Origin of the sequence: Rhodococcus sp. ACPA1 (genome assembly GCF_002300195.1) — a bacterium.
Taxonomy (GTDB): domain Bacteria; phylum Actinomycetota; class Actinomycetes; order Mycobacteriales; family Mycobacteriaceae; genus Rhodococcus_F; species Rhodococcus_F opacus.
The window spans coordinates 55640-112411 of the sequence record NZ_NSDX01000002.1; the positions used below are offsets into that span (position 1 = coordinate 55640).

At 68.6% G+C, this 56772-nt stretch carries 52 protein-coding genes (2 of these 52 only partly in view); 30 read left to right on the forward strand and 22 right to left on the reverse strand.

Features of this window, described 5'->3' with window-relative positions; genetic code table 11:
- Positions 1–531 carry the end of a tRNA (N6-isopentenyl adenosine(37)-C2)-methylthiotransferase MiaB gene (gene miaB / locus CJ177_RS06860; protein WP_095867480.1) on the forward strand. 987 nt of this gene lie to the left of the window's left edge, so 531 of the gene's 1518 nt are visible here — the last part of the coding sequence; the start codon falls outside the window, past its left edge; its stop codon occupies positions 529–531.
- Positions 528–1148 carry a hypothetical protein gene (locus CJ177_RS06865; protein ID WP_025432389.1) on the forward strand — a complete coding sequence of 207 codons (621 nt, stop codon included), beginning with the start codon at positions 528–530 and terminating at the stop codon, positions 1146–1148. The genes miaB and CJ177_RS06865 overlap by 4 nt, the downstream gene beginning before the upstream one ends.
- A gap of 6 nt (positions 1149–1154) precedes the next feature.
- On the opposite strand, the gene CJ177_RS06870 is transcribed toward CJ177_RS06865, so the two are convergent.
- Positions 1155–2540 carry a DUF349 domain-containing protein gene (locus CJ177_RS06870; RefSeq protein ID WP_095867481.1) on the reverse strand — a complete coding sequence of 462 codons (1386 nt, stop codon included), beginning with the start codon at positions 2538–2540 and terminating at the stop codon, positions 1155–1157.
- Between the two features lie 203 nt (positions 2541–2743).
- On the opposite strand from CJ177_RS06870, the gene CJ177_RS06875 reads away from it, so the two are divergent.
- From CJ177_RS06875 to CJ177_RS06905, 7 genes are all read left to right on the forward strand, one after another.
- Positions 2744–3460 (forward strand): class III extradiol dioxygenase subunit B-like domain-containing protein, encoded by a 717-nt coding sequence (locus tag CJ177_RS06875; RefSeq protein WP_095867482.1) that lies wholly within the window; start codon positions 2744–2746, stop codon positions 3458–3460.
- Entirely contained in the window at positions 3457–4386 is a 930-nt protein-coding gene (gene miaA / locus CJ177_RS06880; RefSeq protein WP_179443166.1) for a tRNA (adenosine(37)-N6)-dimethylallyltransferase MiaA, read from the forward strand. Before CJ177_RS06875 ends, miaA begins: the two co-directional genes overlap by 4 nt.
- Positions 4383–5231 (forward strand): RNA methyltransferase, encoded by an 849-nt coding sequence (locus CJ177_RS06885; protein ID WP_095867483.1) that lies wholly within the window; start codon positions 4383–4385, stop codon positions 5229–5231. The genes miaA and CJ177_RS06885 overlap by 4 nt, the downstream gene beginning before the upstream one ends.
- Before the next feature lie 36 nt (positions 5232–5267).
- Entirely contained in the window at positions 5268–6137 is an 870-nt protein-coding gene (dapF, locus tag CJ177_RS06890; protein WP_095867484.1) for a diaminopimelate epimerase, read from the forward strand.
- A gap of 58 nt (positions 6138–6195) precedes the next feature.
- Positions 6196–7650 carry a GTPase HflX gene (gene hflX, locus CJ177_RS06895; protein ID WP_005240762.1) on the forward strand — a complete coding sequence of 485 codons (1455 nt, stop codon included), beginning with the start codon at positions 6196–6198 and terminating at the stop codon, positions 7648–7650.
- Positions 7643–8758, forward strand: a complete 1116-nt coding sequence (locus tag CJ177_RS06900) for a hypothetical protein (protein WP_037179152.1) — start codon at positions 7643–7645, stop codon at positions 8756–8758. Before hflX ends, CJ177_RS06900 begins: the two co-directional genes overlap by 8 nt.
- 68 nt (positions 8759–8826) lie before the next feature.
- Complete coding sequence (locus tag CJ177_RS06905; RefSeq protein ID WP_095867485.1) at positions 8827–10149, forward strand: esterase family protein; 1323 nt, start codon at positions 8827–8829, stop codon at positions 10147–10149.
- Between the two features lie 14 nt (positions 10150–10163).
- Here CJ177_RS06905 and CJ177_RS06910 read toward each other — a convergent pair whose 3' ends face one another.
- The 4 genes from CJ177_RS06910 to CJ177_RS06925 are packed head-to-tail and all read right to left on the reverse strand — an operon-like array spanning position 10164 to position 14342.
- Positions 10164–10421 carry an HPr family phosphocarrier protein gene (locus CJ177_RS06910; protein ID WP_005240765.1) on the reverse strand — a complete coding sequence of 86 codons (258 nt, stop codon included), beginning with the start codon at positions 10419–10421 and terminating at the stop codon, positions 10164–10166.
- 57 nt (positions 10422–10478) lie between these two features.
- Positions 10479–12581: a fructose-specific PTS transporter subunit EIIC gene (locus tag CJ177_RS06915; protein WP_095867486.1), complete on the reverse strand. Its 2103-nt coding sequence runs from the start codon at positions 12579–12581 to the stop codon at positions 10479–10481.
- Positions 12582–12597: 16 nt separating this feature from the next.
- The gene (gene pfkB / locus CJ177_RS06920) at positions 12598–13578 is read right to left on the reverse strand and encodes a 1-phosphofructokinase (RefSeq protein ID WP_095867487.1); all 981 of its coding nucleotides are present in this window, start codon (positions 13576–13578) and stop codon (positions 12598–12600) included.
- A complete protein-coding gene (locus CJ177_RS06925) occupies positions 13575–14342 on the reverse strand; it encodes a DeoR/GlpR family DNA-binding transcription regulator (protein ID WP_025432392.1) in 768 nt (255 codons plus the stop codon). Before CJ177_RS06925 ends, pfkB begins: the two co-directional genes overlap by 4 nt.
- Before the next feature lie 197 nt (positions 14343–14539).
- Between CJ177_RS06925 and ptsP the strand changes: the two genes are divergently transcribed.
- From ptsP to CJ177_RS06940, 3 genes are all read left to right on the forward strand, one after another.
- Positions 14540–16210, forward strand: a complete 1671-nt coding sequence (ptsP, locus tag CJ177_RS06930) for a phosphoenolpyruvate--protein phosphotransferase (protein ID WP_095867488.1) — start codon at positions 14540–14542, stop codon at positions 16208–16210.
- 69 nt (positions 16211–16279) lie between these two features.
- Positions 16280–17608, forward strand: a complete 1329-nt coding sequence (locus CJ177_RS06935) for a uracil-xanthine permease family protein (protein ID WP_257014413.1) — start codon at positions 16280–16282, stop codon at positions 17606–17608.
- A gap of 111 nt (positions 17609–17719) precedes the next feature.
- Entirely contained in the window at positions 17720–18862 is a 1143-nt protein-coding gene (locus tag CJ177_RS06940; RefSeq protein WP_005240771.1) for an acyl-CoA dehydrogenase family protein, read from the forward strand.
- Between the two features lie 79 nt (positions 18863–18941).
- Here the strand turns inward: CJ177_RS06940 and lexA are convergent, their stop codons facing one another.
- Positions 18942–19673, reverse strand: coding sequence for a transcriptional repressor LexA (gene lexA / locus CJ177_RS06945; protein ID WP_009480043.1), 732 nt, complete (start codon positions 19671–19673; stop codon positions 18942–18944).
- Positions 19674–19949: 276 nt separating this feature from the next.
- Between lexA and CJ177_RS06950 the strand changes: the two genes are divergently transcribed.
- Together CJ177_RS06950 and nrdR are read left to right on the forward strand one after the other, a co-directional pair.
- Positions 19950–20447: a LysM peptidoglycan-binding domain-containing protein gene (locus tag CJ177_RS06950; RefSeq protein WP_005240773.1), complete on the forward strand. Its 498-nt coding sequence runs from the start codon at positions 19950–19952 to the stop codon at positions 20445–20447.
- A gap of 179 nt (positions 20448–20626) precedes the next feature.
- A complete protein-coding gene (gene nrdR / locus CJ177_RS06955) occupies positions 20627–21091 on the forward strand; it encodes a transcriptional regulator NrdR (protein WP_015890458.1) in 465 nt (154 codons plus the stop codon).
- 126 nt (positions 21092–21217) lie between these two features.
- On the opposite strand, the gene hrpA is transcribed toward nrdR, so the two are convergent.
- Complete coding sequence (gene hrpA, locus CJ177_RS06960; RefSeq protein ID WP_095867489.1) at positions 21218–25105, reverse strand: ATP-dependent RNA helicase HrpA; 3888 nt, start codon at positions 25103–25105, stop codon at positions 21218–21220.
- A gap of 70 nt (positions 25106–25175) precedes the next feature.
- Between hrpA and CJ177_RS06965 the strand changes: the two genes are divergently transcribed.
- Together CJ177_RS06965 and CJ177_RS06970 are read left to right on the forward strand one after the other, a co-directional pair.
- On the forward strand, positions 25176–25820 hold the full coding sequence (locus CJ177_RS06965; protein ID WP_061043023.1) for a Pr6Pr family membrane protein: 645 nt from the start codon (positions 25176–25178) through the stop codon (positions 25818–25820).
- A gap of 98 nt (positions 25821–25918) precedes the next feature.
- The gene (locus tag CJ177_RS06970; RefSeq protein WP_005240777.1) at positions 25919–26998 is read left to right on the forward strand and encodes an alpha/beta fold hydrolase; all 1080 of its coding nucleotides are present in this window, start codon (positions 25919–25921) and stop codon (positions 26996–26998) included.
- Here CJ177_RS06970 and CJ177_RS06975 read toward each other — a convergent pair.
- The gene (locus tag CJ177_RS06975; RefSeq protein ID WP_025432396.1) at positions 26960–27343 is read right to left on the reverse strand and encodes a VOC family protein; all 384 of its coding nucleotides are present in this window, start codon (positions 27341–27343) and stop codon (positions 26960–26962) included. The genes CJ177_RS06970 and CJ177_RS06975 overlap by 39 nt on opposite strands.
- 156 nt (positions 27344–27499) lie before the next feature.
- On the opposite strand from CJ177_RS06975, the gene CJ177_RS06980 reads away from it, so the two are divergent.
- The gene (locus tag CJ177_RS06980; protein WP_005240779.1) at positions 27500–28864 is read left to right on the forward strand and encodes an MFS transporter; all 1365 of its coding nucleotides are present in this window, start codon (positions 27500–27502) and stop codon (positions 28862–28864) included.
- Positions 28865–28891: 27 nt separating this feature from the next.
- On the opposite strand, the gene CJ177_RS06985 is transcribed toward CJ177_RS06980, so the two are convergent.
- On the reverse strand, positions 28892–30028 hold the full coding sequence (locus CJ177_RS06985; RefSeq protein ID WP_095867490.1) for a cation:proton antiporter: 1137 nt from the start codon (positions 30026–30028) through the stop codon (positions 28892–28894).
- Positions 30029–30251: 223 nt separating this feature from the next.
- On the opposite strand from CJ177_RS06985, the gene CJ177_RS06990 reads away from it, so the two are divergent.
- Entirely contained in the window at positions 30252–31484 is a 1233-nt protein-coding gene (locus tag CJ177_RS06990; RefSeq protein WP_005240781.1) for an aspartate aminotransferase family protein, read from the forward strand.
- Here CJ177_RS06990 and CJ177_RS06995 read toward each other — a convergent pair.
- Entirely contained in the window at positions 31448–31750 is a 303-nt protein-coding gene (locus CJ177_RS06995; protein WP_095867491.1) for a hypothetical protein, read from the reverse strand. The genes CJ177_RS06990 and CJ177_RS06995 overlap by 37 nt on opposite strands.
- Positions 31751–31768: 18 nt before the next feature.
- Between CJ177_RS06995 and CJ177_RS07000 the strand changes: the two genes are divergently transcribed.
- Positions 31769–32485 (forward strand): hypothetical protein, encoded by a 717-nt coding sequence (locus CJ177_RS07000; RefSeq protein WP_061042998.1) that lies wholly within the window; start codon positions 31769–31771, stop codon positions 32483–32485.
- Here CJ177_RS07000 and CJ177_RS07005 read toward each other — a convergent pair.
- Positions 32471–33151: a PhzF family phenazine biosynthesis protein gene (locus CJ177_RS07005; protein ID WP_005240783.1), complete on the reverse strand. Its 681-nt coding sequence runs from the start codon at positions 33149–33151 to the stop codon at positions 32471–32473. The two genes, CJ177_RS07000 and CJ177_RS07005, sit on opposite strands and share 15 nt — an antisense overlap.
- A gap of 111 nt (positions 33152–33262) precedes the next feature.
- On the opposite strand from CJ177_RS07005, the gene CJ177_RS07010 reads away from it, so the two are divergent.
- Positions 33263–34186 carry a hydrogen peroxide-inducible genes activator gene (locus CJ177_RS07010; RefSeq protein ID WP_025432399.1) on the forward strand — a complete coding sequence of 308 codons (924 nt, stop codon included), beginning with the start codon at positions 33263–33265 and terminating at the stop codon, positions 34184–34186.
- Positions 34187–34195: 9 nt separating this feature from the next.
- Here CJ177_RS07010 and CJ177_RS07015 read toward each other — a convergent pair whose 3' ends face one another.
- Entirely contained in the window at positions 34196–34945 is a 750-nt protein-coding gene (locus tag CJ177_RS07015) for a LysR family substrate-binding domain-containing protein (protein ID WP_005240785.1), read from the reverse strand.
- A gap of 58 nt (positions 34946–35003) precedes the next feature.
- On the opposite strand from CJ177_RS07015, the gene CJ177_RS07020 reads away from it, so the two are divergent.
- Complete coding sequence (locus CJ177_RS07020; RefSeq protein WP_005240786.1) at positions 35004–35408, forward strand: DUF5997 family protein; 405 nt, start codon at positions 35004–35006, stop codon at positions 35406–35408.
- Between the two features lie 3 nt (positions 35409–35411).
- On the opposite strand, the gene CJ177_RS07025 is transcribed toward CJ177_RS07020, so the two are convergent.
- From CJ177_RS07025 to CJ177_RS07035, 3 genes are all read right to left on the reverse strand, one after another.
- Positions 35412–37916 carry an RNA helicase gene (locus tag CJ177_RS07025; RefSeq protein ID WP_005240787.1) on the reverse strand — a complete coding sequence of 835 codons (2505 nt, stop codon included), beginning with the start codon at positions 37914–37916 and terminating at the stop codon, positions 35412–35414.
- Positions 37917–37956: 40 nt separating this feature from the next.
- Positions 37957–38994 (reverse strand): alpha/beta fold hydrolase, encoded by a 1038-nt coding sequence (locus CJ177_RS07030; RefSeq protein ID WP_005240793.1) that lies wholly within the window; start codon positions 38992–38994, stop codon positions 37957–37959.
- A 144-nt stretch (positions 38995–39138) separates the two neighbouring features.
- Positions 39139–40107, reverse strand: a complete 969-nt coding sequence (locus CJ177_RS07035; protein WP_005240795.1) for a proteasome assembly chaperone family protein — start codon at positions 40105–40107, stop codon at positions 39139–39141.
- A 285-nt stretch (positions 40108–40392) separates the two neighbouring features.
- On the opposite strand from CJ177_RS07035, the gene CJ177_RS07040 reads away from it, so the two are divergent.
- The 3 genes from CJ177_RS07040 (at position 40393) to CJ177_RS07050 (ending at position 43125) form a co-directional block, all read left to right on the forward strand.
- Complete coding sequence (locus CJ177_RS07040) at positions 40393–41019, forward strand: MBL fold metallo-hydrolase (RefSeq protein WP_005240796.1); 627 nt, start codon at positions 40393–40395, stop codon at positions 41017–41019.
- 141 nt (positions 41020–41160) lie between these two features.
- Positions 41161–41826 carry a DUF5642 family protein gene (locus CJ177_RS07045; protein ID WP_095867684.1) on the forward strand — a complete coding sequence of 222 codons (666 nt, stop codon included), beginning with the start codon at positions 41161–41163 and terminating at the stop codon, positions 41824–41826.
- Between the two features lie 159 nt (positions 41827–41985).
- A complete protein-coding gene (locus tag CJ177_RS07050) occupies positions 41986–43125 on the forward strand; it encodes a DUF4192 domain-containing protein (protein WP_095867492.1) in 1140 nt (379 codons plus the stop codon).
- 19 nt (positions 43126–43144) lie between these two features.
- On the opposite strand, the gene galE is transcribed toward CJ177_RS07050, so the two are convergent.
- Positions 43145–44137, reverse strand: a complete 993-nt coding sequence (gene galE, locus CJ177_RS07055; protein WP_025432401.1) for a UDP-glucose 4-epimerase GalE — start codon at positions 44135–44137, stop codon at positions 43145–43147.
- A gap of 3 nt (positions 44138–44140) precedes the next feature.
- Positions 44141–44833: a metal-dependent transcriptional regulator gene (locus CJ177_RS07060; RefSeq protein ID WP_005240804.1), complete on the reverse strand. Its 693-nt coding sequence runs from the start codon at positions 44831–44833 to the stop codon at positions 44141–44143.
- A 133-nt stretch (positions 44834–44966) separates the two neighbouring features.
- On the opposite strand from CJ177_RS07060, the gene CJ177_RS07065 reads away from it, so the two are divergent.
- Positions 44967–46238 (forward strand): acetoin utilization protein AcuC, encoded by a 1272-nt coding sequence (locus CJ177_RS07065; protein ID WP_025432402.1) that lies wholly within the window; start codon positions 44967–44969, stop codon positions 46236–46238.
- Complete coding sequence (locus tag CJ177_RS07070) at positions 46231–48993, forward strand: bifunctional GNAT family N-acetyltransferase/acetate--CoA ligase family protein (RefSeq protein WP_005240808.1); 2763 nt, start codon at positions 46231–46233, stop codon at positions 48991–48993. The genes CJ177_RS07065 and CJ177_RS07070 overlap by 8 nt, the downstream gene beginning before the upstream one ends.
- A gap of 86 nt (positions 48994–49079) precedes the next feature.
- Here CJ177_RS07070 and CJ177_RS07075 read toward each other — a convergent pair whose 3' ends face one another.
- The 3 genes from CJ177_RS07075 to CJ177_RS07085 form a co-directional block, all read right to left on the reverse strand.
- Positions 49080–50051: a sigma-70 family RNA polymerase sigma factor gene (locus tag CJ177_RS07075; RefSeq protein WP_005240812.1), complete on the reverse strand. Its 972-nt coding sequence runs from the start codon at positions 50049–50051 to the stop codon at positions 49080–49082.
- Positions 50052–50217: 166 nt separating this feature from the next.
- Entirely contained in the window at positions 50218–51696 is a 1479-nt protein-coding gene (locus CJ177_RS07080; RefSeq protein ID WP_095867493.1) for a methyltransferase, read from the reverse strand.
- A 30-nt stretch (positions 51697–51726) separates the two neighbouring features.
- Complete coding sequence (locus CJ177_RS07085; protein ID WP_005261100.1) at positions 51727–52086, reverse strand: DUF3099 domain-containing protein; 360 nt, start codon at positions 52084–52086, stop codon at positions 51727–51729.
- A 77-nt stretch (positions 52087–52163) separates the two neighbouring features.
- Between CJ177_RS07085 and CJ177_RS07090 the strand changes: the two genes are divergently transcribed.
- Positions 52164–52400 (forward strand): DUF3039 domain-containing protein, encoded by a 237-nt coding sequence (locus tag CJ177_RS07090; RefSeq protein ID WP_005240826.1) that lies wholly within the window; start codon positions 52164–52166, stop codon positions 52398–52400.
- Here CJ177_RS07090 and CJ177_RS07095 read toward each other — a convergent pair.
- The gene (locus CJ177_RS07095; RefSeq protein WP_061043001.1) at positions 52373–53545 is read right to left on the reverse strand and encodes a YihY/virulence factor BrkB family protein; all 1173 of its coding nucleotides are present in this window, start codon (positions 53543–53545) and stop codon (positions 52373–52375) included. The two genes, CJ177_RS07090 and CJ177_RS07095, sit on opposite strands and share 28 nt — an antisense overlap.
- Positions 53546–53800: 255 nt before the next feature.
- On the opposite strand from CJ177_RS07095, the gene CJ177_RS07100 reads away from it, so the two are divergent.
- Positions 53801–55561 carry a DEAD/DEAH box helicase gene (locus CJ177_RS07100; protein WP_054246693.1) on the forward strand — a complete coding sequence of 587 codons (1761 nt, stop codon included), beginning with the start codon at positions 53801–53803 and terminating at the stop codon, positions 55559–55561.
- Positions 55562–55661: 100 nt separating this feature from the next.
- Here the strand turns inward: CJ177_RS07100 and CJ177_RS07105 are convergent, their stop codons facing one another.
- The gene (locus CJ177_RS07105; RefSeq protein WP_005240831.1) at positions 55662–55856 is read right to left on the reverse strand and encodes a hypothetical protein; all 195 of its coding nucleotides are present in this window, start codon (positions 55854–55856) and stop codon (positions 55662–55664) included.
- A gap of 260 nt (positions 55857–56116) precedes the next feature.
- On the opposite strand from CJ177_RS07105, the gene CJ177_RS07110 reads away from it, so the two are divergent.
- The gene (locus tag CJ177_RS07110) at positions 56117–56470 is read left to right on the forward strand and encodes a DUF952 domain-containing protein (protein ID WP_005240832.1); all 354 of its coding nucleotides are present in this window, start codon (positions 56117–56119) and stop codon (positions 56468–56470) included.
- Between the two features lie 47 nt (positions 56471–56517).
- Positions 56518–56772: the 5' portion of a cation:proton antiporter regulatory subunit gene (locus CJ177_RS07115; RefSeq protein ID WP_005240833.1), read on the forward strand. 228 nt of this gene lie beyond the right edge of the window; only the first 255 of its 483 coding nucleotides appear in the window; its start codon is at positions 56518–56520; its stop codon lies off the right edge, out of view.

The window sequence follows — 56772 nt, forward strand, 5'->3', positions numbered from 1 at the left end:
GACACCCTCGACGTGGTCCGGCAGGCACGCTTCACCAGCGCCTTCACCTTCCAGTACTCCAAGCGTCCCGGCACGCCGGCAGCGGAGATGGACGAGCAGCTGCCCAAGGCCGTCGTCCAGGAACGGTATGAGCGTCTCATCGCGTTGCAGGAACAGATCACCCTCGAGGAGAACCAGAAGCTCGTCGGCGCCGAAATGGAACTGCTCGTCGCCGCCGGGGAGGGCCGCAAGAACGCGGAGACCGCCCGGATGAGCGGGCGCGCCCGCGACGGCCGGCTCGTCCACTTCCGGCCCGAGGGGAACCTCGACGGGAACGTCCGACCCGGCGACGTCGTCACCGTCGTCGTCAGTGCCGCCGCCCCGCACCACCTCGTCGCCGACACCCCGGTCCTGACCCACCGCCGCACCCGCGCGGGCGACTCCTTCGAGAAGGGTGTGACCCCGAAGACCCCGCCGATCGGCGTGGGACTCGGACTGCCGCAGATCGGTGCGCCCGCACCACTACCCGCCCAGATGGGATGCAACGCATGACGACCCCGTTCGACGACAAGCGGCACGACGGAAACCGGACCGGCGACAACGGTTCGGGTGCCGAGAGCGAGCCGATCGAGAGTTACCTGAAGGATTTCGACGCCGCCGAGAAGAAGGTGGCCGGCGAGATCGATCCCGGCGCGCGTGCGCTCGTCGTCGCGGTCGCGGTGGTCGTGCTCCTCGGTTCGCTGACGTTGCCGCACTCCGGCATCGCCAACGGCTGGGAGGTGCTGGTGTACGGGGACGACGCCCGCGCGGAGACGATCGCGCTGCCGTCGCGGCTGTTCGTGTGGTTCGAGGTGGTGTTCGGGGTCGTCGTGTCGATGCTGGCGCTCGTCACCCGCCGCTGGGCGCTCGCCTGGGTGGCCCTCGCCGGAACCGCCGTGTCCATCGTGTTCGGCATGCTCGCCATCTGGTCGCGGCAGACACCGGCGCCCGGGGTCGAGGCGGCCGGACCGGGGATCGGTCTGATCATCGGCTGGCTCACCGTCATCGTGCTCACGTTCCACTGGTTGAAGGTGGTCTGGAGCCGGACCGCCCTGCAGTTGGCCGCGGAAGAAGAACGCCGCGCCGCTGCCGCCGAAGCGGAGCGACGCGGCGACTGGAACGTCGGCTGATCGTGCCTACGGGCCGCTGACGGCGCCCTCGGCCGCCTCGGCCCATTCGCGCCACTGCTGGGCCTGCGCGAGGGCGCTCTCGGCGTCCTTCGTCTTGCCCGCGGCGGTCGCCTTGGCGGCCTGCTCCTCGAACTGCGTGACCCGTTCCCGGAACTGCGCGGCCCGGGCGAGGGCCTCCGGGTCGGTGCGGCGCCATTCCTCGTCGGCGGCGTCGCGGACACGCTTCTCGATTGCCCGCAGCTTGCCCTCGAGGTCGTGCATCCGCTCGCGGGGCACCTTGCCGATGGCGTCCCACTTCTCCTGCAGGTCGCGGAGCGCGGCCCTCGCCGCGTCGATGTCCTTGGCCGGATCGATGTGGCCTGCGTTCTTCAGCAACTCTTCCTTGGCGACCGCGTTCTCCTCGAACTCGGCGTCGCGTTCGGAGGATGCAGCGTTGCGGGCGGCGAAGAACACGTCCTGAGCGCCCTTGAACCGCTTCCACAGGTTGTCGTCGGCTTCTCGCGGTGCGCGGCCCGCGGCCTTCCACTCGGCGAGCAGATCACGGAAAGCCCCGGCCGTGGGACCCCAGTCGGTGGAGTCGGACAGTGCCTCGGCCCGTTCGACGAGCTCTTCCTTCTTGGTCTTGGCGGCGGCGCGCTCGCGGTCGAGTTCGGCGAAATGGGCGCCGCGACGCCGGTTGAATGCCTCCCGCGCCTTCGAGTACCGCTTCCACAGGGCGTCGTCGACCTTCCGGTCGATACCGCGGATCGTCTTCCACTCGTCCAGGATCTCGCGCAGCCGGTCGCCGGCGGCCTTCCACTGCGTGGATTCGGCACCGATCTGTTCCGCCTCCGCGGCCAGCGCTTCCTTGCGCTCGGTGTGCGCCTGGCGCGACAGTTCCTTCTCGTGCTTGGCGTGGGCCGCGGCCTCGTCGGATCCGGCGATGATGACGTCGAGCCGCGCCGCGAGAGAATCGACGTCACCGATCACCGCGGCGGTCGGGAGGGATTCGGCGAGCGCGAGCGCGGCCGCCTTGGTCTTCTTCGCGTCGCCCGCACCGGAACTGAGCCGGGCCTCGAGGAGTGCCACTTCCGTTGCCAGATCGTCGAAGCGCCGACCGAAGTGCGCCAGACCTTCCGCCGCGTCTCCGGCCTGCCACGACCCGATCTGCCGTTCACCGTCGGCGGTCTTCACCCAGGCGGTGCCGTCGTCGTCCACGCGGCCGAACTTGCTCGGGTCACTGTGGGCGGGGGCGGCGACGGCGGGGGCGGAGAGGGCGTGTGTCGGTGTGGGGTGGGGCTTGGGTGCACCCGGTTTCGCGGCGGCACCGGGCTTCGGGACGCTGGGCTTCGGTGTGTCGTGCTGCTGAGCGGCAGGCTCCACGGCGGGCTTCGCGTCGCTGCTGTCGGTCATCGGTTCCTCATCTCTGCCGCGCGTCACGGCTGCCTGAACGCAATACTGGCTCCATACGACCCGGGGCGGGTGCTGGCTCCATTCAACCCGGTACGGGCCCTGTGGACTATTGAATCAGGTCGGACGGTCCGCGTTGGTACCGATTGACGGCCGCGCCCGAATCGGATGTCGGGTCCGCGTGGACGGTCGACTAGCGTGACTGTGTGTTCACCGCCGCCATCCTCGTGCCGTCCCCACCGCTACTGGTACCCGAACTGACCGGGGCGGCCGCTGCGGAGACGGCGCCGTTGCGGGATGCGGTCCAGACGGCGGCGAAGGCGTTGTCCGCGCTCGCCACCGAGTGGGTGGCGGTCGGAGCGGCACCCACCGCGGTGGTGGTACGTTCCGACGCCCAGGGCACCTATCGCGGCTACGGCGTCGACGTGCGGGTTGCGCTGCGGCCCGGTCCGGCAGGCGATCCCGACCCGGATCTGCCGCTCGCGGCGCTGACGGCCGGGTGGATCCGGGGGACGTGCGCGCCGGACGCCGTCGTCGACGCGCGGATCCTTTCCGCCGACCTGTCGCCGGACCAGTGCGCCGAGTACGGCGCGGAACTGCGCACCCTTCTCGACCGGGATCCGGAGCCGCGGGGGCTGGTGATCGTCGCGGACGGCGCGAACACTCTCACGGCGAAGGCGCCGGGCGCGTTCGACCCGCGTGCGGAGGGCGTGCAGGCCAGGATCGACGCGGCGCTCGACACCGGCGACCGCGACGCGCTGCTGGCCCTCGAACCCGGGGAGTGCGATTCCCTCGGCATCGGCGGGCGCGTCCCGTGGCAGGTTCTCGCCGGCGTGTTCGACTCGCCGCCCGCTTCCTGCCGGACGCTGTACAGCGCGGCACCCTACGGAGTCGGTTACCACGTGGGGGAGTGGCGTCCGTGACGTCACCCGTACCGATCGCCGTCGTCGGACCGACCGCAACCGGAAAGTCGGATCTCGCACTGGACCTGGCCGAACGTGTCGGCGGCGAGATCGTCAACATCGACGCGATGCAGCTGTACCGGGGCATGGACATCGGCACCGCCAAACTCGCCCCGGCCGAGCGCCGCGGAATCCCGCACCACCAACTCGACGTGCTCGACGTGACGGAGACGGCCACCGTCGCGAACTATCAGCAGGCGGCGGTCCGCGACGTCGAGGCGATCGCCGCACGCGGCGCAGTGCCGGTCATCGTCGGCGGATCGATGATGTACGTGCAGTCGCTGCTCGACGAGTGGAGCTTCCCCGCCACCGATGCGTCCGTGCGGGCGCGGTGGGAAGCCGTCCTCGCCGAGAAGGGCGTCGCGGCCGTTCACGCCGAACTCGGCCGGGTGGACCCCGACGCCGCCGCGTCGATCCTCCCCACCGACGGCAGGCGCCTGGTCCGGGCTCTCGAAGTCGTGGAGATCACCGGGAAGCCGTTCGCGGCGTCGGCCCCGCGGATCGGCGAACCGCGCTGGGGCACACGCATCGTCGGTGTCGACCGGGACACCGCCGAACTCGACGACCGGATCCGGCTCCGCACCCGGCTGATGTTCGAACGGGGACTGGTCGACGAGGTGCGCGGGCTGATCGACGTCGGACTGCGCGAAGGCGTCACCGCACCCCGGGCCATCGGCTACGCACAGGTCCTCGCCTGGCTCGACGGCGAATACGACCTCGACGAGGCGCAGGAGCGCACGTTCATCGGTACCCGGCGCTACGTGCGCAGGCAACGGTCGTGGTTCCGCCGCGACACCCGTATCCATTGGGTCGACGGAAGCGACCCGGACCTCGCGGACACCACGATCCGCACCCTCGGCGAGACCCGAACACTGGGAGAACGATGAGCCGCGCACCGTCCGGACGCAACCGTCCGGCCCCGTCTCTGCTGGTGACCACCCGCAACGCCCGCTTTCAGCAGTGGCAGTCGTACCTCACCAACCGCGCCAAGCGAACGAAGGCGGGACGCTTCCTGATCCAGGGCGTCCGTCCCCTCAACCTGGCGCTGGAACACGACTGGCCGATCGAATCGCTGCTGCACCGCATCGACGGCCCGCCACTGTCCGACTGGGCGCGGGAACTGCTGGAGGCCCGGTCCGTCGAACAGATCGGTGTCAGTGCCGAACTGATGGCCGAACTGGGTGAGAAGACCACCACCGCGCCGGAACTGATCGCCGTCGCGAAGACACGAACCCCGCGACTGAAGGACCTGCGACTGCAGTCCGTCCCCCTGATCGTCGTGTTCGACCGGCCCGCCTCACCGGGAAATCTGGGCACCCTCGTCCGTTCCGCCAACGCGTTCGGCGCCGACGCGGTCGTCGTCGTCGGCCACGGCGCAGATCCGTTCGACCCCCGGAGTGTCCGCGCGTCCACCGGATCCCTCTTCGCGATGCCCGTTGTCACGGTCTCGTCCGTCGACGAGATCCTCGCCTTCCGCGACGCCCGGCGGGCGTCCGGAACCGACCTGCACATCGTCGGCACCGACGAGACCGGCTCCGTCACCATCGACGCCCACGACTTCGGCGGCGGCACCGTGCTCGTCATCGGCAACGAGACCCGCGGGATGAGCGCCGCGTGGCGCGACGCCTGCGACACGGTGGTCAACATCCCGATCGGAGGCGCCGCGAGTTCCCTCGGCGCCCCCTCCGCCGGTGCCGTCGCCCTCTACGAAATCGCCCGGCAGCGTAGATGAACAGCACCTGCTCGACCGTTGGTTAGAGTGGTGCGCATGGATTTCAGCAAGGGGCACGGCACCGAGAACGACTTCGTGGTCCTCCCGGATCCCGACGTCCGCATCGACCTGTCGGCCGCGCGGGTGTCGGCGCTGTGCGATCGCAGGCGCGGGCTCGGCGCCGACGGAATCCTGCGCGTCGCGAAGGCCGGTGCGCTGGCCGCCGCCGGTGTGCTCGCCGAACTCCCCGACGGCACGTCCGAGGACGACTGGTTCATGGACTACCGCAACGCCGATGGCTCGATCGCGGAGATGTGCGGCAATGGCGTCCGCGTCTTCGCCCACTACCTCCGTGCGGCGGGGCTCGAGACGCGCGACGAGTTCGTGGTCGGCAGCCGGGCCGGTGGCAAGCCGGTGATCGTGCACTCGGCAGACGGCGCCTTCGGCGAGGTCACCGTCGACATGGGTGTGGTGCGGGATCTGGGAACCAGTGCTGCGACCATCGACGGCAAGGTGTTCAACGGGATCGGCATCGACGTCGGCAACCCGCACCTGGCGTGCGTCGATGCGCACCTCACGGCGGCGTCGCTGTCGGCCCTCGACCTGACGGCCGCACCCGGGTTCGATCCCGGCTTCTTCCCGCACGGCGTGAACGTGGAGATCCTCACCAGCATCGATTCCGGTGCCGTGGACATGCGGGTACACGAGCGCGGGGTCGGCGAAACACGGTCGTGCGGCACCGGCACGGTGGCCGCGGCTACCGCTGCGCTGCGCTTCGACGGGGCCGACTCCGGTGAGGTGAATGTCCGTATTCCCGGTGGTCAGGTCACCGTGGCGGTGTCCGACGGCCGGGCGACGTTGCGCGGACCGTCCGTCCTGGTGGCGTCCGGGAACCTCGACGACGGCTGGTGGAACGGCCTCGCCTGATCGCCCTGCGCGAAATGCACGTGCGCACCCTCGACATTCCGTGGGATCATGAAGGTGTATGACGAAAACACATCGCACAGAAGAATCGCCGATCTCCGACTCCACTGAGTTCGCCTACGACGACGGGCGCCCTTCGGTCGGCGAGATGCAACTCGAGGACCGCAGTGCGCTGCGCCGAGTTGCCGGGCTCTCCACCGAGCTCACAGACGTCACCGAGGTCGAATACCGGCAGCTGCGCCTCGAACGCGTGGTGCTCGTCGGTGTCTGGACGCAGGGAACCGCGGCGCAGGCCGAATCCAGCATGGCCGAGCTCGCGGCTCTGGCCGAGACCGCCGGGTCCGAGGTCCTCGAGGGCCTCGTCCAGCGGCGGGACAAACCGGACGCGGCCACCTACATCGGTTCCGGCAAGGCCGAGGAACTCCGTGAGGTCGTCCTCTCGACCGGCGCCGACACCGTCATCTGCGACGGTGAACTCACTCCCGCGCAGCTGACCGCGCTGGAGAAGGTCGTCAAGGTCAAGGTCATCGACCGGACGGCCCTCATCCTCGACATCTTCGCTCAGCATGCGACGTCCAGGGAGGGCAAGGCGCAGGTTGCGCTGGCCCAGATGGAATACATGTTGCCGCGACTGCGTGGCTGGGGTGAATCGATGTCCCGGCAGGCGGGTGGTCGCGCCGGCAGCAACGGCGGCGTGGGTCTGCGTGGTCCCGGTGAGACCAAGATCGAGACGGACCGTCGGCGAATCCGTGAGCGGATGGCGAAGCTGCGGCGTGAGATCAAGGGAATGAAGGCCGCCCGCGACACCAAACGCACCAGGCGTCTGCGGAGCGAGACCCCGTCCATCGCGATCGTCGGATACACCAACGCCGGCAAGTCGAGCTTGCTCAACGCGCTGACCGGGTCCGGGGTGCTGGTGCAGAACGCGCTGTTCGCCACCCTCGATCCCACCACCCGGCGGGCGGCGCTGGACGACGGCCGCGAGTACGTCCTCACCGACACCGTCGGGTTCGTCCGGCACCTGCCGACGCAGCTGATCGAGGCGTTCCGGTCGACGCTCGAGGAAGTCACGGACGCGGATCTGCTGCTCCACGTCGTCGACGGTTCCGATCCGCTGCCCACGGATCAGATCAGGGCCGTCCACGAGGTGATCACCGAGGTGATCCGGGAGAACGACGCCGCAGCGCCGCCGGAACTCATCGTGGTGAACAAGATCGACGCGGCCGACCCGGTCACGCTGACCCAGTTGCGCGGCCTGCTGCCCGGTGCGGCGTTCGTCTCGGCCCGGACCGGGGAAGGCATCGCCGAGTTGCGCGCGCATCTCAGCGATGTCCTGGTCCGCCCGGAGATCGAGGTCAGCGTTCTCCTCCCGTACAACAGGGGAGATCTGATGGCCCGGATCCACTCGGACGGTCAGATCCTCGACTCGTCCCACGAAGAGGATGGCACGCGCGTCCATGCGCGGGTGCCCGAAGCGCTGGCGTCGGCACTGGTTCAGTACAGCGGCAGTGCCTGACCGCTCACGGTGGTCGGCCCGTGTCGCGGTCGCAGTGCTCGCTGCGTGCACACCGCTCGCGGCGGCGGGCGCCGGCTCCGCCGAGCCGTTCTTCCGCGATCAGACCGCCGTCGACGCGTCGGAATTCGGTCCGCTCTGCACTCCCGACGATTCGGTGGTCGGCACTCCGGACGAGGCCTCGCTGGAAGAGCTGTCGGGGCTCGTGTCGGCGGGGGGACTGCTCTACGCGGTCGGTGACAGCGGGTCCGATCGCGCGGTCGCGGTGCTGGACGGGAACTGCGCCGTGCAGCGGTGGCTTCCGCTGCCGGTCGATCCGTACGACGTCGAGGACATGGCATCCGGCCCCGACGGCCGGCTGTGGCTCGCCGATACCGGGGACAACGGACGCCGACGCGACACGGTGGCACTGATCGCGATGGACCGCGACACCGGCGTTGGCGAACTGCATCGGCTGACGTATCCGGACGGCCCGCACGACGCCGAGACCGTTCTCGTCCAGCACGACGGCACCCCGCTGATCGTCACGAAGGAAGTGTTCGGGGCGGGCAACGTGTACCGGCCTGCGGGGGGCGCCGTGGTGGGTGACCTCGCGAGCCCCGGCCCGACCCCGCTCGAGAAGGTGGGGACGCTGGACGTCGCCGAGACGAACGGCGCCGACGACGCCACCACCGGGAGCGGCACCACGGCCCCGGCCCTGCATTCGACGATGTTCACCGGCGGCGCCGTGTCGGCCGACGGAACCGTGGCCGCCGTCCGCAGCTACTCCGACGTGTTCCTGTTCTCGGCGCCGGACGGCGACCTCGCCGCCGCGTTCGCCGCGGGGCCGGTGGTGCGCGCACACGTGCCGCAGCAGCCGCAGGGGGAGTCGATCGCGTTCACCGAGAACGGCGACCTGCTGATCGCCTCCGAGGCGCGGGAGGGTCCGGTTCCGCCGATTCAGGCGCTGCCCGGGGCGGTATCGAGGGTGCAGCAGCAGGCCCGCACGCAGACAGTCGCGGATGAGGTGTCGGCGCATTCGTCGGGAACGTTGTGGGGGATCGGCATCGCCGGCGGCGCGGTCGTGCTCTTGGTCGGCGCCGGCTTCCTGGTCCGCCGCCGTGCCCGATAGGTCTGTTTTGCGAGAAATGTTGCGAGCCTGATTCTTTCGGTGGCCGGCGCGGTGTGAATACTGGCGGGGTGCAGGCCCACGAGTTGTTGTCGCGTATCGCCCACCTGTCGCTCGAGCACGGTCGCGCCCAGACCGCATCGACCGTCGCCGTGGTGGCGGGCACCGTCGTGATGCTCGCGGCGTCGCGTTCCGCCCGGCCGCCGATCCTCCGCGCCGCGGCGGTCGCGGTGCCCGTGACCGCGGTGATCGGGGGTGCCGTGTGGGCGACGTACCGGCCGCTTCCCAATCAGATACCGCCGGCGGGATACGCGTGGATCTGGCTCGCCGTCGGCGTCCTCGTACTCGCAGGGGCCCTCCTGCTCCGGCGGCCCGGCATCCGGCGCGCAGTGGTGATCGGGACGGCAGGTGCCATGGTCGCGGCCGCGGCGGTCGGGCAGGTCAATGCGGAGGTCGGCGTCTTCCCGACCGTCGGGTCGCTGGCCGGGCACCGCCCGCCGACGGTCGTCGAGCCGGTGTCGTTCGCTGACGTCCCCGGATTCGAAAGCGCTGTGCAATCCGGGATCCCGATGGACTCGGTGTGGACACGTCCGGTGCGCACACCGGGCTCCGGTGTGGTGACGGAAGTCGAGATCCCCGGCACCGAATCCGGATTCCCGGCCCGGCCGGCCGTGCTGTATCTGCCGCCGGCGTACCTGACGTCGCCCCGCGCCGTGCTCCCCGTCATGGTGATGATCGCGGGACAGCCGGGGCGTCCCCAGGACTGGTTCAGCAGCGGACGACTGGGGTCCACGGTGGACGCGTATGCCGCGCGCCACGACGGCCTCGCGCCGGTCGTCGTGGTGGTCGACGCACTGGGTTCGCAGGACGCGAATCCGCTGTGCCTGGATTCGGCGCTGGGCAACGCTGCCACCTATGTGGCCCGCGACGTGCCCGCGTGGATCGAGAAGTCCTTGCAGGTGTCGCGCGATCCTGCGCAGTGGGCGATCGGCGGATTCTCGTACGGGGGAACCTGTTCGATCCAGCTGGCCGTGAACTATCCGGCGATCTACCCGACGTTTCTCGACTTCCTCGGTCAGGACGAGCCCTCGCTGGGCGATCACGCGGGGACGGTTGCGGCGACGTTCGCCGGCGACGAGCGTGCGTTCGCGGCGGTCAATCCGGTCGACGTGCTGAGGACGCGGCAGTTCCCGGAGCTGACCGGGGTCTTCGTCGCCGGGGCGGCGGACGACGAATACCGCCCGCAGCAGCAGCGGATGTTCGCTGCCGCGCAGGCGGCCGGTCTGAACGTGCGGTACTACGAGCTCCCCGGTGGCCACGAGGGCGCAACCTGGGGTGCGGCGCTCGAGCGGGAGATGGACTGGACCGGCCGTCAGCTGGGTCTCACCAACTGACGGCCGGATAGCGGTCAGGCGTCGAGGTCGGCCGCCACCAGCTGGGCCACCTTCTCGACGGCGTCGGCGTCGTCGCTGGTGACTGTGACGTCGGTGCCTTTGGTGGCGCCGAGCGTCATGATGAGCAGTGCGGAACCGGCGTCCACGGGTTCGCTGTCCGCCACGGCCAGCGTGACGGGCACACCGGCGGCGGCAACCGCTTCGGCGATGACGGCGGCGGGACGGGCGTGCAGGCCGATGGACGAACCGACGGCGACTGTGGTGCTGGGCATGGACTCTCTCCTCTGTCGGTGGGGGTGGTGCGGGACGAGCGGGTCGATCTGTTTCTCTTACGCTGCGACTGTCGCAACGTCGGGGTCGAGTTCGGCGTCGGACGCGCCGGGCTTGATGAATTCCTTGGCGCCGACGACGCACAGTGCGGCGACGACGACACCGGCGGCCAGCGCCACCAGGAACCACAGCAGGTTGCCGATGGCGAAGAAGACGAAGATTCCGCCGTGCGGTGCGCTGAGGGTGACGTTGAACGCCATGATCAGGGCGCCGGTGACGGCGCCGCCGGCCATCATCGAGGGAATGACGCGCAGCGGGTCGGCGGCAGCGAACGGAATGGCACCTTCGGAGATGAACGCCGAGCCGAGAAGCCAGGCCGCCTTGCCGTTCTCGCGTTCCGCCTCGCTGAACAGGCTGGGACGCAGGACGGTCGACGCGAGAGCCATCGCCAGCGGCGGGACCATGCCCGCAGCCATCACGGCCGCCATGATCCGCAGCGAGGCCTGATCGTTGACGTTGAGGCCTGCCACCGCGAACGCGTAGGCGGCCTTGTTCACCGGGCCACCGAGGTCGAAGCACATCATCAGGCCGAGGATGATGCCGAGGACGATGACGGAGCTGCCGGACAGGCCGTTGAGCCAGTTCGTGAGGCCCGACGTGATCTCGGCGAGCGGACGGCCCAGGACCAGGAACATGAGTGCGCCGACGATCAGCGTCGCGAACAGCGGGATGATCACCACCGGCATCAGGCCGCGCAACCACTGGGGAACCGGGATCCGGCTGATCCACAGCGCGACCACGCCGGCGATCAGACCACCGACGAGGCCTCCGATGAATCCGGCGCCGACGAAGACCGCCACGGCGCCCGCGGTGAAGCCCGGCGCCAGACCGGGCCGGTCGGCGATGGCGAAGGCGATGTAACCGGCCAGAGCGGGTACGAGGAAGCTGAACGCCAGCGATCCCAGTTGGAACAGCACCGCGCCCAGGTACGTCGCCAGGCCACCCTCGGGGAGTTGGCCGAGGGAGTTGCTGAGGACGATGTCCTCCGCGGGACCGGAGATCTCGTACCCGCCGAGCAGGAAGCCGAGGGCGATCAGCAGACCGCCGGCGGCGACGAACGGGATCATGTAACTGACACCGGTGAGCAGCACCTGGCGCAGGTGGGTGCCCCAGCCGATCGATCCGGCCGGCTCGTCCCCCGCGCTGCCGGCGCTACCCGCGTCCACGGTGGCCGCGGACGGGTTCATGCCCGCGCGCAGTGCCTCGGTGATCATGGTGTCGGGCTCGTTGATGGCGCGCTTGACGCCCGACGCCACCACCGGCTTGCCTGCGAAGCGTTCCTTGCCCTTCACACCGACATCGGTGGCGAAGATGACGGCGGACGCGCCCGCGATCACTCCCGGTGCCAGCGGTGTGCTTCCGCTCGAACCCTGGGTCTCCACGTGGACGACGACGCCTGCGCGTTCGCCGGCGGCGACGAGGGAGTCGGCGGCCATGTACGTGTGGGCGATGCCGGTCGGGCATGCCGTGACCGCGACGATGTGCTTCGGTCCCTCTTCGGGCTCGGGTTCCTTCTCCGGGGCGACCGGTTCGGGCGTCGGAGCCGGAGCTGGGGCAGCTGTGGGTGCTGCGGCCGCAGGTGCTGCTGCTGCGGGAGTGGCGGCGGGAGTGGCGGCGGGTGCGGGTGCCAGGACGTCGTTCACCAGGGTGACGATCTCGGCGGGGGTCTTCGCGTCACGGAGTGACCCGACGAAGGCGGGGCGCACCAGCGCCCGCGCGAGCGAGGAGAGCAGCTTCATGTGCTCCGCGCCCGCACCCTCGGGCGCGGCGATGAGGAACACGAGATCTGCGGGTCCGTCGGGGGCACCGAAGTCGACCTTCGGGGCGAGCCGGGCGAATCCGAGGGACGCCGCTACGACGGCTTCGGAACGGCAGTGGGGGATCGCGATCCCACCAGGAAGTCCCGTGGCCGATTGTGATTCACGCGCCAGTGCGGCGTCGCGGAGAGCGTCAGCCTCGGTGGCGCGACCGGCGTCGGCCAGACGCCGGGAGAGCGCGGAGATCACGTCCTCCTTGGAGGCTCCGAGGTCGGTGTCCAGGGAGATCAGATCTTCGCTGATGATCTGCGGCCCCGAATCGCGGTCGGGTGTCGAGTGAGACATGGTGTTTCCTTCTGGTTCAGGCCGGATCGGGGGCGGGGGAGCTGAGGGCGGTGACAGTGACGGCGTCGATGTCGACGTGTTCGGGAGTCGGCAGGGTGGTGCCGGGAAGGGCGGCCGCCGCGCTGCCGTAGGCGACGGCGGATCGGAGGCAGTCCGCGGGCGTCGCGCCGGACATCTGGGCTGCCAGGTAGCCCGCCAGCGACGAATCGCCGGCGCCGACGGTGCTGCGGGCAACGATCGGTGGTGGCGTGGCCCACCAGGCTCCGGCCTCCGTCACGAGAACCGCACCCGCGGCGCCGAGCGTGGCGAGGACGGCTTCGACCCCGCGATCCACGAGTTGCCTGCCGGCATGGGCGGTGGCCGTCGGGTCCCCGCGCAGCGCGGACTCCTCGAGCAACTGCCCGTCGGCGCCGGTGAGCTGTGCGAGTTCCTCGCTGTTCGGTTTCACGAGGTCGGGGGCGGCCGCGGGGAACCGTTCCGCGAGCGCGAGCAGCGGGGCGTCCGACGTGTCGACGGCGACCCGGCACGACGCGGAGCGGAGTGCCTCGACGAGGGTGGCGTACCAGTCGGTGGGAATGCCCGGGGGTAGGGAACCGGACAGCACCACCCACTCTGCCCGGGACCCGCGTTCGATGATCTCCGACTGCAGATCGGCGAGGGACTCGGCCGACATGACGACGCCGGGTTCGTTGACCTTGGTGGTGGTGCCGTCGGGTTCGGTGATGGTGATGTTGGTGCGCGCCGGACCGGACGTCGCGACGGTCACGTGCGCGATCCCGTGCTCGGACAGGGCGGTGAGCAGGGGATCACCCTCGTTGCCCGGGAGTACCGCGACAGCGGCGACGCCGGCCGACGTGAGCGCGCGGGCGACGTTGACGCCCTTGCCTCCGGGGTCGCTGTGGGTGGCGGCTGCGCGCAGAACGGTTCCTCGTTCGAGGCGCCCCGCCAGGTTGACGGTGCGGTCGATGCTCGGATTGGCGGTCAGCGTGACGATCATGCGATCACCACCTCGATTCCCTGGTCGTGGAAGTGGGCTCGGTCTGCGGAACTGATGTCGGCGTCGGTGACGAGGATGTCGACGCTGTGGATGGGGGCGAAGCTCACGAGGTGCTCCCGGCCGACCTTCGACGAGTCGGCGACCACGACGACGTGGTTGGCGCACCGGACCATCGCGCGCTTGACCGCGGCCTCCTCGCTGTCCGGTGTGGACAAGCCGTGGCCGACGCTGAGCGCGTTGGTGCCGATGAACGCGACGTCGACGCGGAGGACGTCGAGGATGCGCAGCGCCTCCTCGCCGACGGCGGCCTGCGTGATGCCGCGCACCCGGCCGCCCAGCATGTGGAGCGTCACCGAATTGAGCCCCGCGAGCCGGGCTGCGATCGGCACGGAGTTGGTGATCACGGTGAGGTCCAGATCGGACGGGAGTTCCGGGATGATGCGCCCCGTCGTGGTTCCCGCGTCGAACAGCACGCTGCCCCCGGACGGCGGCAGGTAGGCGGCGGCGCGCTTGGCGATCCGGTCCTTCTGCTCGGCGCGGGTGTGATCGCGCTCCGTCATGCCGGGCTCGGTGACGGTGAGGGATCCCGCGGGCACCGCGCCGCCGTGCACGCGGCGGACGTGGCCGAGACGCTCGAGAAGAGCGAGGTCACGGCGCACGGTCTCGGTGGTGACGCCGAACGTGTCGGAGAGGTCCGCGACCGACATGCGTCCCCGTTGCGAGATCAGCGTGGTGACCGCTTGCTGGCGTTCTTCCGGATACACCGTGACCCCGTTCCTGTTCTCGTCGATGAAGTGTTCGGTGACGTGATCCGTTATGGTCTGCATCACACGAAATGTTGTGTCATGTTGTTTTACGCCCGAGTATGTTGACATGTCAAGAGTTGAGAGTAATCTCCGTCACATAGTCGATTCGCATTTCCGACTGTGTGAAGACAGAACGAGCCGGCCAGGAGGACCCGATGACCGAAGACCGTGAAATCGTGCGAGGTACGCCGGTGGTACCCGGCATTGCCTACGCGCCGGTGATCTGGCCGGCTCCGCGGCCGGAGGTCGCACCCGGATCGGCCCGGATCGACGAGGCGTCGCGCGAGGCGGAGAAGGTCCGCTTCGAGGAAGCGGCCGCCGTCGTGTCACAGCGTCTCCGCGACCGCGCGGCGAGCGTCTCCGGCGCCGCGGCAGAGGTGCTGCAGGCGAACGCGGCGATGGCTGCCGACCGCGGCTGGCTCGGTGCCGCGCAGAAGCTGATCGCCGGTGGAATCCCGGCCGAGGAAGCGGCGGCCGAGGCCACCGAGCAGTTCGCCACCCTGTTCACCAAGATGGGCGGGCTGATGGCCGAACGGGTGACCGACCTGCGCGACATCCGGGACCGGGTCGTGTCCGAACTCCTCGGTCTGCCCGAACCCGGCATCCCCGTGCCCACGACACCGTCGATCCTGTGTGCCCAGGACCTCGCGCCCGCCGACACCGCCGGTCTCGATCCCGAGCTGATCGTCGGACTCGTGACCGTCCTCGGCGGCCCGACGAGCCACACCGCGATCATCTCGCGGCAGCTGGGCATTCCGTGTGTCGTCGCGGTGCGTGATCTCGAATCCGTCGTCGCGGGCACCCCCGTCCTCCTCGACGGGTCGGCGGGCGAACTCGTGGTCGAACCGGATCCCGTCGAGGCCCGCGCCGCCGTGGAACACGGCCGCGCCGAACGGATCCGCATCCAGTCGTGGGAAGGACCCGGCCGCACGAGCGACGGACATCCCGTGTCGATTCTGGCCAACATTCAGGACGGGGCCGGTGCGCGGTCGGCCGCCACGACCGCCGCCGAGGGCGTCGGACTGTTCCGCACCGAGTTGTGCTTCCTGGACCGCGATTCCGAGCCCGGCGTCGACGAGCAGGCCGAGATCTACGGTGAGGTGCTCGACGCGTTCGCCGGCCGGAAGGTGGTGATCCGGACGCTCGACGCGGGTTCGGACAAGCCGCTGCGCTTCGCCAACCACGCCGAAGAGGCGAACCCGGCGCTCGGGGTCCGCGGAATCCGGATCGCCGAACAGAACCCGGGAATCCTCAGCAGGCAACTCGACGCCGTCGCCGCCGCGGCGAAGCAGACGCAGTCGCAGCCGTGGGTGATGGCGCCGATGATCTCGACTCCCGCCGAGGCCGAATCCTTCGCGGCGGAGGTCCGCGCTCGCGGACTCGTGCCCGGCGTGATGGTCGAGGTACCGGCCGCCGCGCTTCTGGCCGACCGTCTCCTGCGCCACGTCGACTTCCTGTCCATCGGCACGAACGACCTCGCGCAGTACACGATGGCCGCCGACCGGATGTCCTCCGACCTGGCATCGCTCACCGACCCCTGGCAACCGGCGGTCCTCGCGCTCGTCGCCCGCACGGCCGAGGCCGGCATCGCGGCGGGCAAGCCGGTCGGCGTGTGCGGCGAGGCGGCCGCCGACCCGCTGCTTGCCTGCGTGCTGATCGGACTCGGGGTCACGTCGCTGTCCTGCGCCGGTGCCGCCGTGTCCGGTGTCGGGGCAAAGGTGGGATCGGTCTCGCTGGACGACTGCCGTCGTGCCGCCGAGGACGTGCTCGCCACGAGTGATCCCGCGGAGGCGCGGGCCGCGGCGGTACGGGTGCTCGGCGCGTAGTCCCGGTTTGCCGCGGGATCCGGTCCCGAAGGCGCGAAACTCCCAGATCGTGCCTACTATTGGCGAACTGTGACGAAAAGAGAAACCGACGCCCCCGACGGTCCGGCCGGCGGCTCTGCCGGCCCGTCCACCCCCGCGCGGGTGTTCGGGTGGACGCTGCACGGCGACGGCAGGCGGATCGGTGAGGGTGAGGTGGTCGCTCCCGGCGAGCGTCTCACCTGGCCGCGCACGGTCGGAATCGGGATGCAGCACGTCATCGCGATGTTCGGCGCCACCCTCCTGGTGCCGACCATCACCGGGTTTCCGGTCACCACGACACTGCTGTTCTCGGGTGTCGGGACGGCCCTGTTCCTGCTCATCACCCGCGGCCGCATCCCCAGCTATCTCGGGTCGTCGTTCGCGTTCATCGCGCCGCTGACGGCGTCGCAGAGTTCGGGTCCCGCCGCGCAACTCGGCGGTGTCGCCGCCGCGGGTCTGTTGCTGCTCGTGGTGGGCATCGCGGTGAAGCTGGCCGGATCGCGGGTCATCGACGCCGTCATGCCGCCCGTCGTCACCGGCGCCGTGGTCGCCCTGATCGGGCTCAATCTCGCACCCACCGCGGTGGATTCGTTCGAATCGCAACCGCTGATCGCCGGGGTGACCCTGCTGGCGATCCTGCTCGTGACAGTGCTCGGTCCGGGACTGCTGGGCCGTCTCGGCATCCTCGTCGGTGTCGTCGTCGGCTGGGTGTTCGCCGCCGTGATCGGCGGGCTCGCCGACGAGCGGGTCACAGCGCTGCGGGAGGCGGCGTGGTTCGGTGTGCCCGAACTGCGGGGACCGACGTTCGAATGGTCCGTGATCGCGCTGACCCTGCCGGTGGTCATCGTCCTGATCGCCGAGAACGTCGGCCACGTCAAGGCGGTGTCGGCCATGACGGGTCGTTCGCTCGACGACGTCGCCGGCGACGCCCTCGTCGCGGACGGCCTGGCCACCACCCTCGCCGGATTCGGCGGCGGCTCCGGAACCACGACGTACGCCGAGAACATCGGAGTCATGGCCGCGACACGGGTCTACTCCACCGCCGCCTACTGGGTCGCGGCCGCCACCGCCGTGGTCCTCGCGTTCTCACCGAAGTTCGGCGCCCTCGTGTTCACCGTGCCGAACGGTGTCATCGGCGGCGCCACCCTCGTGCTGTACGGACTGATCGGTGTCCTCGGTGTGCGCATCTGGATGGACGCCGAAGTGGATTTCACCGACCCCGTGAACCTCACCGTGGTCGCCGCGGCGCTCGTCGCCGGCATCGGCGACCTGACGCTGACGATCGGATCCGTGGAACTCGGTGGCATCGCGTGGGGTTCGGTCGGCATCCTCGTCGCCTACCCGGTGATGCGCTCGCTCGCGCGGTTCCGCAAGCCCTGACACCGTGACCGGATGGGTCACGAATCCCGATCACCTGGGTCATTCACCACGTAGTTCCTCGCCTCTACCGTCGAACGAGACGGACCCAGATAGTTGATACGAGGAGTCGGCGTGGAGCGCACCCTGTTCGAACCGGAGCACGAATTGTTCCGGGAGTCGTACCGCAAGTTTCTCGCACAGCACGCCGAGCCGAACCACACCAAGTGGGAAGAGCAGAACATCGTCGACCGCAGCCTGTGGGTCGAGGCCGGCAAGCAGGGCTTCCTCGGCATGGCCGTGCCGGAGGAATTCGGTGGCGGCGGCGTGCGCGACTTCCGGTACAACGCGATCGTCACCGAGGAGACCACCCGCGGCGGCTACAGCGGCATCGGCTTCACCCTGCACAACGACGTCGTCGCGCCGTACCTGCTCGAACTGAGCAACGAGGAGCAGAAGCAGCGCTGGCTGCCCGGCTTCGCGTCGGGTGAACTGATCACGGCCATCGCGATGACCGAACCGGGCACGGGCAGCGACCTGCAGGGCATCAAGACCCGCGCCGTGCGCGACGGCGACGACTGGGTCCTCAACGGTTCCAAGACCTTCATCACCAACGGCATCAACGCCGACCTCGTGATCGTCGTCGCGTGTACCGATCCCGACAAGGGGGCACAGGGATTCAGTCTCCTGGTCGTCGAACGGGACATGCCGGGCTTCGAACGCGGCCGCAACCTCGACAAGATCGGTATGAAGGCACAGGACACCGCGGAACTCAGCTTCACCGATGTCCGCGTTCCCGCCGCCAACCTCCTCGGCGAGGAGGGGATGGGCTTCCTCTACCTGATGAAGAACCTTCCCCAGGAGCGGCTGTCGATCGCCGTGGTGGCCGCGGCCGCAATGGAATCGGCACTGGACATGACGATCCAGTACTGCCGCGACCGGAAGGCTTTCGGCAAGTCGATCGGCAGCTTCCAGAACACCCGCTTCGTGCTCGCCGAACTCGCCACCGAGGCAACGGCCGTCCGAGTCCTCGTCGACAAGTTCATCGAACTGCTCAACGACGAGAAGCTGTCGGTGCAGGAAGCGGCGATGGCCAAGTGGTGGACCACGGAGGCGCAGGTCCGGCTGATCGACCGGTGCCTGCAGCTGCACGGCGGCTACGGATACATGAAGGAGTATCCGATCGCCAAGGCGTACATGGATTCTCGTGTCCAGACCATATACGGCGGTACCACCGAGATCATGAAGGAAATCATCGGTCGCGGCCTCAATCTCTGACGAGGCACGACCTGCGTATCCGGGGTGGATGCGAGGAGGGCCCCACGGCAATCGCCGTGGGGCCCTCCTTGTGCCGGGACTAGATCTTGCGCATGACCGTGACGACCTTGCCCAGAATGACCGCGTCGTTGCCGGGGATCGGATCGAACAGCGGATTGTGCGGCATCAGCCACACCTCGTTCTCGGTGCGCTTGAACGTCTTGACGGTGGCTTCGCCGTCGATCATCGCTGCCACGATGTCTCCGTTCTCCGCCACGTTCTGCTGACGGACCACCACCCAGTCGCCGTCGCAGATCGCGGCATCGATCATCGATTCGCCGACGACCTTGAGTAGGAACAGCGAGCCCTGGCCCACCAATTCGCGGGGAAGCGGGAAGACGTCCTCCACTGCTTCCTCGGCGAGGATCGGGCCACCGGCCGCGATCCGGCCGAGGACCGGGACGAACGTGGGTTCCGGCAGGGGTGCGCCGTCGGCGCCGGACTTGACCGCGGCCAACCCGACGGCGGCGCTCGCGTTCGCCGCGGCTCCCGCCGCCACCTCGTCGAGGCCGCGCACGTCCACGGCGCGCGGACGATTGGGATCCCGGCGGAGGAAGCCCTTCCGCTCCAGCGTGCGCAGCTGATGAGCGACGGACGAGGTGGAGGTGAGCCCCACGGCGTCGCCGATTTCGCGGATGCTCGGCGGATATCCGCGCTCGTTCACCGACGTGCGAATCACCTCGAGGACACGGCGCTGCCGGTCGGTCAACCCGGCGGCGGAGCCACCGCTCACACGTGGAGTCGAACCGTCGGTCGAGCTGTCGTCCTTCATGGCGAGGTGCCTCCGTCTGTATGTGGATCTTCTCGGTATGGGTCGCATGTGACTGCTGTGCCGCGTGACACGAATCTATCCCGCTTTCCTCGGAGTTTCAAACATCTGTTCGACACGTGTCGCGAGAAGTAGAGACATTGTCGGAGGGTCGTGGTAGAAATCGAACATGTGTTCTTTCGAACGCGTGATCGAACGCCCGGAGCGATCGGACGCCGACCGGGTCGGTAGCGGATACGACAACGGATCTGACAACGGATACGAGCAGCGGAGGTACCGATGAGCAACGCAGTTCTCCATCGGCAGGCAGTGCTGAACCGGCAGGCACTCGAACGGGGTGTCGTCCGTTCCGCGGCCGCACGGTCGTACCGGACCGAGCCGCGCCGCCGGCGCACCGACGGCGAGCTGCGGCGTCCCTCGTCCGGCGCCGTCGCGTACCGGCCCACCCACACCGGTGTCTCCCGCGCCGATCACGCGCGCGGGGCGAACGACGTCGGCTGGCGGATGGTGCTCGCGAGTGTCGTGATCACGGCGGGTGTGTTGTGCGGGCTCGTCGGGGTGGCTCAGCTGGCCACCACCGACGGTGTGAGCAACTCGGCGGCCACGGAGGTCGTGCAGGTGCAGCAGGGGGAGAGCCTGGCAGCGCTCGCGGCGCGGATCTCCCCGGAATTGCCGGTGGCACAGGTGGTCGAGCGGATCATGGAGCTGAACGCCATGTCCAATTCGGCGCTTCACCCGGGCCAGAGTCTGATCGTCCCGTCGTCCTCTACCCGGTGACGGGGTGGCTCTGCATGTCTGTCCCATCGGGCGGCCGAGTAGTCTCGGATGCTGTCAGTCCCACCACTTCGTGTGGTCGCGTCGAGATCGTGCATCCGCTGCGTGAATCCGTTTTCGTCGGTTCGCCATCGGGGGAGGCGAACAGTTGCGGCCACGACGGCTACGACGAAGGAATCGCCATGCACTGCCCGTTCTGCCGGCACCCCGATTCACGTGTGGTCGATTCGCGAGAAGCCGACGAAGGACAGGCTATCCGTCGCCGCCGTTCGTGCCCCGAGTGTGGTCGCCGATTCACCACTGTCGAGACCGCTGTGCTGTCGGTGGTCAAGCGCAGTGGTGTCACCGAACCGTTCAGTCGGGAGAAGGTGGTGCGGGGTGTGCGCCGCGCCTGCCAGGGCCGGCAGGTAGACAACGATGCACTGAATCTTCTTGCCCAGCAGGTCGAAGACGCGGTCCGGGCGTCGGGATCTGCGGAGATCCCGAGCAACGAGGTGGGCCTCGCCATTCTCGGTCCGCTTCGTGATCTCGACGAGGTGGCGTACCTGCGCTTCGCGTCCGTGTACCGGTCTTTCAGCTCCGCCGAGGACTTCGCCCGCGAGATCAAAGAGCTACGCGAACACCGCGAATCCCGGGACGACGCCTGAGCCTGCGCGTCAGCGCACCCTCCTCCATGGCCCTGCACGTCAGCGCACCTTCTCCATGGCCCTGCACGTCAGCGCACCTTCTCCATGGCCCTGCGCGTCAGCGCACCTTCTCCATGGCCCTGCGCGTCAGCGCACCTTCTCCATGGCACTGAGCACGCGCTTCTCCGAGACCGGGATGGGTGTCCCGAGTGTTTGAGCGAACAGGCTGACGCGCAACTCCTCGATCATCCAGTGAATCGCATCGACTTCGGGTGAGTGCTGTCGTTCTTCCGGCAGGCCCGCGAGCATGCGTTCGTATCCGGCGTACACCCGGTCGAGGACGTCCATCCCCTTCTGGTCGCGCGGTGCGCTCCCGGGAAGGGCTTCGAGACGTGCCGCCGCGGCGGCGAGGTAGCGGGGCAGTTCGCGGAGGCGAGTGGCACCGATGTCGGCGACGAAGCCGGGAAACAGCAGCGACTGCCGTTGTTCCCGCACGTCGTCGGCGGCCTCACCGGTGGCGCGTTCCAGCACGACGGCGAGCCGATGGTCCGCTTCGAGCACCGGTGACACCAGTCGCAGGAGCACCGCCACGTTCCGTGCCATCTCCGCGCGCGCCGTCGCCACGAGGGCGTCGAATTCCTGCGGTGTGCGCACTGGCGTGCCGTGTGCGGCGATCAGTTGGTTCGCGGCGGCGTTGCGGCAGTCGTCGATCAGGGCGTCGAGGCCGCCGTCGGGGTTCTGCCCGAGCGCCAGTCTCTGTGCGTTGCTCAGGCCGGACGTGACCGTCTTCGCCTGGGTGGGAACGGCGGCGAGCAGCAGCCGGCGCGTTCCGGCGCGCATGGCGGCTCGCTGCGCCGCGGCGGTGCTGAGTACGCGGACGGCGACACCGTCACCCTCCGGGACCAGGGCGGGGTAGCCGGTGACCTTCTGGCCACCGAGTTCGCGCGTCACGGTGGCCTCGAGCGAACCGAGGGTGGCGGGGGTCCACGTGAGTGCGGGCGGCCGCTCAGAGTTCGAGGCTGCCTTCGCCACTTCCACCTGGACGCGGGGAGCGAGCGACTTGCGCAGCGACACGAGGTCCTTGTCCCGGCCGAGGACGGCACCCTTCTCGTCCACGGCCGCGAACGTCATGCGCAGGTGGTCGGGGAGCGCGGTGACGTCGAAGTCCTTGGGATCGATGCGACAGGCACCGAGCCGCGACAGTTCGCGTGCCATCGCTGTGGTGAGCGGTTCGGAGCGGGGCTTCACGGCGGCCAGCGCGGCGGCCGCGAAGTCCGGTGCCGGAACCACCTGTCGGCGAAGGGTCTTCGGAAGCGTCTTGATCAGGGCGGTGACCAGTTCGACGCGCATGCCGGGGACCAGCCAGTCGAAGCCGACCGGGCGCAGGCCCGCCAGCAGCGCGATCGGGATGCGGGCGGTGACGCCGTCGTCCTCGGTCCCGGGCTCGAACTGGTAGGTGAGGGGGAACTGCATGTCGCCCTGACGCCAGGCGTCGGGGTATTCGCCGCCGAGTACTGCGGCCGATTCGGCATTGACGACCGTCGCCTGGGTGAACGTGAGCAGGTCGGGATTCTTGCGGCGGGCGACCTTCCACCAGGAGTCGAAATGCCGGGCCGAGACCGCTTCCGGGCCGACGCGCTGGTCGTAGAAGTCGTAGAGGGTGTCGTCGTCCACGAGGATGTCGCGCCTGCGGGCGCGATGTTCGAGTTCTTCGACGTCTTCGAGGAGTGCGCGGTTGGCGTGGAAGAACTTGTGCTGCGTCTGCCATTCGCCCTGCACCAGGGCGTGGCGGATGAACAGGTCCCGGGACGTTTCGGGGTCGATGGTGCTGTAGGTGACGGCACGCCGGGCGACGAGCGGGATGCCGTACAACGTGACGCGTTCGTAGGCCATGGCGGCGCCACGCTTCGACGACCAGTGCGGTTCGGAGTAGGTGCGTTTGACGAGGTGCGGCGCCAGCTTCTCGGCCCACTCGGGTTCGATTCTGGCCGACATCCGCGCCCACAGCCGGGACGTCTCGACCAGTTCGGCGGCCATGACCCATCGCGGGGGCTTCTTGAACAGGCTCGAGCCGGGGAAGACCGCGAATCGGCTTCCGCGGGCCCCGAGGAAGTCTCGTTTGTCACCCTCGCGGAGTCCGATGTGCGACAGCAGCCCCGCGAGCAGGGACTGGTGGATCGCCGCCTCACCGGCCGGGGTGTCGGTGGTGTCCCAGCCCAGCCCACGGGTGATCTGCCGGAGCTGACCGTGCAGGTCCTGCCATTCGCGGATGCGCAGCCAGTGCAGGAACTCGTTTCGGCACATCTTCCGGAACTGGTTGGACGACAACTCGTTCCGCTGCTCGCGCAGGTACTTCCACAGTTCGAGGAACGCGAGGAAGTCGGAGTTCTCCACGGTGAACCGGGCGTGCTTCTCGTCGGCTGCCTGCTGGAATTCGGCGGGACGTTCCCGCACGTCCTGGATCGAGAGGGCGGAGACGATGACCAGCACCTCGGACAGGCAGCCGTTCCGGTGTGCCTCGACGAGCATCCGGGCCATGCGCGGATCGACGGGGATCTGCGCGAGTTCGCGTCCGACCGCGGTGAGGACGGGCTGCTCGTCCTGGGCTTTCCGTTCGATGGCCCCGAGTTCCTCGAGCAGGCCGATGCCGTCGCGGACGGCCCGCGGGTCGGGCGGCTGGACGAACGGGAACGCGGCGATGTCGCCGAGGCCGAGCGCCGTCATCTGCAGGATGACGGACGCGAGGTTGGTGCGCAGGATCTCCGGTTCGGTGAACGCGGGCCGCGCCTCGAAGTCCTCTTCCGAGTAGAGGCGGATGCAGATGCCTTCGGCCACACGGCCGCAACGCCCGGAACGCTGGCGGGCGGATGCCTGTGAGATCGGTTCGATGGGCAGCCGCTGCACCTTGGTGCGCACCGAGTAGCGGGAGATGCGGGCGGTTCCCGGGTCCACGACGTACCGGATGCCGGGCACGGTGAGGGAGGTTTCCGCGACGTTCGTCGACAGCACGACCCTCCGCCCGGTGTGGGGCGTGAACACCTTGTGCTGTTCCGCCGCCGACAGCCGGGCGTAGAGGGGCACGATCTCGGTGCCGCGCAGTCTGCGGTCGCGGAGCGCGTCGGCGGTGTCGCGGATCTCCCGTTCGCCGGAGAGGAAGACCAGGATGTCGCCGTCGCCCTCGCCGGAGAGCTCCTCGACCGCCTCGCACACCGCGTCGACGGGGTCGCGGTCGAAGGTCTGGTCGCCCACTTCCACCGTGAGTGGGCGGTACCGCATCTCGACGGGGAATGTGCGCCCGGACACCTCGACGATCGGCGCGGGCACCCCGTCGGTGGCGAAGTGCTGCGCGAAGCGTTCCGGATCGATCGTGGCCGACGTGATGATCACTTTCAGATCGGGCCGGCGGGGGAGTAGCTGTCGCAGGTATCCGAGGATGAAGTCGATGTTGAGGCTGCGTTCGTGGGCCTCGTCGATGATCAGCGTGTCGTACCGGCGCAGCATCCGATCGCGTTGGATCTCGGCGAGCAGGATTCCGTCGGTCATCAGTTTCACCAGCGTGCCGTCCGACACCTGGTCGGTGAATCGCACGGTGTAGCCGACGGTCTCACCGAGTTCGCCGCGGAGTTCCTCCGCGATCCGTTCGGCGACGGTCCGCGCCGCGAGACGGCGGGGCTGGGTGTGTCCGATGAGGCCGCGGACGCCGCGTCCGAGTTCGAGACAGATCTTCGGGATCTGCGTCGTCTTGCCGGATCCCGTCTCGCCGGCGACGATGACGACCTGGTTCTCGGAGATCGCCTTCGCGATGTCGTCGCGGCGCTGACTGACGGGCAGCGTGTCGGGGTAGTCGATGACGGGGACGCTGTCGAGTCTTCGTGTGATGCGTCCGCGTGCGGCGGCGATTTCGTCGGACAGGGACGCGAGTGCTTCGGGTGTGCGCGCACGGTCGAGTCGCCGGCGGAGCCGGTGTTCGTCGCGCAGTGTGAGTTCGCCGAGGCTGTTCTTCAGTTCCCGCCGGCTGGGTGCTGTGGTGGACATGCTGGACCCCAGCCTAGCCAACCCGGTGGATCGCCCTGTGCCGCGCCCGCCCGTGTGCGAATATCGGCGGATGGACGCTGCCGTCGTCACGGACCTGCGAGGTCAGAGGATCGTTCGGGTTCTGCGGGCGGTTTTCGCGGTCTACGGGCTGATCGCGTTGCTGTGGATTCCCCTCCGTAGCGCCGGCAGCGACGACTTCTCACTCGCCAACTACCTCAGCTACTTCACCATCGAGAGCAACATCCTCGCCGTCGTCGTCCTGCTCGTCGGGGCAATCCGGGATCCGCAGTCACGGAGCTGGCAGCTGTTCCGGGGCGCGACCACGCTGTACATGGTCATCACCGGAATCGTGTACGCCGTGCTGCTGGCGAACATCGACGTCATGCTGCAGGACGCCTGGATCAACACGGCCCTGCATCGTCTGCTGCCGCTCGTCGTGCTGCTCGACTGGGTGGTGGCCCCGTCCCGGGTGCGGATCTCCGAGGCGCAGAGCCTCAGCTGGCTGGTCTTCCCGGCCGTGTACGGCGCCTATTCCCTGATACGGGGTCCGATCGTCGACTGGTACCCGTACCCGTTCCTGGACCCCCGGCAGCAGGGGTACCTCCAGCTCGCCGTCACAGCGGTCGTGTTGTTGCTGGCGATGGCGTTGATGGCGCTCGCCGTGAACGCGGTGGGACGTCTCGGTGCGCGCCGGCGGTACGACGAGGATCGGTAGCGGCGAAGGTGCGCGCAGACGATTCGCGGACCGCGCTATCCTCCACAACGACAGGCGTCCGCGCGATCATCCGTGACTTCGGCAACGGCTGGGAGACTATGTTCGACGAGTTCGCAGGCGAGACCTTCGACCTGCTCGGCCGCGACCGCGGCAGTGTCGTGGCCGCCGACGACGGTGTGCCGCTCGCGGTGCGCGAGGTGGGTCCGGCGTTCGCCCCCTTGACGGTGGTGTTCGTCCACGGCTTCTGCAACCGGATGACGGGCTGGCACTTCCAGCGGGTTCAGCTCGAGGAGGCGTGGGGTTCGACGATTCGCATGGTGTTCTTCGACCTGCGGGGGCACGGCGACTCCGGGGTGCCGCGGCGCGCCACCTGCACCATTCCGCATCTCGCGCAGGACGTCGACGCCGTGATCCGTGCGCTCGTGCCGGAGGGGCCGATCGTGCTGGTCGGCCATTCGATGGGCGGTATGGCGGTCCTGTCGTACGTCGGACAGCATCCCGATCTGATCGGTTCCCGCGTCGTCGGGGTGGGTCTGATCGCCACCGCTGCGGAGAAGCTGGGTGACGTGGGGCTCGCGCGGACCCTCAACACGCCGGTGGTTGCCGGATTCAGCACCGCGGCCCGGCACCTGCCCCGGGTCGTCCAGAGCGGTCGCGGCGCGAGCAAGAGGGTGCTCGCGCCGATCCTGAGGTCGGCGTCGTTCGGTGACCGCAGCATCAGCCCGGCGATCATGTGGCACTCCGAGCAGATGATCAACGACACGTCCCTCAAGACGCTCGTCGACTTCCTGCCGTCGTTCAAGAATCACGACGAGACGGCGGCGGTGCCATTGCTCGCACCCATCGAGACGCTGGTGGTGTGCGGCGACCGCGACCTCCTGACCCCCTTCCGGTATTCGAAGGCGATCGCCGGGCATCTGCCCGACGCGGAACTGGTGAAGGTTCCCGGTGCGGGGCACATGGTGCAGTTGGAGCGCGCGGAGCTCGTGTCGGACGCGATCGATCGTCTCCTCACCCGTTCGGTCGAGGCCCTTCCCACGCCGAGTGCCTGGAGCGAGTGGGTCCGGGTGGCGACGGATTACGTGGACCACGTACGGCACTGGGTCGCCCACGGCGGGCCCGCCGCCTGGTGGCGAGGGCTACGTGGTCGTCCCGTCGTCGGCCCCACGTTCCGGTAGCACGCAGAATTCGTTGCCCTCGGGGTCTGCGAGGACCACCCAGGGAACGTTCGGGTCGTCGCTCAGCCGACGTGCGCCGAGCGAGAGGAGCCGCCGGACCTCCTCGTCGCGGGTACCGGACGACGGCGCGATGTCGAGGTGCAGGCGGTTCTTCCCGGACTTCGGGTCGTCGACGGGCTGGAACACCAGTGACGGGGACCCCGGTGCATTCGATTCGACGTACTCGAGCCCGTACGAGTCCTTCCATCGGCGGGTCGACGGGTAGCCCAGGGCGTCGCACCAGAATCGTGATAGTGATTCCGCGTCACGGCAGTCGACGGCGATGGCGATGATTCGGCTGGTCATGGGTTGCGAATACCCGCGCGACGGTGGTCGCACACTGTCACGGGGACGGCTCGGGCGCGCCTCCGTGACGTCTCTGTAAACGGCAAACGCGCGACAACACGTGCCACTCGGGCCACAATGAGTGAACGCGAAACCGGCCCGAGGAGACGGGATCACATGGCATCTGCGAATTCGTCAGCCGAGCAGGAAACCCTCCCACCAGGTGTTCTCCGTCGCGCGATCGCGGCGTCGGCGATGGGTAACGCCACCGAATGGTTCGACTACGGCGTCTACGCGTTCACCGTGTCGTACATCTCGGCCGCGTTCTTCCCCGGCGACACCGGTTCGGCGACCCTGTACGCCCTGCTCGTGTTCGCGGTGTCGTTCGTCGTGCGCCCGCTCGGCGGCCTCGTGTGGGGTCCGCTGGGTGACCGGCTCGGACGCCGCCAGGTTCTGGCACTGACGATCATCCTCATGGCGGGTGCGACGTTCTGCGTGGGCCTCGTGCCGGGATACGACGTCATCGGTTTCTGGGCGCCCCTGCTGTTGGTGCTGCTGCGCATGATCCAGGGTTTCTCGACCGGCGGCGAATACGGCGGCGCGGCAACGTTCATGGCCGAGTACTCGCCGGACCGCAAGCGCGGTTTCTGCGGAAGTTTCCTCGAGTTCGGCACCCTCGGCGGGTACGCGCTGGGTGCAATCGTGGTCCTGGCGGTGGAGTTGTTCTCCAGCGATCCGTTCATGTCCACCTGGGGCTGGCGTATCCCGTTCCTGATCGCCGGACCGATGGGTCTGATCGGCCTCTACCTGCGGACCAAGCTCGAGGAGACACCCGTGTTCCGGGAACTGGACGCGGAGGGCGAGGTGGAGTCGACACCGACCCACGAGTTCAAGGATCTGGTGACCGAGTACTGGAAGCCGTTGCTGCTGCTCGGCGGCCTCGTCATCGCGTTGAACGTCACCAATTACACCCTGCTCAGTTACATGCCGACATATCTGGAGACACAGATCGGCCTGACGTCCACCGCGTCGCTGTCCCTGTTCATCGTCGGGCAGCTCGTGATGATGGCGGTCATTCCGTTCGCGGGCGGGTTGTCGGACCGGGTGGGCCGAAAACCGTTGTGGTACGGCTCGCTCGTGGGATTGATCGTGCTCGCCGTCCCGATGTACCTGCTGATGCGTCAGGGTTTCGGATGGGCGATCCTCGCGTTCGCGGTGCTCGGGTTGCTGTACGTCTTGCAGTTGTCCACGATTTCGGCGACGTTCCCGGCCATGTTCCCGACGCACGTGCGGTTCGCGGGTTTCGCCATCGCGTACAACGTGTCGACCTCGTTGTTCGGTGGCACCGCCCCCGCGGTCAACGAACTGCTCATCGAATGGACCGGCAACACGCTGATGCCGGCGTTCTACATGATGGCCGCGTGCGCGATCGGCCTCGTCGCGCTGTACTTCGTGGCCGAGACGGCGGGCGCGTCCATCCGTGGTCGCGGGATACCGGGAATCGACACGGAGCCACACCCCACCGCCCTGGCGGAAAAGTGACGCGTGCGGGTGTGCCCCTGACGCCTGTCAGGGCGCGCCGAACCCCCGACGTGCCGCCATCGCGCCGGCGAATGTGGTGGAAGCGATGGTGACCAGCGCGCCGAGGATCAGTGCCGAAGGCTCGCCTGGGCCCAGGAGATGCGATTGCGCACCGATCGCCGCCGCGGCCACGGGCACGCCGAGTTGAGCGGCGGCCAATACGCCGAGGGGCAGCGGCACACCGGCCAGCCGTGTCAGGCAGTGGACGAGAACGGCAGCGAGGCCGAGCGCAACGCCGAGCAGTATCAAGGAGGGGTCCGCCCCGAGGTCCCGGACATTCAATGATGCGCCGAGCCAGACGAAGAACACCGGCCCGAAGAATCCTTCGGTGATCGAGAACAGCTGCTTGGCCAGGCGTCGCGGCTCGCCTACTGCCGCGATCACCAGTCCGAGGGCGAAACCGGCGAGCATGATCGACACGTGGGAGTGGACGGCCACCGCGGCCAGGAGACACAGGACCCCGAGATTGATCCGCAGTTCCAGTGCGAAGCCGCGTTCCTTGGACTCCTGATGCAGGCTGTGAAGCCAGCCGCGTCTGTCACTCGCACGGAGGACCGCGTAGAAGACGGCGGTCGCCCCCGTCACGGCTATCGCGCCTGCTGCGGCGCGTGGGGCCTGCGCCGGATCGATCACGAGCGGCAGAGCGACGATGCACGCGATGTCGGCAACCGCGACCTGGGCTACGGTCTGCACGATCGGTGTGCCCTCGAGCCCGAGCGAGTCGATCAGGGGTAGGACGAGCGCTGCGGACGACGACGCGATGAGGACCGCGTACAGAGAGGCGTGGCCGGTACCGAATGCCTGAGCGATCCCGAACCCTGCCAGAGTGGCACCGACACCGACGAGAACGGCCCGAACCACGCCTTTCGCCAGCGCAGGCCGGATGCGTGCGTCCCGGATCGGCACATGTGTGCCCGCCACGAACATGACGAGTGCGAAGCCGATGTCCGCGAGGAAGGTGAATGTGGGATCGCCGGGATCGAGGATGCGCAAACCCGTGGTGCCGAGGAGGATTCCGGCAAGCAACTCGCCGAGCACGACCGGTAGATGCCAGGTCCGGCGACTCGCGAGCAAGGGGCCGGCCAAAGCTGCGGCGGAGATCAGCGCGAGTACTTCGAAGGACATGCGTACGTCAGTTCGGCGCAGTCGAGCTCGACGGCGGGCACGGGGTCTTCCAGTTCTCGCGACATCTCACTCCGGGCATGGAGAGATTGTGCCTGCCGAAGCTCGCCGTCCGACTCCGATCGAGGCAAGGAGGTCGAGCCGACCAGGCGAGGGACGCGTGAGTCGGGCGAGGGGATTCCCAGGCCACATGGCATAGTCGGCTCGGGGCGGGTTTCACGAAGGGATGAGCATGGCGTCGGCACTGTGGCACGGATTCGCGGACATGGGTGCGGTGGAACAGAAGGGGCCCTTCGTGGTGTCCCGCGGCGAGGGCGCCTACATCTGGGACGACCGCGGCAACCGTTACCTCGACGCGACAGCCGGTCTGTGGTTCACCAACGTGGGGCACGGCCGTGCGGAGATCGCGGACGCCGTCGCGCAGCAGTTGCGGACCGTGGCCCATTTCTCGAACTTCGGCGACTTCGTTCCCGAGACCACCGCGACCCTGGCCGATCGTCTCGCGACCATCGCGCCGGTGCCGGGCAGCAAGATCTTCTTCACGTCCGGTGGTTCGGATTCGGTGGACACGGCGGCCAAGCTCGCCCGCCGCTACTGGCACGAGATGGGCAAGCCGTCCAAGACGATCGTGGTCGGCCGCCAAAAGGCCTATCACGGGATGCACGTGGCGGGCACCGCCCTGGCGGGAATTCCCGCCAACCGCGAGGGTTACGGCGAGTTGATGGCCGACGCCGTCACGGTCGCCTGGAACGACGCGAAGAGCCTGCTCGAACTGATCGAGAAGATCGGCGCCGACACGATCGCCGCGTTCTTCTGCGAACCCGTCATCGGTGCGGGCGGCGTCTACCTGCCGCCGGAAGGCTACCTCGCGGAGGTCCGCGACATCTGCCGCGAGCACGACATCCTGTTCGTCGTCGACGAAGTGGTCACGGGATTCGGCCGCATCGGCGGCGAGTGGTTCGCGTCGACGCGATTCGACCTGCAGCCCGACATGATGACGACGGCAAAGGGCCTCACCTCAGGGTACGTCCCGATGGGGGCGGTGTTCATCGCCCCGCGCGTGGCCGAGCCGTTCTACGCCGGCGGGGTCTGGTGGCGGCACGGCTACACCTACGGTGGGCATGCGGGTGCGGCCGCGGCGGCTCTCGCCAACCTCGACATCATCGAGCGCGAGAACCTGCTGGCGGAGTCGAAGCGGCTCGAGTCGTCACTGCACGAGCACCTCGCGCCCCTCGCCGACCACCCGCGGGTCGAGGAAGTGCGCAGCGGTCTCGGTGCGGTCGCGGCGGTGCAGCTGGCCGATCCGGCGGAAGCGCTCCCGTTCGTGAACACGTTGCGCGAACACGGGATCTCGGGGCGCGCCGCCGGTCAGGGTGCCATGCAGATCTCGCCGGCGTTCGTGATGACGGACGAGCAGGTCGCTCAGCTCGCGGACGGAATCCGCCGGGCCCTGGGCTGATCGGTCCCGGTGCTCCGCCTGCGGAGGCGGCGCAGGGCACCGGTGACCCGGCCCCGCCAGGTGGGCGGGGTCAGGTCGATCTCCTTCTGGCCGTCGTGCACCGCGTACGCGCGGGTGTAGCGCTCGTGGAGACGCCCCCGGACCTCGTCGGGCGTGTACGCCTTGCGTTGCCGATCCGCTCGCACCGCGACGACCCCGGTCGCGGCGACACCCACTACACCGGCGAGTCCGAGAAGTTTCCACCATTGCCTGCCACGGGGTCGCATCCTTCTAGGCTAGGGCCCATGGACGCGCCACGGCACACGGACGCACGACGACACGGCTCCACCATCGACCTCGACACCGCGGTCGAGGTCACCCGCACCGGCGACATCTGGATCTTCCGCGGAGAGTCTCCGGCCGACAGGGCCATTCAGACGCTGACGAACAGTCCGGTCAACCACGTCGGCATGTCGGTGGTCCTCGAGGACCTGCCGCCGCTGATGTGGCACGCCGAGCTGGGGCATTCGCTGCAGGACATGTGGACGGGACGCTTCCAGCGCGGTGTGCAACTCCACGACCTGCGCGCCGCCGTCCAGGTGTGGGGTGCGCGGTACGGGCAGCGGGGATGGCTGCGCCAACTCGCCGAACCCGCGACGTCGCAGCAGGAGGACGCGTTGCTGCGGACGATCGCACGGCTCGACGGAACCCCGTTCCCGTCCACCGCGAAACTTGCGTCACGGTGGTTCGGCGGGCGCCTGCCCGGGACGGGGCGCCGGCAGGAGAAGTCGGGCGGCCTCGAAAGTGCCTATTGCGCCGAGGTGGTTGCGCAGACGTACGAGGAGATGGGTCTGATCAGCGGGCGCAGGCGCACCAACTGGTACGACCCCGGCAAATTCTGGAGCGGCGACAAGCTCCCCCTCGCTCCCGGAGTGACGCTGGGCCGCGAGATCGAGGTGACTCTGAGCGAAGCCGACCTCACCGCTGGGCGAGGCCGGCGGCCGTCGTCAGAGGGTGCGTGACTTCTCGGGGTGGACTCGTCCGCCGACCTCGATCCAGCCGGCGGGGTCGTAGGTGGTGCGCAGTTCGGATCCCTTGCCCTGGGTGATCAGGAGGGCGTGCCGGAGGTGCGCGGTGATCCGGACGGCAGCGGCCCCGGTGGCCTCGTCCTCGGTGATGCCCATGTCCGGGGCGAACATTCGCGACCGGATCGAGTGCTCGACCTTGTCCGTCCAGGCCCACAAATAGTGGTGTCCGGCACCGAACTTCTTCGGGTCCGCAGACTGAACCTCGCGCACGCTGTTCATGGGGTACAGCGAGAACTCGGGCGCCCACTCCGGTCGGGCCCGCACCCAGGTGAAGGCGCCGGAACGGCGGGTGGTGACGGGGCCGGCGGGCACGTCGAGTGTGGTGACCGCGGCGCCGCGCTCGTGCAGCCACCAGGACAGCCCGACCGTGGGGTGTCCGGCGAAGGGCAGTTCGGTGGTGGGGGTGAAGATCTGGGCGCGTGCGTGCTCGTCGCCGGGTCCGGGCATGTCGACGAAGATCGTCTCGCTGTATCCGAGTGCGGCGGCGACGGACTGCCGGTCCTCGGGCGGGACGGCCGAGGAGTCGACGATGCCGAGCAGATTGCCGTGGCGTCCTTTGTCGTCGGTGAACACCCGGACGACATCTACGTGGATGGGCATTGACGCACCCTATCGCTCGTCGACCTCGAGGCAGTGCCTCGACGGTGGGAGAGTTCGCCATCTGCCCCGGGTCAAAAGGCAGAGGTGATGGATAACGCTAGGCTGATAGGTATGGCTGATCAGAGTTATCAACCCACACTGTCGCAGCTGCGTGCGTTCGTGGCAGTCGCGGAATACCGCCATTTCGGCACGGCGGCAGCGCGATTGAGTGTGAGTCAACCCACACTGTCGCAGTCGCTCGCCGCCCTGGAGAACGGGCTGGGCGTGCAACTCATCGAGCGCAGCACCCGACGCGTCCTCGTCACCACGGCGGGGGAGCGGCTCCTCGGTCAGGCCAAGGTCATCCTCGAGGCCGCGGACGGTTTCGTCGCGACGGCCGCGGGTGTCGGCGACCGGTTGGCCGGACCGCTGCGTATCGGGCTGATCCCCACCGTGGCCCCGTACGTACTGCCAGCCCTGTTGCCGGCGCTGCGCGAGGAGATGCCCGCCCTCGAGCCGCAGGTCATCGAGGACCAGACGGCGCGACTCCTGGAGGCGTTGCGTGTGGGTGCGCTCGACGTCGCGGTGCTGGCGTTGCCGAGCGGTGTCAGCGGTCTCGTCGATATTCCTTTGTACACAGAAGATTTCGTGATGGTGGTCCCGGAGGGGCACGCACTCGCGGGTCGCACCGACGTCTCGCCGCAGATGCTGGACGCGCTTCCCCTCCTGCTGCTCGACGAGGGGCACTGCCTGCGCGACCAGACCCTCGACCTGTGCCGCTCGGTCGACGCGCACCCGGTGGCGGGCGACACCCGCGCCACGTCGCTGTCGACGGTGGTGCAGTGTGTCGCCGGCGGGCTCGGCGTCACCCTGGTGCCGGAATCCGCCGTCCAGGTGGAGACCGGACGGGGACCGCTCGCGACCGCCCGCTTCGCGGCTCCGGCGCCCGGCCGCACGATCGGCCTCGTGTTCCGCTCGTCCAGTGCCCGTGCGGATGGCTACGGGCAACTCGCCGCCCTCCTCACGAAGACGGCGTCGGTCGGCGCACCCGCCTGACCTCAGGGCCTAGGACCGCCGCCGCGGTTTGCCCTTCTTGCCGCCCTTCGCTCCGGAGCCCGACCGGGACGTCCTGGCTCCCGTGGCCGGCTTCTGGCGTGCAGCCGCCGCGGCGGGACGCTTCTTCTTCGGCTGAGCCGGCGTCGGGCTGCGGCCCCGGGAGCTGTTGACGGTGCGGCCTCGGACGATCCCGATGAACTCCTCCACCAGTTCGGTGGTCTCGTCCTCTGGCCACGACAACGCGATCCGTGACTCCGGTCCGTCCGACACCGTCCGGTAGACGAGGTCCTTGCGGTGGTGGAGCCGCGCGAGCGACTGCGGGACGACGAGCAACCCGATCCCCGCGGCGACCAGTTCGATTGCGTCGGCCGTCGTGGCGGGGCGGTCCTGGGCCGGCAGTCCCGGCAGGCTGTCCCAGACGAGGACGTCGTCGAGCGGGTGCAGCACGATCTCGTCGGCCAGATCCGCGATCGACACCTCGTCCACCGCGGCCACCACGTGGTCCTTCGGCGCCACGACCACGGGGATCTCGGTGTACAGAGGGATTGCGCTGAGACCGGTCCGGTCGATCGGCAGCCGCACCAGGCCCGCGTCCGCGCCGCCGCCGCGCAACTGGTCGGGTGCGTCCGCGGCCGCCACCGGGACGAGGGTGAGCGGCACGTCGGGCAGCCGTTCGTTCCAGATCCGCACCCACTTGGTGGGGGTCACGCCCGGGACATACGCGAGCCGGAACGAAGGGGATGCATCCGCGTCTGTCACTCCGTCAGGCTACCGGCCTTGGTCAACGACGCCGCACACGCTCGTTACTCTTGACACCATGACGTCGCACAAGAGCCCTCAGACTATGAAGCCCGCCACCGCGGCGAAGAAGCTGGGTGTGTACCTCGAGGCCACCCCCGCGGAGTTCCAGGAGGGTCTCGTCTCCCGTGACGAGCTGAGTGCACTGCAGAGCGATCCGCCGGAGTGGCTGCTCGAGCTACGCCGCAACGGCCCGCACCCGCGGCCGGTGGTTGCGGCGAAGCTGGGGGTGTCCATCGCGGGCCTCGCCCGAGGCGGCGTCACCGAGGCGCTCACCACCGAGCAGATCGACGCGCTCATGGCGGATCGTCCCGAATGGCTGCAGCAGGAACGCGCCACCCAGGCCGAGGTCCGCAAGGAGACCGTCCGCATCAAGGAGAAGAACGCGGCGCGGCGTGATCAGCCCCGCCGGCCGCGTTCCTGACCGCTACCCCTCGACGATGCTGAGCTCGTCGAAGATCACTTCGCCGGCCGCGTCGGACTCGGGAAGGTCGACGACCGCCGTCAACGCCCACCCGTGATCGCCCTGTGGGTCCTCGAGGACCTGCCGCACCCGCCACAGCTCGGGCGCGGTCTCCACCTGGAACAGTTGGGGGCCGCGCGCCGAGGGGCCGGTGCCGAGGGAGTCGTATTCGTCGAAGTACGGCTGGAGCTGGTCCTCCCACTCCTCGGCGTCGATGCCGTCGTCGAGTCCTTCCAATTCGGCCCACCGCCGCCGCGACGCGAGTTCGATACGCCGGAACATGGCGTTGCGCACCATCACCCGGAATGCCCGCGTGTTCGCCGAGATCGGGCGCGGCACATCGGCGCCGAACGCGACCTGCTGGTCGTCTCCCTCGGCGCCGGGGTCGGTGAGGGATTCCCATTCGTCGAGCAGGCTCGAATCGACCTGACGGATCAGCTCGCCCAGCCACTCGATGAGGTCGTCCAGCTCCTCCGTCCGGGCCTCGGTCGGAACGGTCTGGCGCAGTGCTCGATACGCGTCCGCGAGATACCGCAGCACGAGCCCCTCCGAACGGGCCAGACCGTAGTGGCTGACCATCTCGGCGAACGTCATCGCCCGCTCGACCATGTCGCGCACGACCGACTTGGGCGACAGCGCGAACTCGGTGATCCACGGATGTCCACCGCGGTACATCTCGAACGCCGGGAACAGCAGGTCCGCGAGTGGCTTTGGCCAGGTGACCTCCTCGAGCAGTTCCATGCGTTCCTCGTACTCGATCCCGTCGGCCTTCATCTGCGCGACCGCCTCACCGCGGGCGAAGTGCTGCTGCGCCATGAGGACCTGCCGCGGGTCGTCGAGGGTCGACTCGATCACCGACACCACATCCAGTGCATAGGAATCGGATTCGACGTCGAGCAGTTCGAGGGCGGCGAGGGCGAACGGGGACAGCGGCTGGTTCAGTGCGAAGTCCCGCTGGAGTTCCATCGTGAGCCGGGCCATGCGGCCGTCGGCGTCGGGTTCGTCGAGTCTCTGCACCACGCCGGCGTCGATCAGCCCGCGGTACAACGACAACGCCTTCAGGATGTGCTTGCGCTGCGCAGGCCGCGACTCGTGGTTGTCCTCGAGAAGGTGCCGCATGGACTCGAAGCAGTTGCCCGGTCGCGCGATCACGTTGAGCAGCATGGAGTTCGACACGGAGAACCGTGAGACGAGCGGTTCGGGTGACGCGGCGACGAGGCGATCGAACGTCGCCTCGCTCCACGACACGAAGCCGTCCGGCGCCTTTTTGCGCTGCACCTTCCGGCGCTTCTTCGGGTCGTCGCCCGCCTTGGCGAGTGCACGCAGATTCTCGACCTCGTGTTCGGGAGCCTGCACGACCACGGTGCCCAGGGTGTCGTAGCCGGCGCGTCCCGCGCGTCCCGCGATCTGGTGGAACTCGCGGGCCCGGAGGTGCCGCGTGCGGGTGCCGTCGAACTTGGTCAGCCCGGTGAGGAGCACGGTGCGGATGGGGACGTTGATCCCCACGCCGAGGGTGTCGGTGCCGCAGATGACCTTCAGCAGACCGTCCTGCGCCAGCTTCTCGATGAGACGGCGGTACTTCGGCAGCATGCCCGCGTGGTGGACGCCGATACCGTGCCGGACGAGACGCGAGAGCGTCTTGCCGAATCCGGTGGTGAACCGGAAGCCGCCCAGCGCTTCGGCGATGGCGTCCTTCTCCTCGCGCGAACAGAAGTTGACGCTGGTCAGGGCCTGCGCGCGTTCGAGGGCTGCGGCCTGGGTGAAGTGAACCACGTAGACGGGGGCCTGGTTGGTGGTCACCAATTCCTCGATCGTCTCGCTCACCGGAGTCGTGGCGTACGAGAACATGAGGGGAACGGGACGTTCGGTGCCCGCCACCACTGTGGTGGGGCGGCCGGTCCGGCGGGTGAGGTCGGACGAGAAGAAGTCGACCTCCCCGAGGGTGGCCGACATGAGCAGAAACTGGGCGTGGGGGAGTTCGACGAGTGGGACCTGCCACGCCCAGCCCCGATCGGGTTCGGAGTAGAAGTGGAACTCGTCCATCACGACCTGGCCGATGTCGGAGTCGGGGCCCTCGCGCAGTGCGAGGTTCGCGACGATCTCGGCGGTCGCGCAGATGATCGGTGCCCGCGAGTTGACGGCGGCGTCGCCGGTCATCATGCCGACGTTCTCGGCGCCGAACACCTCGCACAGGGCGAAGAACTTCTCGCTGACAAGGGCTTTGATCGGGGCGGTGTAAAAGGTGCGCTTGCCGGTGGCCATGGCGTAGAAGTGCGCTCCGACCGCCACCATCGACTTGCCGGATCCGGTGGGCGTCGCCAGGATCACGTTGGCCCCGGACACCAGCTCCATCACGGATTCTTCCTGGGCGGGGTAGAGCGTCAGACCCCGTTCATCGGTCCAGGAGGTGAAGGCGTCGAAAACGGAATCGGAATCCGCGTTCTCGGGGAGCAGGTCGGAGAGAAGCACTGCTACAGGCTAGCCGGAACGCGGTGCGCCGCTGCCGGGCCTATGTCGCGCTGCGTTCGTCCGATCCCATCGCGTCCAGAACCGCCATGCGGGTGGACGCGCTGCCGGTGATGGTGCTCTCACCGACGCCGGTGACGAGCATCTGCCGCCACTTCGCTTCGTCGAACTGCAGGGGATGAGTCACGGACAGGAACTTCTCGATGGTGCGCAGGAACCGCATCGGGTCGTCGCGGAACGGGAAATGGCCTGCGCCGCGGAAGATCTCGAGGTGAGAGCCGGGCATCGCCGCGTGCGCGAGGTGGGCGTGGCTCACCGGAATGACGGCGTCCTGATCGCCCCAGATGAGCTGCACTGGGAGATTCTCGGTCAGATAACATCGGTCGAGCATGGTGACGACCTGGCCGCGCCAGTCGACTACCGCGCGCAGGGTGCGCAGATATGCCTCGTAGGCCGTGGGGTCGTACAGCTCCGCCAGTACGCGCACCAGGTCGGGTGTGTCGTGCAGCATCGCACCGGGACGCAGTCGTGTCCCGTTCAGCTGGCTCAACACGTTGCCCACCAGACGCACGGTGGGCATCGCACCGGGAATGCGCAGCAGTTTCAGCGCCTCGTTGACCACCGGCACCGACGCGAGCCGCAGCAGCGGGTGAACGTCCTTGGTGACGCCGCCGGCCGAGACCAGGACGAGCCGGTCGACCATCTGCGGGAACTGGTAGGAGAACTGCATGGCGACCCCGCCGCCGAGGGAGTGACCGACGACGGTCACCTTGTCGATGCCCAGGGTGGACAGCAGGTCGCGCATGCCGTTGGCGTACGCCGCGACCGAGTAGTCGGCCCGCGGCTTGTCGGAGCGTCCGTGACCCAGCAGATCGGGGGCGATGACGGTGTAGTTCTTGGCGAGGTGCGGAATGATCTCGGTCCAGGTGGACGAGTTGTCACCGATGCCGTGGATCAGCAGCAGCGCGGGACCCTCGCCTGCCATGCGGAACGCACGGCGGTAACCGTGGATCGTGCGGAACATCATGCGGGTTTCGGCGTTCGGAACGGGCCTGAGCTTACGAATGCGAGTGTCGCTCATGTCGCCTCCTGAACTAGGTGCACTCCCGAATGTTGACAGCTCAATCATCCGCTTGATCTCGACGCTATTGCACCGCTCTCGGCCGAACAACTGGACCGTGCGGTCGCACAGTGTCCGAGTGGCGACCGCACAACAGCTCCTCGGTCACGCCCCGCCCGGTGATCCCCCCTCTTCCTCGGAGTCGCCGCCCTCGCCGTCCTGCAGGGCCTGTTCGGCGAGGAAACGCTCGAATTCTGCACCGAGTTCGTCACCACTCGGCAGGTCTTCTTCGCTGGCCAGGAGCGTGGACTGCTGTTCTTGAGCCGTTACGTACGCATCGTACTGGCGTTCCAGGGCGTGGACGACGGTTTGTACCTCCTCGTTACCCGCGATGTGCTCGTCGACCTGTTCGCGGACGCGTGCGGCGGCCTCGCCGAGCGCGGCCAGCGGCAGGTCGAGGTCGGTGACGTCACTCACATTCTCGAGGAGGGTCTCGGCGGCGCCCGGGTAGTCCGTCTGAGCCAGGTAGTGGGGGACGTGAACCGAGAATCCGACGGACTCGTGCCCGTGCTGCGCCATCCGCAACTCGATCAGTGAGGACGCGCTGCCGGGAACCTGCAGTTCGCCGGACCAGCGCTGGTGGTCCTTGATCAGGTCCTTGTTGGTGGAATGCGCGGTCACCCCGAGCGGGCGGGTGTGCGGGATGGCCATCGGAATGGCGTTGATGCCCACGGTCCGGCGCACACCGAGCTGCTCGGCCAGCAGACGCACCGCCGTCGTGAACCGCTCCCAGCGGAGATCAGGTTCCATGCCGGCCAGCAGCAGGAACGGGGTGCCCGCCGTGTCCTTCAGCGCATACAGGTTCAGCTCGGGCTGGTCGTAGTCCGAGAAGTGGTCGGCCTTGAACGTCATGGTGGGCCGACGTGAGCGGTAATCGACGAGTTCGTCGACCGCGAAGGAGGCGACCAGCTCGCTCTCGAGGCTCTCGCGGAGGTGCGTCGTGGCGAGTTTGACGGCGTGGCCTGCGTCGGAGAAGCCCTCGAGTCCGTGGATCAGTACAGGTCCCTGGCCGTCCGCGGAGGACAGCTGCGGTGCCGGGAACTCCAGCTCGTACATCTTCGACTGTTCGTCCATTACAGACCTCTTCTCCTTCGTGCCTGGCCTCCAGTGTCCCCTATCGTCTCCGGCATCGATACGTCGGACTTTGCTCTCGGAGGTCCTGCTCTGGGGGAACACGGCGCGGGCGACCGATAATTCCCGTCCGGAGCCTTCCGGCGTTCGCCCACAGCGAGATCCCGCGCACGGTCTGTGGCAATGTGAGGAACGGCACGGTCCGAGACGGACGAGATCCTGGAGGTGCACGATGTCGGCACGGGTACGAAGAATTGCGGACCGGGTTCGGCGATCGGCGGTCGAGTCGTGAGCGTGCGCATCGACCGAGTGGTCACCTCCGGCACCTTCAGTCTCGACGGGGGCACCTGGGACGTCGACAACAACGTGTGGATCGTCGGCGACGACTCCGAGGTGGTGGTGATCGACGCCGCGCACACCGCCGCCCCGATCGTCGAGGCTGTCGGCGGCAGGCACGTGCGGGCCATCGTCTGCACACACGGCCACAACGACCACGTCACCGTGGCGCCGGAACTGTCCACGGCACTGGACGCCCCTCTCTACCTCCATGCGGCCGACGACGTGTTGTGGCGACAGACTCACCCCGCCGTCGTCTACACGCCGATCGAGGACGGGCAGGAGATCGCCGTGGCCGGGACCGACCTCCGCGTGCTCCACACGCCCGGGCACTCGCCCGGGTCCTGCTGCCTGTATCTGCCGGAGGCGGGGGAGTTGTTCAGTGGGGACACCCTGTTCTCGGGCGGTCCGGGAGCAACCGGGCGCTCCTACTCGGACTTCCCGACGATCATCGGGTCCATCCGCGACCGTTTGTTCGCGTTGCCGCCGTCGACGGCGGTCCGCACCGGGCACGGCGACGGAACAACCATCGGGACCGAATCCCCGCATCTGGAGGAGTGGATCGCCCGCGGCAGCTGAGCCGCAGCCTCCCCGCTGTCGGCGCGCCGGCGTGGCAGAGTGGCGGAAAAGGCTCCCCGGGCGGGGGCACCACACATCCGACACGGGAGGTCGACGGTGAGGTCTCGGCGCACAGCGGTACGGACGGCCATGGTTGTCCCGGTGGTCTCGCTGGCCGCGGTGACGATTCTCTCCGGATGTTCCTCGACGGTCTCCGGTGACGCGCAGCCGAGCACGACGATCGCGGCGGGGTCGCCGTCGGGCAAGGGACTGTCGAAGCTTCTGGTGGATCCGGCCGAATTCCCGGCCCGGTACGAGGCGATCGTGCTGCCCGCCCAGGCCGTGTCGATGGCGGCACCCGACCTGACGGGCGTACCGCAGGGCGCGGTGGTCGACCCCGCGGACTGTGCGCCGCCCGCGCAGGACTACGGACCGACCGGCACCGTCATGGCGGTGGGCACGGACAACGCGAGCCGTTCGACGATCTCGGTCGAGCTCACCAGAACCGATACGCCCCTCGACGAACTGGCGGCGCAGACGAAGAAGTGCGGCGAGGCCACCGTGACGGACAGTGGGGCCGAGTCCACCGTCACCACCGAGGTCACACCTGCCCCTCCGGTCCGGGCCGACGACACCCTCGCGCTCCGGCGGACCGTCAAGTCCGGCAACGGGAGCGACAAGGTCACTCAGTCGATGGTCACGTTGATCGCGCAGGTGGGCGACGTGCGGGTGTCTGCGACCTTCATGTCGTTCGGCGACGCGAAGGCCGATACCGTCGCGCTCGACGAGTTGTTCACCGCCGCGGTGCAGAAGGTGCAGAACAGCTGAGCGGGCCGTAGCACAGGGGTCCGACGACTTCTCGGTCGCTCGGCGCGTCCGTGCGGCGCGGCGACCCGGTTGTCCACAACCGACGGCCCATCCACAGCCCTCTGTGTTTCCCCAGTTCGCCCGCCCGCGCCGTCGCGTCGACCCGTCAGAGTCTGATGCATGACGACACCCGCATTCCCGCACGGTTCCGGATTCTCCGACGATCCCGGCGGGGGACTGCCCCCGCACCAGCACACCGTCACGTTGTCCGCCCCGGGCGACCTTCTCGCCTCGGTTCCCGCACTACTCGGATTCCGGCCCGCCCGCTCGATCGTGGCGGTGTGCCTGTCCGGGGAGCGCAACCCGTCGGTCGGAGCCGTCATGAGACACGACCTGGTCCTCGGCGGCGGCGACGTGCCGACCCCGCCGATGTACGCGGCGTTGGGTCAGTTCGCCACCGTCTGTGAGAGGGAGCAGGCCACCGGGGTGCTCCTGGTGCTCGTCGACGACCGCTTCACCGACCCGCCCGCGATCTCCCTCGACGAGCTGTCCGCGATCGTCGAAGAATTCGAAGAGCTCCTCGACTTCACACCGACCGAGCTTCTCGACGTGTTCGTCACGGCGGAGATCGCGGCCGGCCGCGAATGGTTCAGCCTTCTCGGCGGCGGTGGTTACGGAGCCCAGTCCGATCCGACGTCGTCCCGGGTCGCGCTCGCGCGGGTCGTCGAGGGCAGGGCCATCCGCTCTTCGCGCGAGGAGCTGGAAGCCACCATCGAGGTGGGCCCGGTGCTCGAACGGATGCAGATCGCCGCCCTCATCGAACGCGGCCGTCAATCATCGCTTCTGCGAAGGGAATTGGCGGGACGGTCGGCCACGCCGGAGCGTGGTCACCGTCTCGAACTCGAGCTTGTGCTGACACATGTCGCGCGGGTGTCGTCCGGGGAGCGGCTCCTCGCGCCGGAGTACGCGGAACTCGCGCTCGCACTGGAGAACGTCACCGTCCGGGACAGCGCGCTCGCTCTGGCCGTCGGCCCGTACGCCGACGACGCGGAGCAACTGTGGATTCTCCTCGCCCGCAACCTCCCGGATCCGGAACGCGCGAACCCGGCGGCGTTGCTCGGATACAGCGCCTACCTTCGCGGCGACGGCCCGTTCGCCGGCATCGCGTTGGCCGCCGCCCTGGACTCGGAGCCGGGTCACGTACTGGCCACCCTGCTCGACGGTGCACTGCACTCCGGACTCCGGCCCACCGAGGTGCGGGGCCTGGCCGACATCGGTTACGAGCGAGCCGAAGCGATCGGTGTCGTGCTGCCCCGCTGAATCGCGGACCGAGCCGGCGTCACCGACGTGCCGCGTGCGACCGGTCGCCCAGCTCCTGCAGGTAGGCCCAGGCGTCGGCGACGATCTCGTCGAGGTCGGTGTGCTCCGGCTGCCACCCGAGCTCCGCGATCGCCCGATCACTCGACGCCACCAGCACGGCGGGATCACCGGCCCGGCGCGGTGCGTCCTCGACCGCGATGGGGAGCCCGGTGACCCGCGCGCACGCCGAGATGACTTCGCGCACACTGAAACCCGCACCGCTGCCGAGATTGTAGATGCGGTGCCTGCCCTCGATCGACGACTCCAGTGCCAGCACGTGCGCGTCGGCGAGGTCGAGCACGTGGATGTAGTCGCGGATCGCCGTTCCGTCCGGAGTCGGCCAGTCGGTTCCGAAGATCGAGATCTTCTCCCGCTGACCGAGCGCCACCTGGAGCACGAGAGGAATCAAATGCGTTTCGACGACCCGGTTCTCGCCGGCCGACTTGTACGCTCCCGCGACGTTGAAGTACCGCAGGCTGGTCGCCGCGAGCGAATGAGCCACCGAGTACGACGTGATGGCATGGTCGATCGCGAGTTTCGTCGCTCCGTACGGATTGGTGGGACGGGTCGGATCGGCCTCCGTGATCGGCGAGTGCTCCGGCTCGCCGTACGTCGCGGCGGTCGACGAGAACACGAGTTTCCGTGTCCCCGAATGCCGCATGGCCTCGAGAAGTTCGAGCGTGGTGACGACGTTGCCGCGCCAGTACTTCTCCGGGTACTGGACGGACTCGCCGACGAGCGACTGCGCCGCGAAGTGCAGGACGCCGTCGAAGCGGGGTATGCCGCTCGTGCCGAGCACGTCCGACACCACCTCCGCGACGTCGCCCTCGACGAACTCGGCACCGAGCGGCACCGCGTCGGCGTTACCCGTGGACAGGTCGTCGATGATGACGACCTCGTGTCCGCGTTCGAGCAGGACCGTGCTGCAGACGCTGCCGACATAGCCGGCGCCGCCGGTGACCAGAAGTTTCATCGACTATCCCTGTACCTGTTTCACCTGGACGGCGTGTGCCATCTCCTCGGACAGATCGAACCCGCTGTGGCCGGGCACCGTGATGGTGACCGAACCGGGCTTGGTCTCGACGGTGACGCGCGCGTCCGGAACGACACCCGCCTCGCGCAGCTGCCCGATGACGTCCGGATCCGACTGCACGTGCTCCGCGAGACGCCGGACGACGACAGCGGTCGGTTTGCCGGGCGGCACGTCCGTGAGCCGGATGAGCGTCTCGGGGGCGTCGACCGGGCGGTCCAGCCCGAGCAGCGCGAGCCCCGGAATCGGGTTGCCGTACGGCGATGTAGTGGGGTTGTTGAGCACCTCCACGAGACGCCGCTCGACTTCTTCGCTCATGACGTGCTCCCACCGGCACGCCTCCGCATGGACCTCTTCCCACTTGAGGCCGATGACGTCGACCAGCAGTCGTTCGGCGAGGCGGTGCTTGCGCATCACCGACACGGCGAGTTCGCGGCCCTTCTCCGTCAGTTCCAGGTGGCGGTCACCGGCGACCAGGAGGAGACCGTCACGCTCCATCCGGGCAACGGTCTGGCTGACCGTGGGACCGCTCTGCTCGAGTCGTTCGGCAATACGTGCTCGAAGTGGGACGACGCCCTCTTCTTCCAAGTCATAGATCGTCCGGAGGTACATCTCCGTGGTGTCGACCAGATCCTTCACACTCACACCCCTTCGTCTCGGTTGATTCTACCGGTGATTGCCCGCCACCGGCGCCGTCCGTCCCCGCAGCGCGTCGGTGCCGGTCGTGCCGGGTCTGCTCGCACCCTCCGCGGGGGACCAGTAGCGTGAGTTCATGACCGCGTCGTTCAGTTCCGGGGAGGATTCGGCTGCACTGGTATCGCACCGTGCAGTCGTGTGGAGTCCGGACTATCTCAGTTATCGGTGGAGTGCGGACCACCCGATGAATCCCACCCGGCTCGAGCTGACCATGTCGCTCGCCCGCAGCCTCGGGATTCTGGAGGGGGTCGAACTGTTGCGGCCCGACGCCGCCTCGGACGCAGACCTGTTGCGGATCCACACTCCCGCGTACGTCGAAGCAGTCAAACAGGCCGGGCACTCGGCTACGTCGGGTGTGCTCGGAGCGGACGCCCCGCACGGGCTCGGCACCGAGGACAATCCGGTCTTCCCCCAGATGCACGAGGCGAGCGCGATCCTCGCGGGCGGTTCCCTCGCCGCGGCGCAGGAGATCGCAGCGGGACGCACACGCCGCGCCGTGAGCATCGGCGGTGGCATGCACCATGCGATGCCCGACTGGGCCTCCGGCTTCTGTGTGTACAACGATGTCGCCATTGCGATCTCCTGGCTGCTGGACCACGGTTTCGACCGGATCGCCTACATCGACGTCGACGCGCACCACGGGGACGGGGTGCAGCACGCGTTCGCGCACGACCCCCGCGTCCTGACGATCTCGCTCCACCAGCATCCGGCGACGCTCTGGCCCAACACGGGGTGGTCCAGCGAGGTCGGTGAGGGGTCGGGGGAGGGCACCGCCGTCAACCTCCCCGTGCTGCCCGGCACCGTCGATGCGTTGTGGCTGCGCGGTTTCCACGCCGTCGTCCCGGGCGCACTCGCGTCGTTCCGGCCCCAGATCGTGATCAGCCAGTGCGGTGTCGACAGCCACCGCGAGGATCCGCTGGCTGACCTCGCTCTGACGGTCGACGGCCAGCGGGCCGCGTTCCTCGCCATGCGTGATCTCGCCGACCGCTACGCCGAAGGACGCTGGCTCGCCGTCGGCGGCGGCGGATACGGCCTCGTCCGTGTCGTCCCGCGTGCGTGGACCCACCTCATCGCCGCAGCGCTCGACCGCGAGATCGACACGGGCCGTGCCGTACCCGAGGCCTGGCAGGAACGGGCGCACGCGCTCGCACCCAGCGTGGACCTGCCGGACACGATGGGCGACGGCGGCGAGGTCGACTACCGGCCCTGGGACGGTCCCGGTGGCACACCGGAAACCGGGATCCCGTCGGTCGACCGCGCCCTGACTCGGATCGACTCGGCCGTCATCGCCACTCGCCGCGCCTGCTTCCCACTACTCGGACTCGACCCGGAGGATCCCCGTGACTGAGCCGACGGACGGCAGTGAGACCACCGACGGCATCCAGGCGTCGGACGGCACCGAGACGTCGGGTAGCGCCGGGGCGGCGGTCACGACCGAGGCGAGAGGGAAACCCGACGCCGCGCACAACTACCCGCGGCACTGGGTCGCCGACGTGCTGGCGGCGGACGGCGGAGCGGTGGCGCTGCGGCCGATCGTGCCCGAGGACGCGGACAAACTCGTCGCGTTCCATTCGAAGCTCTCCGAACGCACCCGCTATCTGCGGTATTTCGGCCCTTACCCGACCATGTCGCAACGGGACATCGTTCACTTCACCACGGTCGATCACCACGACCGGGTGGCGTTCGTGGTGCTGCTCGGGGACGAGATCATCGCCGTCGGCCGGTACGAGCGACTCATCGGCGAGGGGGACGGCAAGTCCGCGGAGGTGGCGTTCGTCGTCGCCGACGCACATCAGGGCCGCGGTCTCGGGCCCATCCTGCTCGAGCACCTCGCCGCGGCGGCCGCGGAGAACGGCCTGACGATGTTCGTCGCCGAGGTCCTCGCGGAGAACCGGAACATGGTGACGGTCTTCCGCGAGGCGGGATATCAGGTCAGCCGCAGCTTCGAGGGTGGGGTGCTCAAGCTCGAGTTCGCGATCGACCCCACCGAAGCGATGGTGTCCGTGCGCAATTCCCGCGAGCGGGCCGCCGAGGCGCGCAGCATGCGTAACGTGCTCAGTCCGCGGTCGGTCGCGGTGATCGGTGCGTCCACCGACCGGGCGAAGGTCGGCAACGCCGTGCTGACCAACCTGCTGCGGGCGGGATTCACCGGCCCGGTGTACCCGGTCAACGCCGAGCACCGTTCGGTCCACGGTGTACGGGCGTACCCGTCGGTCCGCGACATCCCCGACGAGGTGGATCTCGCCGTCGTCGCGGTACCCGCCGAATCGATCAACGCCGTCCTCGACGACTGCCTGGACAAGGGCGTCAAGGCCCTCGTCGTCGTGTCTTCGGGGTTCAGTGAAACAGGGATGGACGGACGGCAGTCCGAACGTCGCCTCGTCCACGCCGCCCGCGCGCACGGGATGCGGCTGATCGGTCCCAACGCGCTCGGCGTGGCCAACAACGACAGCGAGGTCTCGTTGAACGCCACCCTCGCGCCGGTGCTGCCGAGCCCCGGCAACGTCGGATTCTTCTGCCAGTCCGGCGCACTCGGCATCGCCATCCTCGACGAGGCCGCACGGAGTCGAATCGGATTGTCCGCCTTCGTCTCCGCGGGTAACCGCGCCGACGTCTCCGGCAACGACCTACTGCAGTACTGGGATTCGGATCCGGCCACCGAGGTGGTGCTGCTGTACCTGGAGAGCTTCGGCAATCCCCGCAAGTTCTCGCGCATCGCGCGCCGGGTGGCGCGGAACAAGCCGATCGTCGCGGTCAAGAGCGGCAGGCACGCCGTCCCGCCCGCATTGGCGGCCAGCGGTGGCGAGATGGACGATTCGATCGTCCGCGCCCTCTTCGAGCAGGCCGGTGTGGTGCAGGTCGGGTCGATCTCCCAGCTGTTCGACTGTGCGCTGCTGTTCGGATATCAGCCGCTGCCCGCGGGACCCCGGCTCGCTGTGGTCGGAAACTCCACCGCGCTCGGTGTGCTCGCCGCGGATGCGGCACGCAGTGAGGGTCTGCAGGTCGGCGACCCCGTCGATCTCGGTCCGCAGGCCGGTCCCGAGGAGTTTGCGGCGGCCGTGCGGACGGCGCTCACGTCCTTCGACGTCGACTCGGTGATCGCCGTGTTCGTTCCGCCGGTCGCCGTTCCCGTCGAACCCTATGCCCAGGCGCTGCGGGAGGCGGTGCGGGACGCCGACAAACCCGTGCTCACGACGTTCCTCGCGGCGGAGGGTGTGCCCGACGTCCTGGCGGTCCGGGGTGAGGACGGGCACCCGACGCGCGGTTCGGTTCCCTCCTATCCCGGTCCGGAACGCGCGGCGCTGGCACTGGCCCGTGCCTGGCGATACTCGGCGTGGAAGAGTAAACCGTCCTCGAAAGTGGTGCGCCCCAACGGGATCGATCCGGAGCGGGCGAAAGCGATGGTCGACGGCTGGCTCGGGACGTCGTCCGGGCGCTGGCTGTCGGACTTCGAGGCATCGCAACTCCTCGCGTGCTACGGCGTGAACGTCGTGGAATTCCGTTCCGCCACCACCGAAGACGAGGCCGTGCAGGCCGCCGAGGAATTGGGGTACCCGGTCGCGGTGAAGGCGACGGGGGAGCAGTGGCGGCACCGGCCGGACCTCGGTGGCGTCCGCCTCGATCTGGTCGGGCCCGATTCGGTCCGCTGGGCCTACCGCGACCTCGCCGCCGCGTCCGGTGAACCGCTACTCCACGTCCAGCGGATGGCCACCAAGGGAATCGGTTGTGTGGTGGGCGTCCAGGACGACCCGTCGTTCGGTTCGCTCATCTCGTTCGGACTCGCCGGCGTGATCTCCGACCTCCTCGGCGACCGCGCCTACCGGGTGCTGCCCCTCACCGAGGACGCCGCAACGGAACTGATCGACGCACCGAAAGCCGCGCCGCTGCTGTCCGGCTACCGCAGCGCGGTCCCGGTGAACAAATCGGCTCTCGTCGACCTCGTGCAGCGGATCTCCGCTCTCGCGGACGACCTCCCGGAGGTGCGGGAACTGGCCTGCGAACCCGTGCTCGCATCGGCCGAGGGCGCGCAGATCACCGATTCCCGGGTGCGGATCGGCCCGGAGCCCAGCGTCGCCGACCTCGGGCCCCGCCGCCTGCGCTGACCGGTCACCCGGCCCCGCAGACAGCGCAACGCCGGTGCCGGTCGCGTACGACCGGCACCGGCGCTGATTCCGGTGGGAGGCTCTCGTCAGCTGGCGTAGGAGCGCAGCCGCTCGGCGCGGTCGCCCTGACGCAGCTTGCCCATCACTTCGCGCTCGATCTGACGGACACGCTCGCGGGAGAGCCCGAAGAGCTTGCCGATCTGGTCGAGAGTGCGCGGCTGACCGTCGTCGAGACCGTAGCGCAGCCGGATGACCTGCTGCTCACGTTCGTCGAGGGTGGCCAGCACGGTGCGCACGTCGCTGTGCAGGAGACCGGCGATCACGGCGTTCTCCGCCGACGTGGCCTCGGAATCCTCGATGAAGTCGCCCAGGGGAGCTTCCTCGTCGTTGCCGACCGGCATGTCGAGGCTCACCGGGTCGCGGCTGTGGTCGAGGAGATCTGCGATCTTGTGCGCCGGGATACCCGACTCCTCGGCCAGCTCGTCGTCCGTGGCCTCACGCCCGAGCTGCTGATGCAGCTCGCGCTTGATACGGGCCAGCTTGTTGACCTGCTCCACGAGGTGCACTGGGAGCCGGATCGTCCGGCTCTGGTCGGCCATGCCGCGGGTGATCGCCTGACGAATCCACCAGGTGGCGTACGTCGAGAACTTGAACCCCTTCGCGTAGTCGAACTTCTCCATCGCGCGGATCAGACCCAGGTTGCCCTCCTGGATGAGGTCCAGCAGGGGCATGCCGCGTCCGGTGTACCGCTTCGCGAGCGAGACGACGAGCCGCAGGTTGGCCTCGAGGAGGTGTGCGCGGGCTGACTGTCCTTCACGGACGACCGTCGCGAGGTCGCGCTTCTTGGCGGGGGAGAGTCGCTTCCCGGTCTCCAGGATGTGCGCGGCGTACAGCCCAGCCTCGATTCGCTTGGACAGTTCTACCTCGTCTGCGGCCGTCAGCAGAGCCGTGCGGCCGATTCCGTTCAGGTAGACCCGGACCAGGTCGGCAGCGGGGCTCTGGGCGTCCAGATCGGCAGCGCTGGGGCGAATACGAGTAGTGGTGCTGGGGCTTGTCATGACTTGCCTCCTCATCGGTGGTGTCTCATATGGATCAACGCACCGAAGGCCTGGGAAAGTTCCCGGCCGGTAATTTGTGAAGGCGCTGTGACCTGCGGGTTCCTCGATTCGGTCCTGAGAAGTTGCTGAGAACACGTATAAGGGGGACGGATCGGGAACCCGGCGGCTACGTGGGAAGCACGAGTCCGTGCCGGACGAGGGCGTGCACGAGCGGCACGGCCGACTGCGCGAATTCCTCGGCGTCGACGCCGTGGGCGGCGGCGAGAAGCTCGATCAGTTCGCCCAGCACGAGGCCGTCGCCGCGCATGCCGGCGACGAGCGAGGCGACGAGATCGTCGACCTCGTGCTGCCACGCCGGGCCGTTCCCCCGGTGCAGCCGGGCGACCACCTGGGTCCATCCCTCGTCGCCGGGCAGGAACACCCGCTCCAGGGCGGTGCTCTCCTCCACGCGGAAACGGGCGGTGAGCACGTCGTGGTCGCGCAGCCACGCCACCCGCTCGAAGTACGCGAGCGCCTCCGCGCCCAAGGGGTCGCTGAAGCCGTGGGTGAGGTCCTCCGCCATCAGATCGGTGGGTGCGTCGGTCCGGCGCAGGTAGACGAACCCGAAGCCGACCCCCTCGACGTTCGCGCTCGCGAGGTGATCCAGCCAGTCCTCGGCGATGGTCGCGGTGGCCGGGTCCCGGGTGTCGAGGCCGCCGTCGCGCATCCAGGTGCCGACGTACAGGGCCGGGTCCGCGACGTCCCGCTGCACCACCCACGCGTCGATCCCGTGGGCGGGAAGCCAGGAGGCCACCCGGGCGCGCCAGTCCTCGTCCTCGACGTGGATCCAGGACGCCAGCAGCGCCGCCGTGCCACCGGGCGCGAGATAGTCGGCCACTCGGGAGATCATCAGCTCGCTCGCGCCGTCGAGGTCGAGTCCGGAGTCGCGGTAGGTGTGACCCACCCGGGCGCGGCTCACGACGAACGGCGGATTGGCCACGACCTGATCGAACGTGCGGCCCTCGACCGGCTCGAACCACGACCCGGCGAGCAGTTCCAGCTCCTCCTCGTTGAGCGCCGCTGTGACGGCCGCCAGATCGACGGCACGGACGTTCAGGTCCGTGGCCGTGACCGAGTCGGCGTAGGACGCGCCGTGCAGGGCTTGGATGCCGCAACCGGTCCCGACGTCGAGCAGCGTCCCGACCGGCGCGGTCGGGGTGGCCTGCAGCAGCGACAGCGACGCGTGCCCGACGCCGATGACGTGGTCGACCGGGGTCTCGCGGGGTCGGAGTGAGCCGTCGAGGTCGGAGAGCACCCAGCGGTTGCCTCCGCCGATGTCCATCGGACGGAGATCGAGGGCTGCCCGGACGACGTCGCCCTCGGATTCGAGCAGGCCGGCCGCGACGGCGTCCTCGACCGGCAGCGGGGACAGCGCCGCGGCCACCTCGCCGACGGGACAGTCGTCGGTGAGAAGGAACAGGCGGATCAGGGTGCCGAGTTCGCCGCAGGCCGCGCTGGCTCGGCGCACCGGGACCGGCTCGTTGCGGCTCAGCGCCGCATGGACGTCGGGGCCCAGCGCATCGAGCAGGGTGTCCGTGTCGTACCGGTTGCGGCGGAGGGCCTCACGCAGAGAGGGGCAGATCGACAGCAGCTCGTCACGGTTCACCCGTGCATTGTTGCAGCACGCCCGACTGCGTCAGCCCTCGATCGTGTGGTGCGGCGGCGCGGGCAGCGCGGTGGACGGCGACTCGCGGTGGTCGTACCGACTGGGCTCGTCCTTGGTGCGCGGCGGGCGGTCGTTGGCGATGAGAACCGCGATCCACGGCAGCGGGATCGACACACCGATGATCGCCATCGAGATCCACGGGTTCTCCCAGATGCCGTACGCCACCGCCGCGAAGATCAGCGCGGGGAAACGGAAGGACATGATGAGCAGGTACTTGCGGACACGGGCGCGATGTTGATCCTCGATGGATCGCGCCGCCTCGGTGATGAGAACCGGATTGCTCGGGGAGCCGGCGTCGTGGGACCCACCGAACCCTGCACTTCGTGCCATGACTCCACTGTTCCACTGTCGGGCGGCAAATGCACACAGGGGGTGGGTTCGTCGGCCGGTTGCGGCATTATTGAGGGGTGAGCACTCAAACCAAGGAACGGCCCGACGTCACCACCGACGAGTCGACCGATGACGACACTCCCAAATTCTTCCACTACGTCAAGAAGAACAAGATCGCGGAGAGCGCCGTCATGGGCACTCACGTCGTCGCGTTGTGCGGCGAAGTGTTTCCGGTGACGAAGTCCGCGAAACCGGGATCGCCGGTCTGCCCCGACTGCAAGAAGATCTACGAAGGATTACGCAAGGGCGACTGAGGCTTCACCGGCGCTCGTCGCACACCCGGTGGCTCGGGAGCTTCTCGAACTGGGCCGTCGGGCTCGTCGTCGTTCCCCGGATCCGGCTCGGCCGCATCCGGACGGGCACGGTCGCCGACGACCTTGATCGGGCCGGTGGCGATGCGACGTGTGAGGCTGGTCACCGGACCCGTCGACGGCGAACTCTCGGCCTGTGCGGCGATCCAATCCCGCATCTGGTCGATACGGGTGGCACGGGCGGGCCAGAACTCCTGGACGGTGGCATTGAACTCGGCGCCGAGCACCACCGCGAAACCCAGGAAGAACGTGAACAGCAGGAACGCGATCGGCGTGGCCAGCGCCCCGTACGTGTATCCGGTTCCGGCCACCCAGGAGAGGTAGCGGCGCAGGCAGGTGCTCGCGCCGAGGAAGAACACCCCCGCGACGAGCGCGCCGCCGAGCAGCCGGTGCCAGGGCAGCGACCGGGGCAGTGCCACCTTGTACAGCGTCGTCAGGCCCACGATGAGCAACAGGCCCACGCCGGGGTAGTAGAACGTGTCGACGATCTCCGTCCCGATCGTGCGCCACGCCTCCGGGAGCACCCTGCCGACGAGCGTCGGCCCCAGCGCGACCAGCGGCAGGGTGAACACGGCGAGGATCAGGAACATCACGTAGAGCAGCAACGCGAACACGCGCTGCCACACCGGGTGCCGCGCCTCCTGCTGGCCGTGGGCCTCGACGATCGAGTCCACGAACGTGGAAATGGCGGAGGAGCCGGCCCACAGGGACAGCAGGAAGCTCAGTGACACGATCTCGGGACGTCCGCGTTCGAGTACGTCGCCGACGGTGGGGCGGATGATCTGTTCGACGACGCTGTCGCTGAACACCGTCCCGCTGAAGTTGATGATCTTCGACTGGATGATGTCGACGGTGTCGGGTCCGAACCAGCCGCCGACGTAGCCGAGCATTCCGAGGAGCCCCAGCAGGAGCGGAGGCAGCGACAGTGTCTGCCAGAACGCCGCCGTGGCCGCTTTTCCGAAGATCGAATCGTCCCAGGCCTTGCTCGCTGTGTGACCGATCACGCTCAGTGCGCGACGTAGCGGATGCCACCCGGACCGGGGTGGGTCACCGCCACTCTGCGGCGTTGTCGAGGGTGTTTCGGTCATGATGTTTCCAGCATCCCTGACGACACGCCCGGTTGCCCACCGCTGCTGTCCTCGTGTCGCGACAAATCTGTCACTATCGGATGTCGCGAATGCGGTCCGCATCGGATCCGGACGCTAGGCTCCTTGACGGACAGCGCCTTCGGGTCTGGACCCGGACATGTTGATCGAATACCGAGGAGTGCGAGCAAACAGTGCCATGCCAGCGGAGGGCAGCCCGTGAGTGCTGAGACAGTGGGCTCCCAGTCGGCGCCGAGAATGGAAACCGAGGCAGCGCAGATCGTGGGCACCGAGGCCTACCTCGCACAGACCGAACCTGCCAGACCCGCAGGATCACTGCGCGCCTGGCAGCGTCGTGCGCTGACGAAGTATCTGTCCACCGGACCGCAGGACTTCCTCGCGGTCGCGACACCGGGCGCCGGTAAGACCACGTTCGCGCTGCGGGTCGCGTCGGAGTTGCTGCGCGACCGCACCGTCGATCAGGTGACCGTGGTCGCACCGACCGAGCACCTCAAGCACCAGTGGGCCGAGTCCGCTGCGCGCAACGGCATCGCGCTGGACTCGTACTTCTCGAACTCGACCGGGCAGACGTCCAGCGACTACCAGGGTGTCGTGGTGACGTACGCGCAGGTCGCCTCCCACCCGTTCAAGCACCGGGTCCGCACCGAGAGCCGCCGCACGCTGGTCATCCTCGACGAGATCCACCACGGTGGCGACGCGAAGAGCTGGGGTGACGCCATCCGGGAGGCGTTCGGTGACGCCACCCGCCGCCTCGCCCTGACCGGTACGCCGTTCCGCAGCGACGACAGTGCGATCCCGTTCGTGACGTACGAACCCGATCGCGAGGGTCTGATGCGCTCGAAGGCGGATCACTCCTACGGGTACTCGGACGCCCTCGCGGACGGCGTCGTCCGGCCCGTCGTGTTCCTCGCCTACTCCGGCGAGGCGCGCTGGCGGAACAACGCGGGCGAGGAGTTCTCTGCGCGACTCGGCGAGCCGCTCAGCGCGGAACAGACGGCCCGGGCGTGGCGAACGGCCCTGGACCCGTCGGGCGACTGGATTCCCGCGGTCCTGCACGCCGCAGACACCCGGCTCGGCCAGCTGCGCACGGGCGGCATGCCTGACGCCGGAGGTCTCGTGATCGCCACCGACCAGACCGTGGCCCGTGCGTACGCGCAGACCCTGAAGGCGGTCACCGGGGAAGACCCGGTCGTGGTGCTCTCCGACGACCCCACGGCGTCCAAGCGGATCGCCGAGTTCGGGGCGAGCACCCAGAAGTGGATGGTCGCCGTCCGCATGGTGTCGGAAGGCGTCGACGTTCCCCGCCTGGCCGTCGGTGTGTACGCGACCAGTGCGTCCACCCCACTCTATTTCGCGCAGGCGATCGGGCGATTCGTGCGGTCCCGCCGCAAGGGTGAGACCGCGAGCGTGTTCCTCCCGTCGGTTCCGGTGCTGCTCGACCTGGCCAGCCAGCTCGAGGCTCAGCGCGACCACGTGCTCGGCAAGCCCCATCGGGAGAAGGACGGCTTCGACGACGACCTTCTCGCCGACGCGAACAAGCAGAAGGACGAGCTCGGCGAGGAGGAGAAGGCGTTCACCTCGCTCGGCGCGGACGCCGAGCTCGACCAGGTGATCTACGACGGGTCGTCCTTCGGGACGGCCACGTTCTCGGGCTCCGACGAGGAGGCCGACTACCTGGGTCTGCCCGGGCTGCTCGACGCCGACCAGATGCGCGCGCTGCTCCGTCAGCGTCAGTCGGAGCAGCTGGACAAGCAGGAGCCCGCGCCCGCGCCCGTGCACACGCCCGTGCCCCAGGTCGCGGACCGGGTGGCCGCCGCCGGACAGCTCGCGCAGCTGCGCCGCGAACTGAACAGTCTCGTCGCGATGCACCACCACAGGACGGGCAAGCCGCACGGCACCATCCACGGCGAACTGCGTCGTGTCTGCGGGGGACCGCCCACGGCGATCGCCACCGTCGAGCAGCTCACCGAGCGGATCTCCACCCTGCGACAGTGGTGACCGCCGTCTGACGCGAACACAAAGAGACCGGCGAGTGCATCGCACTCGCCGGTCTCTTTCTGAAGAGGTGAGCCTGGGACGGGTCACCCGGGCTGACGTATCAGATTGCAGCTTCGGCTTCGGACACGATCGTGGCGTTCATCTCGCGAAGGCGGTCTGCGTGCTCGTTGGCGTGGTGACCGCAGAAGAGCAACTCTCCTCCGGTCGGAAGAACCGCGCGAACGCGGGCTCCCGCACCGCACCGGTCGCACCGGTCGGCTGCGGTCAACGGGGGGCTGGTCAGTGTTCCGGGCATGACTCCTCCGTACTGGCTTCGACTGATGCCGAGTGCCTGGGGCCTTGGTCCGCCGCGTCGGGGGTGGCGCGGTGGATCTACTCTGTCAGACGTTTGGGGTTTACGCGTTGTTCCCGTCGGCGTTTCTCAGTGTTGCATCACACACGAAACCCGCCGGAAACGCCCAGTCAGGGACGTGACGAGCGCAGATGTGAACAGACCGCGCGGTCCGAGTTCGCTGACAGCTGATTCGTTTTGGGGCGTGACGCTACTCTCACCGTGTGAAATCCGAAGACCAGCTGGTCCACATCTGCAGCCGCGAGGAGTGGCGCACCGCGGAACGCGAAGGCAGTCGAGTGCCCGCGACGTTCGCCGCGGACGGTTTCGTGCACCTCTCGACGCCGGCCCAGGTGCATCTGCCCGCCAACAGGTTGTTCGCCGGGCGTACGGACCTCGTCCTGCTGAGGCTCGACCTCGCCGCGCTCGGTGCGCCGGTGAAGTGGGAGCCGGGCGTGCCGACCGATCCGGCGTCGATGCTGTTCCCACACCTGTACGGGCCGCTGCCCGCCGCGGCGGTCACCGCGGTCGAGGATTACCGCCCCGATGCCGACGGAACGTTCCCGGCCCGGCACTGACGCGAGCCTTCCGCGGTTGGTCACACCGATCGGTCTACCGTGGAGGCATGAACGTTGAAGTGACGCCACTACCGGGTATCGGGGTGCGTAAGGACTTCGAACTCGCCGCCGGTCGCCGCATCGGTGTCATCACCCACCGCGACGGTCGCACCGATCTGATCGTCTCGAAGGCCGACGATCCCGATGCGTGCGCTGCGTCCGTTCCGCTCACCACCGAGGAGGCGGCAGTCCTCAGCAATCTGCTGGGGGCACCGCAACTGGTGGCACAGTTGGAGGAGGAGCACCGGGACCTGCCCGGAATC

What these genes read in the sequence shown, in the direction of transcription:
- CJ177_RS07095 (WP_061043001.1), bottom strand. Translation starts at nt 53,545, where the DNA reads ATGACCGAAACACCCTCGACAACGCCGCAGAGTGGCGGTGACCCACCC.
- CJ177_RS06990 (WP_005240781.1), top strand. Translation starts at nt 30,252, where the DNA reads ATGAGCATGGCGTCGGCACTGTGGCACGGATTCGCGGACATGGGTGCG.
- CJ177_RS06885 (WP_095867483.1), top strand. Translation starts at nt 4,383, where the DNA reads ATGAGCCGCGCACCGTCCGGACGCAACCGTCCGGCCCCGTCTCTGCTG.
- CJ177_RS06910 (WP_005240765.1), bottom strand. Translation starts at nt 10,421, where the DNA reads ATGCCCAGCACCACAGTCGCCGTCGGTTCGTCCATCGGCCTGCACGCC.
- CJ177_RS07050 (WP_095867492.1), top strand. Translation starts at nt 41,986, where the DNA reads ATGACGACACCCGCATTCCCGCACGGTTCCGGATTCTCCGACGATCCC.
- ptsP (WP_095867488.1), top strand. Translation starts at nt 14,540, where the DNA reads ATGACCGAAGACCGTGAAATCGTGCGAGGTACGCCGGTGGTACCCGGC.
- CJ177_RS06970 (WP_005240777.1), top strand. Translation starts at nt 25,919, where the DNA reads ATGTTCGACGAGTTCGCAGGCGAGACCTTCGACCTGCTCGGCCGCGAC.
- CJ177_RS06865 (WP_025432389.1), top strand. Translation starts at nt 528, where the DNA reads ATGACGACCCCGTTCGACGACAAGCGGCACGACGGAAACCGGACCGGC.
- CJ177_RS07105 (WP_005240831.1), bottom strand. Translation starts at nt 55,856, where the DNA reads ATGCCCGGAACACTGACCAGCCCCCCGTTGACCGCAGCCGACCGGTGC.
- dapF (WP_095867484.1), top strand. Translation starts at nt 5,268, where the DNA reads ATGGATTTCAGCAAGGGGCACGGCACCGAGAACGACTTCGTGGTCCTC.
- hflX (WP_005240762.1), top strand. Translation starts at nt 6,196, where the DNA reads ATGACGAAAACACATCGCACAGAAGAATCGCCGATCTCCGACTCCACT.
- CJ177_RS06870 (WP_095867481.1), bottom strand. Translation starts at nt 2,540, where the DNA reads ATGACCGACAGCAGCGACGCGAAGCCCGCCGTGGAGCCTGCCGCTCAG.
- CJ177_RS07035 (WP_005240795.1), bottom strand. Translation starts at nt 40,107, where the DNA reads ATGGACGAACAGTCGAAGATGTACGAGCTGGAGTTCCCGGCACCGCAG.
- CJ177_RS06985 (WP_095867490.1), bottom strand. Translation starts at nt 30,028, where the DNA reads ATGTCCTTCGAAGTACTCGCGCTGATCTCCGCCGCAGCTTTGGCCGGC.
- pfkB (WP_095867487.1), bottom strand. Translation starts at nt 13,578, where the DNA reads ATGATCGTCACGCTGACCGCCAATCCGAGCATCGACCGCACCGTCAAC.
- CJ177_RS07065 (WP_025432402.1), top strand. Translation starts at nt 44,967, where the DNA reads ATGACCGCGTCGTTCAGTTCCGGGGAGGATTCGGCTGCACTGGTATCG.
- CJ177_RS06915 (WP_095867486.1), bottom strand. Translation starts at nt 12,581, where the DNA reads ATGTCTCACTCGACACCCGACCGCGATTCGGGGCCGCAGATCATCAGC.
- CJ177_RS07100 (WP_054246693.1), top strand. Translation starts at nt 53,801, where the DNA reads ATGGAAACCGAGGCAGCGCAGATCGTGGGCACCGAGGCCTACCTCGCA.
- CJ177_RS06950 (WP_005240773.1), top strand. Translation starts at nt 19,950, where the DNA reads ATGAGCAACGCAGTTCTCCATCGGCAGGCAGTGCTGAACCGGCAGGCA.
- CJ177_RS07020 (WP_005240786.1), top strand. Translation starts at nt 35,004, where the DNA reads ATGACGTCGCACAAGAGCCCTCAGACTATGAAGCCCGCCACCGCGGCG.
- CJ177_RS07075 (WP_005240812.1), bottom strand. Translation starts at nt 50,051, where the DNA reads ATGACAAGCCCCAGCACCACTACTCGTATTCGCCCCAGCGCTGCCGAT.
- CJ177_RS07000 (WP_061042998.1), top strand. Translation starts at nt 31,769, where the DNA reads ATGGACGCGCCACGGCACACGGACGCACGACGACACGGCTCCACCATC.
- CJ177_RS07005 (WP_005240783.1), bottom strand. Translation starts at nt 33,151, where the DNA reads ATGCCCATCCACGTAGATGTCGTCCGGGTGTTCACCGACGACAAAGGA.
- lexA (WP_009480043.1), bottom strand. Translation starts at nt 19,673, where the DNA reads ATGAAGGACGACAGCTCGACCGACGGTTCGACTCCACGTGTGAGCGGT.
- galE (WP_025432401.1), bottom strand. Translation starts at nt 44,137, where the DNA reads ATGAAACTTCTGGTCACCGGCGGCGCCGGCTATGTCGGCAGCGTCTGC.
- CJ177_RS07030 (WP_005240793.1), bottom strand. Translation starts at nt 38,994, where the DNA reads ATGAGCGACACTCGCATTCGTAAGCTCAGGCCCGTTCCGAACGCCGAA.
- CJ177_RS06995 (WP_095867491.1), bottom strand. Translation starts at nt 31,750, where the DNA reads ATGCGACCCCGTGGCAGGCAATGGTGGAAACTTCTCGGACTCGCCGGT.
- CJ177_RS07085 (WP_005261100.1), bottom strand. Translation starts at nt 52,086, where the DNA reads ATGGCACGAAGTGCAGGGTTCGGTGGGTCCCACGACGCCGGCTCCCCG.
- hrpA (WP_095867489.1), bottom strand. Translation starts at nt 25,105, where the DNA reads ATGTCCACCACAGCACCCAGCCGGCGGGAACTGAAGAACAGCCTCGGC.
- nrdR (WP_015890458.1), top strand. Translation starts at nt 20,627, where the DNA reads ATGCACTGCCCGTTCTGCCGGCACCCCGATTCACGTGTGGTCGATTCG.
- CJ177_RS06980 (WP_005240779.1), top strand. Translation starts at nt 27,500, where the DNA reads ATGGCATCTGCGAATTCGTCAGCCGAGCAGGAAACCCTCCCACCAGGT.
- CJ177_RS07010 (WP_025432399.1), top strand. Translation starts at nt 33,263, where the DNA reads ATGGCTGATCAGAGTTATCAACCCACACTGTCGCAGCTGCGTGCGTTC.
- CJ177_RS06965 (WP_061043023.1), top strand. Translation starts at nt 25,176, where the DNA reads ATGGACGCTGCCGTCGTCACGGACCTGCGAGGTCAGAGGATCGTTCGG.
- CJ177_RS06975 (WP_025432396.1), bottom strand. Translation starts at nt 27,343, where the DNA reads ATGACCAGCCGAATCATCGCCATCGCCGTCGACTGCCGTGACGCGGAA.